Origin of the sequence: Enterobacter sp. RIT637 (assembly GCF_019718755.1) — a bacterium.
Classification (GTDB): Bacteria; Pseudomonadota; Gammaproteobacteria; order Enterobacterales; family Enterobacteriaceae; genus Enterobacter.
Map to the genome: position 1 here is coordinate 173015 of NZ_JAIHAZ010000005.1, position 56860 is coordinate 229874.

Here is a 56860-nt window from a genome sequence, read left to right on the forward strand (position 1 = left end):
TCCGTCAACTGATCCACCTCGGCTTCGCCACGCAAAACATTGCCCAGCACTCTGCGTTGCAGCTTACCGAAGCCGCGCGTCCGGTGCTACGCGGTGAGGTTGAACTGAAACTCGCCGTTCCGCGCGTCATCGCCCTGAAGCCGCGCGTGATGCAAAAATCCTACGGCGGTAACTACGACCGCAAGCTGTTCGCCAAACTGCGCAAGCTGCGTAAAGCGATTGCCGACGAAGAAAACATCCCGCCTTACGTGGTGTTCAACGACGCGACGCTGATCGAGATGGCCGAGCAGATGCCGCTTAGCGCGAGCGAGATGCTGAGCGTCAACGGCGTCGGCACGCGCAAGCTGGAGCGCTTCGGGAAAGAGTTTATGGCGCTCATCCGCTCTCACGCCGATGGTGATGACGAGGAGTAGTCAGCCGGGCGAAAAAGTGCCAGGATGATTACTCACTGAATTATTTCCCTGCGAGCGAATTATGTTGATGCTATTTCTCACCGTGGCGTTAGTGCACATCGTTGCGCTGATGAGCCCCGGCCCGGACTTTTTCTTCGTATCACAAACCGCCGTCAGCCGCTCCCGCAAAGAGGCGATGATGGGCGTGCTCGGTATTACCATGGGCGTCATGGTCTGGGCGGCAGTTGCACTGCTCGGTCTGAACCTGATCCTGGCGAAGATGGCCTGGCTGCATAACATCATTATGGTCGGCGGCGGGCTGTACCTGTGCTGGATGGGCTACCAGATGCTGCGCGGGGCGCTGAAGAAAGAAGAGAAAAAGCCGGAAGAGCCAAAGGTGGAGCTGGCAACGGGCGGCCGCAGCTTTGTGAAAGGGCTGCTGACCAATCTGGCGAACCCGAAAGCGATTATCTATTTCGGCTCGGTGTTCTCGCTGTTTGTCGGCGATAGCGTCGGCGCGGGCGCGCGCTGGGGCATCTTCCTGCTGATCGTCGTCGAGACGTTTGCGTGGTTTACCATCGTGGCCAGCCTGTTCGCCTTACCGGCAATGCGCCGCGGCTACCAGCGTATCGCGAAGTGGATCGACGGCTTCGCCGGCGCGCTGTTCGCCGGCTTCGGCATTCATCTCATCATTTCTCGCTAAGCATGACGCGCTGACGCAAGCAGCGCGCCAACCAGCATAAACAGCGAACCAAAGACTTTATTCAGGGCCTTCATCTGCTTAGGCCCTTTGATCCACGCCGCAATTCGCTGCGCCAGCGTCGCATAGCCAATCATCACGATGATATCGACGATAATGGTGGTCGCGCCCAGCACCACGTACTGCATCACCTGGGGCTGGTTCGGCACGATAAACTGCGGGAACAGCGCGGCGAGGAAAACGATGCTCTTCGGGTTGGTCAGGTTGACGAACACCGCACGCTTAAACAGATGGCCGCGGTTTTGCGTCTGGGCGAGCGTATTGAGGTTGATGGAGCCTGCGGCGCGCCACTGCTGGATGCCGAGCCAAATCAGATACGCCGCACCGGCCCATTTCAGCACTTCAAACGCCAGCACGGAGCGGGAGAACAGGGTCCCAAGACCAATTCCGACCAGCACAATATGAACGCCCAGCCCGGTCTGCAAACCGGCAATCGACGCCGCCGCACCGCGATAGCCGTGATTGATGGAGGTGGTCATGGTGTTAATGGCACCTGAGCCCGGCGAAAGGCTGAGGATAATGGATGTCAGCAGGTAGGCGAACCACCATTCGAAGGTCATTTGAAACTCCCGAACCGTCTATTTTTATGCCACAATACGCTATTGTTGAGTCATTTTGTGACCAGTGACGAAAAAAAACGATATTCCCTGGATTACGTGAGTGGAAACCCAATGTTTCAGCAGAAAAAGGACTGGGAAACACGAGAAAAAGCTTTTGCTGCTTTCTCTATGGGGCCGCTGACCGATTTCTGGCGGCAGCGTGAGGAAGATGAGTTTACGGGCGTCGGGGGCATCCCGGTGCGCTTCGTTCGTTTCCGCAATGAAAAAAATGACCGAGTGATTGTCGTCTGCCCCGGACGCATCGAAAGCTACGTTAAATATGCCGAACTGGCATACGACCTGGTCCATATGGGGTTCGACGTGCTGATCATCGACCACCGTGGACAGGGGTTATCCGGTCGTATGCTGCCGGATACGCACCGCGGGCACGTGGATAACTTCAGCGATTACGTCGACGATTTTGCAGCGTTCTGGCAGCAGGAAGTGCAGCCTGGCCCCTGGCGTAAGCGGTATATCCTTGCGCACTCCATGGGCGGTGCCATTTCGACGCTGTTTTTGCAACGGTATGCGCACCAGTGCGACGCCATTGCGCTCACCGCACCGATGTACGGTATTGTCATTCGTTTTCCCGATTGGATGGTGCGCCATCTTCTCGACTGGGCTGAGGGCCATCAGCGCATTCGCGAAGGCTATGCCATCGGTACCGGACGCTGGCGCGCATTGCCGTTCGCCATCAACGTTCTGACCCACAGTCGGCAGCGCTATCGCCGCAACCTGCGCTTTTATGCCGATGAACCGCGCTTGCGCGTTGGCGGCCCGACCTGGCACTGGGTGCGGGAAGGTATTCATGCTGGTGAGCAGGTGCTTGCTGGCGTTGGCGATGATGACACGCCAACTCTCCTGATTCAGGCGGAAGAAGAGCGTGTGGTGGATAACCGCATGCATGACCGCTATTGTGAACTGCGCGCTGCCGCCGGTCACCCCTGTGAAGGGGGGAAACCGCTGGTCATCAACGGCGCGTACCATGAGATCCTTTTTGAAAAGGACGCTATGCGCTCAGTCGCGCTCAACGCCATTGTTGAATTTTTCAACAGGCATAATTGATATTCACCAGAGGTTAAATTTTCCTATGTACCAGGTTGTTGCATCTGACTTAGATGGCACGCTGCTTTCCCCCGACCACACCCTGTCGCCTTACGCGAAAGAGACCTTAAAACTCCTGACTGCCCGTGGCGTGAACTTCGTGTTTGCCACCGGTCGCCACCACGTGGACGTGGGGCAGATCCGCGATAATCTGGAAATCAAATCGTACATGATCACCTCCAACGGTGCGCGCGTGCACGACACGGATGGTAACCTGATTTTTACCCACAATCTGGACCGCGATATTGCCGCCGATCTGTTCGGCGTGGTGCACAATAACCCGGATATCGTCACCAACGTTTATCGCGATGACGACTGGTTTATGAACCGCCACCGCCCGGATGAGATGCGTTTCTTCAAGGAAGCGGTATTTAACTACTCCCTGTACGAACCTGGCCTGCTGGAGCCGGAAGGGATCAGCAAGGTGTTCTTTACCTGTGAAAGCCATGAAGAGTTGCTGCCGCTGGAGCAGGCGATCAACGCGCGCTGGGGCGACCGCGTTAACGTGAGCTTCTCCACGCTGACCTGTCTGGAAGTGATGGCTGGTGGCGTCTCCAAAGGCCACGCGCTGGAAGCGGTGGCTAAACGTCTGGGCTTTGAGCTGAAAGACTGTATCGCGTTCGGAGACGGCATGAACGACGCTGAGATGCTCTCCATGGCGGGCAAAGGCTGCATCATGGAGAACGCGCACCAGCGCCTGAAAGACCTGCACCCGGAGCTGGAAGTGATCGGCACTAATGGCGATAACTCTGTGCCTAAGTATCTGCGCAAGCTGTTCCTTGAATAATCTTCATCTGATTATTTATTGCTCAGTTGTCAACTAAAGAGTTCGCTACAATGCCTGTCCTTCTTTCTGAGAGACAAGCATTGTGGCGCTACTCATTATCACCACTATCCTGTGGGCCTTCTCCTTTAGCCTGATTGGCGAATACCTTGCCGGATCGGTCGACAGCTACTTCTCGGTACTGATGCGGGTGGGGCTGGCGGCGCTGGTGTTCCTGCCGTTTCTGCGCGCGCGCGGACAATCGCTGAAAACGATTCTGCTGTATATGCTGGTGGGCGCGATGCAGCTCGGCATCATGTACCTGTTCAGCTTCCGGGCCTACGTTTATCTGTCCGTCTCGGAATTCCTGCTGTTCACCGTGCTCACGCCGCTCTATATCACGCTGATCTACGATCTGCTCAGCAGGCGTCGCCTGCGCTGGGGATATCTTTTAAGCGCGGCGCTGGCGGTGATCGGCGCGGCGATTATTCGCTATGACAAGGTCAGCGATCACTTCTGGACCGGGCTGATGTTCGTCCAGCTCGCCAACATCAGCTTCGCCATCGGCATGGTGGGCTACAAACGCCTGATGGAAACCCGTCCGATGCCGCAGCATAACGCGTTTGCCTGGTTTTATATGGGGGCCGCGATTGTCGCGGTGGTGGCGTGGTTTATGCTCGGTAACCCGCAAAAACTGCCGACCACCACCGTGCAGTGGGGCGTTCTGGTCTGGCTGGGCGTAGTGGCTTCCGGGCTGGGATACTTCATGTGGAACTACGGCGCTACGCAGGTAGACGCCGGTACGCTGGGGATCATGAATAACGTGCATGTCCCGGCAGGGCTGCTGGTCAATCTCGCCATCTGGCAGGAGCAGCCGCACTGGCCGAGCTTCCTTATTGGGGGAGCGGTGATCCTGGCTTCGCTGTGGGTACATCGCCGTTGGGTCGCTCCGCGCTCCGCACAAACGGAAGATGGTCGCACGCGTGGTTCCGCGCTGAGCGAATAAACGCTTCCGTAACCGGCTGACGCTGCTCGCCATCGCGCACGGCAGAGTACAGTCGACTCCACAGTCCTTCACCCAGGGTTTTGGTCACCACCAGACCCTGGCGTTCAAAACTCTCCACCACCCAGTGCGGCAGCGCCGCGATGCCCATTCTGGCCGCTACCATCTGAATCAACAGCAGGGTGTTATCCACGCTTTTTAGCTGTGGGCTAATCCCCGCAGGCTGCAGGAAGTGACGCCAGATATCCAGACGACTGCGCTGCACGGGATAAATCAGCAGCGTTTCCGTCGCCAGATCTTCCGGCGTGATGCGCGTTTTGCTGGCCAGCGGATGGTCCGGGGCCAGTACCAGGCGCACTTCATAATCAAACATCGGCGAATAGTGCAGGCCGCTGCGCGGCAGGATGTCGGACGTCATCACCAGATCCAGCTCGCCCTGCTGCAGCGAGGGCTGCGGATCAAAGGTCACGCCGGATTTGAAGTCCATCTCCACCTGCGGCCACTTCTGGCGGAAGTTCTCAAGCGCGGGGGTCAGCCACTGAATACAGCTATGGCACTCAATGGCAATGCGCAGTTTGGTTTGCTGCGGCTCGTTGCAGGACTGCAACGCGCTGGCGATCTGCGGCAGTACCTGGTTTGCCAGCTGCAGCAGAATTTCACCCTGCGGCGTAAAGCGCAGAGGCTGGCTCTTACGCACAAAAAGACGGAAGCCGAGGCGTTGTTCCAGATCGCTGAACTGGTGAGAAAGGGCAGACTGGGTCTGGTGCAGCGTGGCCGCCGCTGCCGCAAGAGAACCGCAGTTCCGCAACGCTTGTAGCGTTTTCAGGTGTTTAATCTCGATCATGAAAGTCCTTCACTTCGCCATGAACATTTTGCGCTTGAGGAATATACAGTACCTGCCAATTATAGATGTGTAAACATCTGGACGTCTAAATAGCAAATTTCATAAGGGGCATAACATGATAATCCGCAATCACACTCTCGGTTTTCCTCGCGTTGGCCTGCGCCGCGAACTGAAAAAAGCGCAAGAAAGCTACTGGGCGGGTAACACCACCCGTGAAGAACTGCTGACGGTGGGACGCGAGCTACGCGCCCGTCACTGGGAGCAGCAAAAACAGGCGGGCATTGACCTGCTGCCGGTGGGCGATTTCGCCTGGTACGACCATGTTCTGACGACCAGCCTGCTGCTTGGCAACGTGCCGGCTCGTCATCAGAACAAAGATGGATCGGTGGATATCGATACCCTGTTCCGCATCGGCCGTGGCCGTGCACCAACGGGTGAGCCAGCGGCAGCGGCGGAAATGACCAAGTGGTTCAACACCAACTACCACTATATGGTGCCGGAGTTCGTGAAAGGTCAGGAGTTCAGGCTGACCTGGACGCAACTGCTGGAAGAAGTGGACGAAGCGCTGGCGCTGGGTCATCAGGTGAAGCCCGTATTGCTGGGGCCAGTCACCTACCTGTGGCTGGGTAAGGTAAAAGGCGAACAGTTTGACCGCCTCAGCCTGCTGAAGGATATTCTGCCGGTCTACAAACAGGTGCTGATCGAGCTGGGCAAGCGCGGCATTCAGTGGGTGCAAATCGACGAACCGGCGCTGGTGCTCGAGCTGCCGCAGGCGTGGCTTGATGCCTTCAAATCGGCGTATGACGTGCTCACCGGGCAGGTGAAGCTGCTGCTCACTACCTATTTCGAAGGCGTGACGCCAAACCTGAAGACTATTACCGCGCTGCCGGTGCAGGGCCTGCACGTTGACCTCGTTCACGGTAAAGACGACGTCGCAGAGCTGCACAAACGCCTGCCAGCGGACTGGCTGCTTTCTGCCGGGCTGGTTAACGGTCGCAACGTCTGGCGTGCCGATCTGACGGAGAAATATGCACAGATCAAGGACATCGTCGGCAAACGAGAGCTGTGGGTGGCATCCTCTTGCTCGCTTCTGCATAGTCCAATCGATCTCAGCGTGGAGACACGTCTCGACCCTGAAGTAAAAAGCTGGTTTGCCTTCGCCCTGCAAAAATGCGAAGAGCTAACGCTGCTGCGCGATGCGCTGAACAGCGGCGAGACGGCGGCGATTACCGAATGGAGCGCACCGATCCAGGCGCGTCGTCACTCGGCGCGGGTGCACAACCCGGCGGTGGAAAAACGCCTGGCGGCCATCACCGCGCAGGACAGCCAGCGCCAGAGCCCGTATGAAGTACGCGCCGAAGCGCAGCGTGTCCGTTTCAACCTGCCCGCGTGGCCGACCACCACAATTGGTTCTTTCCCGCAAACCACCGAAATCCGCGGACTGCGTCTGGACTTCAAGAAGGGCAACCTGGATGCGAACAACTACCGCACCGGTATCGCTGAGCACATCAAGCAGGCAATTATCGAGCAGGAGCGTTTAGGTCTGGACGTGCTGGTGCACGGCGAGGCCGAGCGTAACGACATGGTGGAATACTTCGGTGAGCACCTGGACGGCTTCGTCTTTACCCAGAACGGCTGGGTGCAGAGCTATGGCTCCCGCTGCGTGAAGCCGCCAGTGGTCATCGGCGACGTCAGCCGCCCGGAAGCGATCACCGTGGAGTGGGCGAAGTATGCCCAGTCCCTGACCGACAAGCCGGTAAAAGGGATGCTCACCGGTCCGGTAACCATTCTCTGCTGGTCCTTCCCGCGCGAAGACGTGACCCGTGAAACCATCGCGAAGCAAATCGCGCTGGCGCTGCGTGATGAAGTGGCGGATCTGGAAGCCGCAGGCATTGGCATCATCCAGATTGACGAACCGGCGCTGCGCGAAGGTCTGCCGCTGCGCCGCAGCGACTGGGATGCCTACCTGCAGTGGGGCGTGGAAGCGTTCCGCATCAACGCCGCGGTGGCGAAGGATGATACCCAGATCCACACCCACATGTGCTACTGCGAATTTAACGACATCATGGATTCGATTGCCGCGCTGGACGCCGACGTGATCACCATCGAGACCTCGCGTTCAGACATGGAGCTGCTGGAGTCGTTTGAAGAGTTCGACTACCCGAATGAAATCGGGCCGGGCGTGTACGACATTCACTCCCCGAACGTGCCCAGCGTGGAGTGGATTGAAGCCCTGCTGAAAAAAGCGGCCCAGCGCATTCCGGCGGAACGTCTGTGGGTGAACCCGGACTGTGGACTGAAAACCCGCGGCTGGCCGGAGACGCGTGCGGCGCTGGCGAACATGGTGAAGGCGGCGCAGAACTTGCGTCAGGCTTGATAAAGCGTAGGCCCGGTAAGGCGTTGCCGCCACCGGGCTTTTTTGCTTTTAGGCTTTTTTGCCGCCGTGCTGGCTAAACCACGCCAGCATCCGCTGCCAGCCATCTTTGGCTGATTCTGCGTGATAGCTCGGGCGATAATCGGCATTAAACGCGTGTCCGGCATCCGGGTAGACCACGATCTCCGCTTTCGCATTCGCCGCGCGTAGCGCATGGCGCATGGTCTCGACGGTATCAAGCGGAATGCCGGTATCCTGACCACCGTAAAGCCCTAACACCGGCGCATTCAAATCCGTAGCGATATCAACAGGCTGCTTCGGCGAGTTCAGCGTTTTTTCACCTACCAGCTTGCCGTACCAGGCGACGGCCGCTTTCAGCTGCGGGTTATGCGCGGCATACAGCCAGCTAATGCGTCCGCCCCAGCAGAATCCGGTCACCAGCAGACGATGTGCATCGCCCCCGTTGCGCGCGGCCCAGCTGGCAACGTGATCAAGGTCAGCCAGCACCTGGGCATCCGGGACTTTGCTCACCAGATTGTTGAACAACGTAGGGATATCGCTGTAATCGTTCGGATCGCCCTGACGGAAATAGAGCTCTGGCGCAATGGCCAGGTACCCTTCCAGCGCCAGCCGGCGGCAGAGGTCGCGAATATGCTCGTGAACGCCAAAAATTTCCTGAACCACAATCACGATCGGCAGCGGACCCTCTGCCGATTTTGGTCGCGCGTGATAAGCAGGCATATTCTCCCCCTGCGAGGGGATGGAGGTCTCGCCCGCAGTAATGGCTTCTTCTGAGGTTGAGACGATGGTTGAAGCATGCGGAGCCGCAGCAGGTGCAAAACCGGTTTTTTCAGTCATGGCATTCTCCGTACCAATGAGTTAGCGCAAAGGTAAATATAGTCACCAGGTTAACAACCCACAGTGCCTTATACGGTCTATCTTTTGTGCAGCACCTGGCGATATAACTTGTTAATGTGATGTAAGTCACTATTTAATGGAAATTAACTGCAATAATTTTCATTCATGGTGAGGTGTGTCACGAAATTCTATGGAGTGCTTCTGTAAAGTACCGTTTTACTTCTTCTGACTAACCGACCCACAGAGGAGTCACCCTATGTCTAAGTCTGATGTTTTTCATCTCGGCCTCACTAAAAACGATTTACAAGGGGCTACGCTCGCTATCGTCCCTGGCGATCCTGAGCGTGTGGAAAAGATCGCCGCGCTGATGGATAAGCCGGTCAAGCTGGCAGCCCATCGTGAATTCACCACCTGGCGCGCAGAGCTGGATGGCAAAGCGGTGATCGTGTGCTCTACCGGTATCGGTGGCCCGTCTACGTCTATTGCGGTGGAAGAGCTGGCGCAGCTGGGCATTCGTACTTTCCTGCGTATCGGCACCACCGGCGCTATCCAGCCGCACATCAACGTCGGCGACGTGCTGGTCACGACCGCATCTGTACGTCTGGACGGCGCAAGCCTGCACTTTGCACCAATGGAATTCCCGGCAGTAGCCGATTTCGAATGCACCACCGCGCTGGTTGAGGCCGCGAAATCCGTAGGCGCGACCACTCACGTGGGCGTCACCGCTTCTTCCGATACCTTCTACCCGGGCCAGGAGCGTTACGACACCTTCTCAGGCCGCGTGGTAAGCCGTTTCAAAGGCTCTATGGAAGAGTGGCAGTCCATGGGCGTGATGAACTACGAAATGGAATCTGCAACGCTGCTGACCATGTGCGCAAGCCAGGGTCTGCGTGCCGGTATGGTGGCGGGCGTTATCGTCAACCGTACCCAGCAGGAGATCCCGAACGCCGAAACCATGAAGCAGACCGAAAGTCATGCGGTGAAAATCGTGGTGGAAGCGGCTCGCCGCCTGATCTAGTCCTCCTCTCTGAGATAAAAGGCCGACGCGTTCGGCCTTTATTTTTTGCGTAGCGCCTCGCAGGAAAACCCTTTCAAACTGGACGTTTATACAGCACAATTCTATTTTGTGCGGGTAATACGTTGATGCAGGGGGCATTGTGGATATCTCAATCCTGATTTATGCGGTGGTTGCGTTGGTGAGCGTGGCGGTAGGCTGGCTGATTTCTGGCTACCAGCATGCGCAGATGAAAGCCGATCAGCTGGCAGAACGTGAAGAGATCGTCTCAGAGCTAAGCGCCACAAAACAACAGCTTGCTCAAGGCTCGCACTGGCGCGACGAATGCGAGCTGCTCAATAATGAACTGCGTAACCTGCGCGACATCAACACCTCGCTGGAGGCCGATCTCCGCGAAGTCACCACCCGTCTTGAATCCACCCAACTGCATGCGGAAGACAAAATCCGCCAGATGATCAACAGCGAGCAGCGCCTCAGCGAGCAGTTTGAGAACCTCGCCAACCGTATTTTCGAACACAGCAACCGCCGCGTTGACGAACAGAACCGCCAGAGCCTGAATAGCCTGCTGACACCGCTGCGTGAACAGCTGGACGGGTTTCGCCGTCAGGTGCAGGACAGCTTTGGCCAGGAGGCGCGCGAGCGACACACTCTGGCGCATGAAATTCGCAATCTTCAGCAGCTAAACGCACAGATGGCGCAGGAGGCGGTGAACCTGACGCGCGCGCTCAAAGGCGATAACAAAACGCAGGGGAACTGGGGGGAAGTGGTGCTGACGCGCGTGCTGGAGGCCTCTGGCCTGCGCGAAGGGTACGAATACGAAACCCAGGTCAGCATTGAAAACGATGCCCGCTCGCGCATGCAGCCGGATGTCATTGTACGTCTGCCGCAGGGTAAAGATGTGGTGATTGACGCCAAAATGACGCTGGTGGCCTACGAGCGCTATTTCAACGCGGAAGATGATTACACCCGCGAATCGGCGCTGCAGGAACACATCGCCTCCGTTCGTAACCATATTCGTCTGCTCGGCAGAAAGGATTATCAGCAGTTACCGGGGCTGCGCTCGCTGGATTACGTGCTGATGTTTATCCCGGTAGAGCCCGCCTTCCTGCTGGCGCTCGACAGACAGCCCGAACTGATCACCGAAGCGCTGAAAAATAATATTATGCTGGTCAGCCCGACTACGCTGCTGGTGGCCTTGCGGACCATTGCTAACCTGTGGCGTTACGAGCATCAAAGCCGCAACGCGCAGCAGATTGCCGACCGTGCCAGCAAGCTGTACGACAAAATGCGCCTGTTTGTGGACGATATGTCCTCGGTCGGGCAGAGCCTGGATCGTGCGCAGGATAACTACCGCCAGGCGATGAAAAAGCTCTCCTCCGGGCGCGGCAACCTGCTGGCGCAAGCCGAAGCGTTTCGCAGCCTGGGGGTGGAGGTGAAGCGCGAGATTAATCCGGAATTGGTTGAACAGGCGACGTCGCAGGATGAAGAGTTCCGCCTGCGTGAAGGCGCAGATGAACAAAATAGACACAGTGAAGACAACGATTTAGCAGCGAATTTATCGCCAGAAGAGCAGCCGACGCGTTTCTTTCGCGGTGGTTGAATCGTAGGGCAAACGCGCCCAATCTGTTACACTTCACGAACATTTTACTGATAAGCAGGCTCTGAGATGGTTGACGATTCACAAGACACGACGCACTTTGGCTTTCAGACTGTAGCCAAAGCGCAGAAAGCTGACATGGTGGCCCACGTATTTCATTCCGTGGCGGCGAAGTACGATGTGATGAATGACCTGATGTCGTTCGGCATTCATCGCTTGTGGAAGCGCTTTACTATTGACTGCAGCGGTGTGCGTCGTGGACAAACAGTTCTCGATCTGGCTGGCGGTACGGGCGATCTGACGGCGAAATTCTCCCGTCTGGTGGGTGAAACCGGTCGCGTTGTGCTGGCAGATATCAACGACTCAATGCTGAAAATGGGACGCGAGAAGCTGCGTAACATCGGCGTGGTGGGTAACGTGGAGTATGTGCAGGCAAACGCCGAAGCGCTGCCGTTCCCGGATAACACCTTTGACTGCATCACCATCTCTTTTGGTCTGCGTAACGTCACCGACAAAGACAAAGCGCTGCGCTCCATGTACCGCGTGCTGAAGCCGGGTGGACGCCTGCTGGTGCTTGAATTCTCCAAGCCGATTATCGAGCCGCTGAGCAAAGCCTACGACGCTTACTCCTTCCACGTTCTGCCGCGTATTGGTGAGCTGGTTGCGAACGATGCGGAGAGCTATCGTTACCTGGCCGAATCCATCCGTATGCACCCGGATCAGGATACCCTGAAAGCGATGATGCAGGACGCGGGCTTTGAAAACGTTGAGTATTTCAACATGACGGCGGGTGTCGTCGCGCTGCACCGCGGTTACAAGTTCTGAGTGGAGGTGTCCCGTGCCCTTTAAACCCTTAGTCACCGCAGGCATTGAGAATGTACTGAATGCCTTTCTGTATCGCGCTCCGGCGCTGAAGGCTGCACGTCAGCGGCTGAACGGAAAGGTACTGCGTATCGTTTTAAAAGAGTTCTCGACGCCGCTTGTGCTGGTCTTCAGCGAGCGCCAGCTTGACGTTCTGGGTGAATGGGAGGGCGAGGCGGACTGCTCGGTCATCACCCATATGAGCGTGCTGCCAAAACTGCGTGACCGTCAGCAGCTGACGGCGCTTATCCGCAGCGGGGAACTCGAAGTTGAGGGCGACATTCAGGTCGTGCAGAACTTCGTGGCGCTCAGCGATCTGGCTGAGTTTGATCCGGCAGAACTGCTTGCGCCTTTTATTGGCGACATCGCCGCCGAAGGGATTGGAAAAGCGATTCATGGCGGTACGGCGTTCCTGCGCAAAAATCTGCAACGGCAGCAGCGCTATGCCGCAGAAGTCCTCACCGAAGAGTGGCGCATGGCTCCCGGGCCGCTGGAAGTGGCATGGTTTGCAGAAGAGACCGCTGCTGTGGAACGCGCGGTTGATGCGTTAACCAAACGCCTGGAAAAACTGGAGGGCAAATGACGCCTGGTGAAATTCGGCGCCTCTATTTTATCGTTCGCACCTTTTTGAGCTACGGGCTCGACGAGCTTATCCCCAAAATGCGTATCACGCTGCCGCTTCGTATCTGGCGGCGCACGCTGTTCTGGATGCCTAATCGTCATAAAGATCAGGTCTTAGGTGAGCGCTTGCGTCTTGCGCTGCAGGAGCTGGGCCCGGTATGGATCAAGTTTGGGCAGATGCTTTCTACCCGCCGCGACCTCTTCCCACCGCAAATTGCCGATGAACTGGCGATGCTGCAGGATCGCGTTGCCCCGTTCGACGGGGTGAGAGCGAAGAAGCAGATCGAAGAAGCGATGGGCAACATTCCTGTTGAAACCTGGTTTGATGATTTCGACATTCAGCCGCTCGCATCGGCCTCCATTGCCCAGGTACATACGGCTCGCCTGAAAGAAAACGGCAAAGAAGTGGTTATCAAGGTTATTCGTCCGGATATCCTGCCGATCATCAAAGCCGATATGAAGCTGATCTACAGGTTGGCCCGCTGGGTACCGCGTTTGTTACCGGATGGCCGCCGTCTGCGCCCGATGGAAGTGGTGCGGGAGTATGAAAAAACGCTGATTGACGAGCTTAACCTGCTGCGTGAATCGGCGAACGCCATTCAGCTGCGTCGTAACTTTGAAGACAGCCCGATGCTGTACGTTCCTGAAGTCTATTCTGACTATTGCAGCCAGAACATGATGGTCATGGAGCGTATTTACGGTATTCCGGTCTCGGATGTTGTTGCGCTGGAAAAGCAGGGCACCAACATGAAGCTGCTGGCCGAGCGTGGTGTACAGGTCTTCTTTACCCAGGTCTTCCGCGACAGCTTTTTCCATGCGGACATGCACCCGGGCAACATCTTTGTGAGCTATGAACACCCGGAGGATCCGAAGTACATCGGGATCGACTGCGGCATTGTTGGCTCGCTGAACAAAGAAGATAAGCGCTATCTCGCAGAAAACTTCATAGCGTTCTTCAACCGCGACTACCGTAAGGTGGCCGAGCTGCACGTGGATTCTGGCTGGGTTCCACCAGACACCAATGTCGAAGAGTTTGAGTTTGCGATCCGCACGGTATGCGAACCGATTTTCGAAAAACCGCTGTCGGAGATCTCCTTCGGTCACGTTTTGCTTAACCTGTTCAATACCGCGCGTCGCTTCAATATGGAAGTGCAGCCACAATTAGTTTTACTTCAGAAAACATTACTTTACGTTGAGGGCGTAGGTCGCCAGCTCTATCCTCAGTTAGACTTATGGAAAACGGCGAAACCTTTTCTTGAATCCTGGATCAAAGATCAGGTTGGCATTCCAGCGCTGGTTCGCTCCCTTAAGGAGAAAGGCCCGTTCTGGATTGAAAAAATGCCTGAAATTCCTGAACTGGTTTACGACAGTTTGCGTCAGAGCAAGAACCTTCAGCACAGCATGGATAAAATCGCGCACGAGCTTCAGTCCAGCCGCGTGCGCCAGGGACAGTCACGCTACCTCTTTGGCATTGGCGCGACGTTGCTGCTGAGCGGTACGCTGCTGCTCATCAATCGCCCTGACTGGGAGATGATGCCCGCGTGGATTATGGCTGGCGGCGTTGTTGTCTGGCTCGCTGGCTGGAGAAAAACGCGCTGATTTTGCGTCGCTATCACCAGGTTGCATACGTATAATGCAACCTGACTCATTAAGCATCTATCACTGAGGAATACGTATGGGTGGTATCAGTATCTGGCAATTGGTGATCATTGCCGTCATCGTTGTGCTGCTGTTTGGTACGAAGAAGCTCGGTTCTATCGGTTCCGACCTTGGTGCATCTATCAAAGGCTTTAAGAAAGCCATGGGTGATGATGAGAGTAAGCAGGATAAAACCAGCCAGGACGCTGACTTTACTGCTAAATCCATCGCTGACAAGCAAGATGAAGCCAAAAAGGAAGACGCTAAACGCCACGATAAAGAGCAGGTGTAATTCGTGTTCGACATTGGTTTTAGTGAGCTGCTGCTGGTCTTTGTGATTGGTTTGATTGTGCTGGGGCCGCAGCGTCTCCCCGTTGCGGTTAAAACCGTGGTGGGTTGGGTGCGTGCGCTTCGCTCGCTGGCAACCACCGTGCAAAACGAGCTGGCGCAGGAGCTTAAGCTCCAGGAATTTCAGGACAGCCTGAAAAAAGTTGAGAAGGCGAGCATGGAAAACCTGACGCCCGAGCTGAAAGCATCAATGGATGAGTTGCGTGAAGCGGCTGAATCTATGAAGCGTTCATACAGCATCAACGATCCTGAAAAGGCGAGTGATGAAGCTAACACCATCCATAACCCGGTGGTGAAGGGCAGCGAAGAGCAGCGCGAAGGTGTCACACCTTCCAGCGCCGAGCATCAGGCCGCCGCGCCAGAGCAGACGCCGCAGGAATCCGAAGTGAAAAAGCAGGTGCCGTCAGAAGAGTCGGTGGTAAAAGCGGCTGAAGTAAAACCCGTCGCGCCTGTTTCCGAATCATCCTCCTCCTCAAGTGATAAAGCGTAAACATGGCAGTAGATGATACTCAACCGCTCATTACGCACCTCATTGAGCTGCGCAAGCGCCTGTTAAACTGCATTATTGCGGTTCTCCTTATATTCCTGTGCCTGGTCTATTTCGCCAACGATATCTATCAGGTGGTCTCTGCGCCGCTGATTAAACAGATGCCGCTGGGCGCGACGATGATCGCAACGGATGTTGCCTCACCGTTTTTCACCCCAATCAAGCTGACCTTCTGGGTGTCCTTGATTGCGTCTGCGCCGGTCATTTTGTACCAGGTCTGGGCCTTCGTCGCTCCGGCGCTGTACAAGCATGAACGCAAACTGGTGATCCCACTGCTGGTCTCCAGTTCGCTGCTGTTCTATATCGGCATGGCGTTCGCCTATTTCGTTGTCTTCCCTCTGGCCTTTGGCTTCCTGACGCATACCGCGCCGGAAGGGGTTCAGGTGTCGACGGACATCGCCAGCTATCTCAGCTTTGTTATGGCGCTGTTTATGGCGTTCGGCGTGGCGTTCGAAGTGCCGGTGGCAATCGTCCTGCTGTGCTGGATGGGCGTGACAACGCCTGACGATCTCCGCAAGAAGCGTCCGTATATCCTCGTAGGAGCATTTGTGGTGGGCATGCTGCTGACGCCACCGGATGTCTTCTCGCAAACCTTACTGGCGATACCGATGTATTGTTTGTTTGAGGTCGGCGTGTTCTTCTCGCGCTTCTATGTGGGCAAACGACGTCCGCAGGAAGATGAAGAAGATGGGTCTGAAAAGACCACTGAAGAATAACACCAGCCGCCCGTCAGGGCGGTTGTCATATGGAGAGGGGCATGTTTGATATTGGGCTTAACCTGACCAGCTCGCAGTTCGCGAAAGACCGGGATGAAGTCGTCGCCCGTGCTTTTGCCGCCGGGGTGAACGGGCTGTTGCTGACGGGAACCAACCTTCATGAAAGTGAGCAGGCGCAGTTGCTGGCGCAACGCTACGAACGCTGCTGGTCAACCGCAGGCGTCCACCCTCATGACAGTAGCCAATGGACGCAACACAGCGCTGAAACGCTCCACGCGCTGGCGAAAATGCCACAGGTGATCGCCATCGGCGAGTGCGGTCTTGATTTCAATCGCAACTTTTCCACGCCGGAAGACCAGGAAAAAGCATTCACCGCACAATTGGCGCTGGCCGCAGAGCTTGAAATGCCGGTGTTTATGCATTGCCGCGATGCGCATGAGCGTTTTCTCACGCTTCTGGAACCGTGGCTGGATAAACTGCCTGGAGCTGTGTTGCACTGCTTTACCGGATCGCGTCAGGACGCGCTGGATTGCCTGAGTCGAGGACTTTATCTGGGCATTACCGGTTGGGTTTGCGATGAGCGTCGCGGGTTGGAACTGCGTGAATTGTTACCGGCGATCCCGGCCGAACGCCTGCTGCTGGAAACTGATGCCCCTTATTTGCTGCCGCGCGACATGAAACCCAAACCGGCATCGCGGCGTAACGAACCGGCGTATCTGGGGCACATCGTTGAGAGCGTGGCGCACTGGCGCGGAGAAGATCCGCACTGGCTGGCCGCGCAGACCGATGACAACGTGCGCCGCCTGTTTCGAATTGCGTTTTAAAGCTTACGGAAGTCGGTGTTTTTCACGCTCTGCAGCACCTGTTTATTCAACAGGTTAAGCAGCAACATAGAGCGCGCTTCGCCATCAGGTTCAGAGAATATGGCCTGCAGGCCTTCAAAGGCACCTTCTGTAATCACCACGCTATCGCCCGCATAAGGGGTTTCCGGGTCGGTAATCCCTTCGGGTTGTTGATAAATCGAAAGCTGATGAATGACGGTTGAGGGAACCGTCGCGGGGCTGGTGCCAAAACGCACAAAGTGACTGACACCGCGCGTGGCGCTGATGGTCGTGGTGTGGATCACTTCCGGGTCGAATTCGACGAACAGATAGTTCGGGAAGAGAGGCTCGCTGACCATCGTGCGTTTCCCGCGCTGCATTTTTTCAAGCGTGATCACGGGCGTCAGGCAATTCACCGACTGACGTTCAAGATGTTCCTGCGCGCGCTGAAGTTGCCCGCGTTTGCAATACAGTAAATACCAGGCCTGCATAATCACTCTTTCCCTTAGTTCGGGGCGCAAGCATATCAAAACCCTGGCCGGATCGCTAAGTTGATTATAATGGGCAAAAGTGGAGTAAGTCGCGGAAGTTCACGCTAATTTAACAAAATTACAGCATCACGTAGGCTTACGCCGTATAATGAAGCGCTTACAGAGAGGCCATGACTAACTGCATGAAATACCACGATCTACGCGACTTCCTGACGCTGCTGGAAAAGCAGGGCGAACTTAAACGGATTACGCTTCCTGTTGATCCCTATCTGGAAATGACAGAAATTGCTGACCGCACCCTGCGTGCCGGTGGGCCTGCGCTGCTGTTTGAAAATCCGAAAGGCTACTCAATGCCGGTGCTGTGCAATCTGTTCGGCACGCCGCGCCGCGTGGCGTTGGGCATGGGGCAAGAAGACGTCACGGCGCTGCGTGAAGTGGGTAAACTGCTGGCGTTTTTGAAAGAGCCGGAGCCGCCGAAAGGTTTCCGCGATCTGTTCGACAAGCTGCCGCAGTTCAAGCAGGTACTGAACATGCCAACCAAACGCCTGCGCGGTGCGCCGTGCCAGCAAAAAGTGCTGGAAGGCGATGCGGTTGATCTGACAAAAATCCCGATTATGCAGTGCTGGCCTGAAGATGCTGCGCCGCTGATTACCTGGGGTCTGACCGTTACGCGCGGACCGCATAAAGAGCGCCAAAATCTCGGTATCTACCGCCAGCAGCTGATTGGCAAAAATAAACTTATCATGCGCTGGCTGTCACATCGCGGCGGCGCGCTCGATTTCCAGGAGTGGTGTGCGGAACATCCCGGTGAACGATTCCCGGTTTCAGTTGCCCTGGGTGCCGATCCGGCAACGATTCTGGGCGCGGTTACGCCTGTTCCGGATACGCTGTCGGAGTATGCCTTTGCCGGGCTGCTGCGCGGCACTAAAACGGAAGTCGTAAAATGTGTCTCCAATGACCTGGAAGTGCCAGCCAGCGCGGAAATCGTTCTGGAAGGCTACATCGAACAGGGTGAGCTTGCACCGGAAGGGCCATACGGCGACCATACCGGTTATTACAATGAAATTGATAACTTCCCGGTGTTTACCGTCACGCACATTACCCAGCGTGAAGATGCGATTTACCACTCAACCTATACCGGCCGTCCACCGGATGAGCCTGCGGTGCTGGGCGTGGCGCTGAACGAAGTCTTTGTGCCGATTCTGCAAAAACAGTTCCCGGAAATTGTTGATTTCTATCTGCCGCCGGAAGGATGCTCGTACCGCCTTGCGGTAGTGACGATGAAGAAGCAGTATGCCGGTCACGCTAAACGCGTGATGATGGGCGTATGGTCTTTCCTGCGCCAGTTTATGTATACCAAGTTTGTTATCGTCTGCGATGATGACGTCAACGCCCGCGACTGGAACGACGTTATTTGGGCGATCACTACACGCATGGACCCCGCGCGTGATACGGTGTTAGTCGAAAACACGCCGATAGATTATCTGGATTTTGCCTCGCCGGTTTCCGGTCTTGGCTCAAAAATGGGACTGGATGCCACGAATAAATGGCCTGGCGAAACCGACCGTGAATGGGGTCGCCCGATCAAAAAAGATCCTGCCGTGACCGCGCGAATAGACGCGATCTGGGACGAACTGGCCATAATGAATAACGGTAAATCTGAAGCTGACCGTTAAGCCCTATAGACTTCCCGACAGAGAGAGCGAATGACAACCTTAAGCTGTAAAGTGACCTCGGTAGATGCTATTACCGACACCGTATATCGCGTCCGTTTGGTGCCAGAATCGGCATTCTCTTTCCGCGCTGGTCAGTACCTGATGGTCGTGATGGATGAGCGCGATAAACGTCCTTTCTCTATGGCGTCTACGCCAGCGGAGCAGGAATTTATTGAGCTTCATATTGGTGCGTCTGAGCTTAACCTTTACGCCATGGCCGTCATGGACCGCATCCTGAAAGAGCGTGAAATCGTGGTAGACATTCCGCACGGTGAAGCCTGGCTGCGTGAAGATGAAGACCGTCCGCTTATCCTGATTGCTGGCGGTACGGGGTTCTCGTATGTTCGCTCTATTCTGTTGACCGCACTGGCGCGTAACCCGAACCGCGACATCACCATCTATTGGGGCGGCCGCGAAGAGAAACATCTGTACGACCTGTCCGAACTGGAAGCGCTGAGCGTGAATCACCCGAATCTGCGCGTTGAGCCGGTTGTCGAGCAGCCGGAAGAGGGCTGGCGCGGTCGTAGTGGTACGGTGCTAACCGCGGTCCTGCAGGATCATGGCACGCTGGCAGGGCACGATATCTACATCGCTGGCCGTTTTGAAATGGCGAAAATTGCCCGCGACCTGTTCTGTAATGAGCGCGATGCGCGGGAAGATCGCCTGTTTGGCGATGCGTTCGCGTTCATCTAAATGTCTAACCCGCTTCGGCGGGTTTTTTGTCTCTGCGAGAAATGGCGATAATTTAACCTTGAAAAGGTTAATGCATTGCCGCTATCCTTAGCGCTGTTATTGTTCGCCCTCAAGAGCGCCCCCCAAAAATGAACAAACACGACTGATGAATTTCTGTCCTTGCTAAACGCCAGCGCGTCGGCAGGGGATGTATTTGATTTCATTCAGGAGTGCTTATGGCTCATTTTGCGCAGTCCCCTTCTTTTATTTTGCATCAGGTCACCTGTCAGTTTGCGACGGGCGATACTCTTTTCGGTCCGTTAAATCTTACGCTCGATGCGTCGCCGTGCGCGCTGGTTGGCCGCAACGGCAGTGGTAAAACACGCCTGCTGCGTCTGCTGGCAGGCATTGATGAACCTGAAAACGGCCATATTGAGCGTTTCGGTACCCATGCCTATGTGGCGCAGCAGCATGATATTTCCTCGCAGACCACGCTTGCAGAACTGCTCGGATATGACGCGATCTTCACCGCCCGTAAGCGCATCGACAGCGGTGACTATCAGCCAGAGGATCTGGAAAGGCTCGAAGGTTACTGGGACGTGGCGGAACGCCTGAGTGATGCGTTTATGAACGCGCACCTCCCGCCGTTTGATCCCGATAAACCGGCCATAGAGCTCAGCGGCGGTGAGCGTATTCGCGCCCTGCTCTGCGGAGCATTGATTGCGGACGCGGATTACCTGCTGCTGGATGAACCCACGAACCATCTGGACAGACAAGGGCGTGAATGGTTTTACGACCAGCTTTTCCACCATCAGGGTGGCGTGCTGGTGGCTTCTCACGATCGTGAGTTGCTGGCACAGGTGCCGCGCATTCTCGAGCTGAGCCCTTTTGGCCTGCGCAGCTTCGGTGGAAACTATGCTGATTATCAAACGCAGCGCGATACGGAACAGCAGGCTGCCCGCGCCGCGCTGGAACACGCCGCCACCGAGCGCAAACGGATCCGCGCGCGGATGCATAAAGAGCACGACGACAGCCAGCGACGTTCAGCTAAAACGTTGCGTACGGTTGATAGCCTCAATATCGCCTCCTTTGAGCGGGTGAAATACAAAATGGCGGCAAAAGAGCGTATTGGTACCTGGAAAAAACAGCATAGCGAACGGAATGACGCATTAAATACCGCAGTGAACAATGCGCGCGAGCGGGTTGAAGACGATGACCCGGTCATCTTCACCCTGCCGGGCAGCCGCGTCGCGGAGGGGAAACAGGTACTGGTGCTGGAGGCGCTGTCGCTGCCACATGTGGATATTCCGCCAATAAGCTGGCGTATGGACGGACCAATGCGTGTCGCACTCCGCGGACCGAACGGCTGTGGTAAATCGACGCTCTTGAAAGTGATGTTGGGTGAGGATAAGCCCCGTTCAGGAACCTGCACGGTATCGGTCACCTGCGCCTATCTCGATCAACAGCTGTCGCAGTTCGATCTTTCACAGTCGGTATTGACGCATCTCAATCTCAGCAATTCGCCGCTTGAAGAAGGCACGTTGCGTACTCGGCTGGCGCAGCTTCAGCTTGGCGCGGATAAGGTCTCGCTCCCCCTGGCGGAACTGAGCGGCGGCGAACGTCTCAAAGCCGCGCTGGCCTGTGTCTTATGGCGTGAAGAGGCCACGCAGTTTTTGCTTCTTGATGAGCCCACTAACCATTTAGATCTGGCCTCCGTGCAGGCCATTGAGGCTGCACTGGCGGAGTTCCCCGGCGCGCTGATGGTGGTGTCGCATGATGAAGCATTTTTGGACGGATTAACGCTGACGCATAACCTGATGTGGAATGAGGCGGGATGGAATTGTGTGAGCCTATAAAACACAAGCCCCCGCAAGGGCGGGGGCGATCAAACTGTATTACGCTATCTGTTTACTGAGTGTAGGGTTCGCCTGAATCAGGCGCATCAGCTTTAACTCGGTTGGCGTGGGCTTTTCACGTTTTGATTCCCACTCCAGCACCATCGCCACGCTGACACCCATCGCTCTGGCGAATTCATCCGTTTTCAGCCCTGACCCTTTGCGCAATTGCTCAAATTCTGTAAAGGGATTGGACTTCTGTTGCAGGGTAACCGTCTGCGGTACATCTTTAAAAATAATCTGTTCCAGGCTGCTCAGCAGCTCAAACTCAGGATCTTTATATTCCATTGAGAACTCCTCTTAAATCACACATCGGGATCAAGAACATCAGAGAGCCAATTAAGAATAGTCCCTAATACAAACGAAGGATCGTTGCGGATGTGATTAATCGTGCGGTAACGATAGCTTTATCCGTTTCAGCTATATGGATAGTTATGCTAATTACCTGATTAGCCATATATCGGCTTCGACAGGTATTTTTTTGTAAATGGTAAGAAATAAAACGGCAATAGCCGTTTTGCATGAAAAGAGTATCTTGCGAGGCTGACCTGGACTATCCTTGTCAGCGTTGGGCACGCGTGTGCCGGTGTGCGCTTTTTTGGGTGAAAGGAGTAATAAAATGGCGACAGGAAAGTCCTGCTCTCGCTGGTTTGCGCCTCTTGCGGCGTTGTTGATGGTAGTTAGCCTGAGTGGGTGTTTCGATAAAGAAGGCGATCAGCGCAAAGCGTTTATCGATTTTCTACAGAATACAGTGATGCGTAGCGGCGAGCGTTTACCAACGTTGACTGCGGATCAGAAAAAACAGTTTGGTCCTTTCGTGTCCGATTACGCCATCCTTTATGGTTATTCACAGCAGGTGAGCCAGGCGATGGACTCCGGTCTTCGTCCGGTGCTGGATAGCGTTAATGCGATCCGTGTACCGCAGGATTATATGACCCAACGTGAACCGCTGCGCCAGTCCAACGGTGCGCTTGGCGTGCTGAGCCAGCAGTTACAGAATGCGAAAATGCAGGCTGATGCGTCACGTTCTGCGCTGAAACAGGGCGAAGATCTCAAGCCTGTCTTTGACAAAGTGTATGAGAAAGTGGTGACGAAGCCGTCTGACGCGTTGCAGCCGCTGATCCCGGCCGCGCAGGTCTTCACGCAGCAGCTGGTTCAGGTGGGGGATTTTATCTCCCAACAGGGGACGCAGGTGAGCTTTGTCTCTAATGGTATCCAGTTCCCGACCTCACAGCAGGCAAGTCAATACAATACGCTGATTGGGCCGCTGGCTTCTCAGCACCAGGCCTTTAGCCAGGCGTGGAGTGCGGCAGTCGCTGCCACCGAGTAAGATAAAAAATCCCCGCTTCGTGCGGGGTTTTTTTTTAGCATATTGAAAATAACGCTTGTCATTCCTCTACCACATCGGTATAACTATCCCCGTCGGTTTGTTACACAGACCTAAAGCAGTTTAGTAAAGCAGTCCAGATTGTTATCCATAGATACCCTTCGTTGTGACCCTTCCTTCATCGCTTAAAAATCTGTAACGCAATCCATCAAGCCGGAAGGCACAATATATTTGTTAATAAGGTAATTTCTATGTCTGCTAAAATGACTGGTCTGGTAAAATGGTTCAACGCTGATAAAGGTTTCGGCTTCATCACTCCTGACGATGGCTCAAAAGACGTGTTCGTACACTTCTCTGCTATCCAGAACGATGGCTACAAATCTCTGGATGAAGGTCAGAAAGTTTCCTTCACCATCGAAAGCGGCGCTAAAGGCCCAGCAGCTGGTAACGTTGTAAGCCTGTAAGCTTCCAACCCAGTAGCACAAAATTCAAAAACCCGCCTTCTGGCGGGTTTTTTCGTTTCTACTGTTGGATCTGTGGGTTAACGCAGTTCTTATCCACTTTTCCGGCGAGCGCGGCAATCAGATTGTCTACCGCAGTCGCCGCCATGTTATAGCGCGTCTCGTGAGTGGCAGAGCCGATGTGGGGCAGGGCGACGACGTTTGGCAGTTTGAGCAGCGGGGAATGACCCGACAGCGGCTCTTGTTCAAACACGTCCAGACCGGCGGCGTGGATCTCTCCGTTTTGCAGCGCCTCAATCAGCGCCTTCTCATCCACCACCGGGCCGCGACCCGCGTTGATGAAAATGGCCGACTTCTTCATTTTTTCAAACGCGGCTTTGCCAATCAGGTGACGCGTTTCATCCGTTAGCGGCAGGATAAGGCAGACGAAATCGGCTTCCTGCAATAGCGTATCAAGCTCGCAGTAACGCGCGTTGAAACGTTCTTCAGCTTCACTGTGGTGACGGCGTGCGTTGTACAGAATCGGCATGTTAAAACCAAAATGCGCGCGCTGTGCCAGCGCCAGCCCGATTCGCCCCATACCCACGATGCCCAGCGTTTTACCGTGGACGTCCACGCCGAACCAGTCCGGACCAATGCTTTTGGTCCATTCACCCGCTTTAACGCGCTCAGCCACTTCCACCACGCGACGTGCCGTGCTGAGCACCAGCGCCATCAGCGTGTCCGCCACGGTTTCCGTCAGGGCATGTGGCGTGTGCATCAGCAGGATCTTGCGGGCGTTAAGGGCATCCACGTCGAAGTTGTCGTAACCCACAGAAACGGTAGACGTTGCACGAAGCTTCGGCATTTTCTCCAGCAGGGCGACATCCACTTTTTCGCTTGAACCCAGCAGGCCCTCGGCGCTGGCGAACGCGTCGGCGTGCTCTGCCACGATTTCCGGGCTCAGGTTCTTCACCTGCGTGACGGTGAAGTGTTCTTCCAGGCGTTTTTGCAGATCATCAGGCAGTGCTTTGTACAAAATGACGGACGGCTTCATGCTAATCTCCGTTGATTTTAAAAGGTTTCAGGCGTGTCGTGCGCCGACGGGAAGCTGTTGATTATTAGCAGGCTTAACGATCAAAGTAAGCCATACCGAGGCGAAAAGCGCCACCCCCATAAAGATGTACGACGCTGACGGGCTGCCGGTTGCACCGTTCAGATAGCCCACAAACCAGGAGCCACAGAACGACCCCAGTGCGCCCATACTGTTAATCAGCGCCATTGCGCCGCCTGCTACATTACGCGGCAGCATTTCCGGGATGATGGCGAAGAACGGACCATACGGGGCGTACATCGCTGCACCCGCAATAACCAGCAGCGTATAAGATGCCCAGAAGTGGTTTGCCCCTACGGCCCAGGAACCAATGAAGGCAAAGGCAGCGATGAGCAGCAGCGGCCAGACGAACAGCTTACGATTTTGCAGCTTGTCCGATGCCCAGGAAGCGATAATCATCGCGATGGTGGCGGCCAAATAAGGCACGGATGACAGCCAGCCCACTTCGACCATGCCAAGATTGTCGCCACCGCTGCGGATAATCGACGGCAGCCACAGCACGAAGCCATATACACCAATGCTCCAGGTAAAATATTGTGCACACAGCAGGATCACGTTGCGGGAGCGGAAGGCTTCACCGTAGTTGCGCACCGCCTTCAGCCCCTGCTGTTCTTTATCCAGCTGGGCCTGCAGCGCCGCTTTTTCATCCTCTGAGAGCCATTTCGCCTGGGCAGGTTTATCTTTCACCAGCACCCACCAGCAGAATGCCCAGATGACCGCCGGAACCCCTTCGATGATGAACATCTCACGCCAGCCAAACGACTGGATCAGGTAGCCGGAGACCACCGACATCCAGAGCACGGTGACTGGGTTACCGAGGATCAGGAAGGTATTCGCTCGCGAGCGTTCAGATTTGGTAAACCAGTTGCTGATGTAGATCAACATCGCCGGCATGACCGCCGCCTCAACGACGCCGAGAATAAAGCGAATGGCCGCCAGAGCAGGAATATTATTCACCACGCCGGTCAGTGACGCGCAGCCGCCCCACAGGATCAGACAGATGAAGATCAGCTTGCGCACGCTGCGGCGTTCCGCGTAAATCGCGCCGGGGATCTGGAAGAAGAAGTAGCCCAGGAAGAAAAGGGCACCCAGCAGGGAGGAAATACCTTTGGTGATGCCGAGATCTTCGGTGATCCCCGCCGCGGACGCAAAGCTGAAGTTAGCACGATCGAGGTACGCCAGACTGTACGTGATAAACACGATTGGCATGATGTACCACCAGCGTTTTACTGCATTGGTCGAACTGTTCATAGGCTTGCCTCTGTTGTTGAGGTTGTTACCGCCGTTGTCTGTAGGGTACACGGTGGCTTGATTATTTGGTGCGGCCTGTTGCCCTCACCCTGGCCCTCTCCCCGTGGGAGAGGGAAATTAAACGCTGAGCTCTGCTCGTGTTGGTAATCCTTCGCTGTCGCCCTGTACCTGAATCGCCAGCGAGCCAATCCTGTTGCCCCGCGCGACGGCCTGCTGCAGCGGTTTGCCTTCCAGCAGGGCGCTAATGACGCCCACGGCAAAGCCATCGCCCGCGCCGACGGTGTCGACCACGTTCTCAACCTTCACCGCAGCGACCGCGCCTTGCTCGCCGTTGGCCGTTTTAAACCAGGCGCCATCGGCACCGGTCTTCAGCACTACCGCTTTTACCCCTTTATTCAGGTAGAAATCGGCAATGCCTTCCGGCGTCTTTTCACCCGTCAGGATCATCCCCTCTTTCAGGCCCGGCAGAACCCAGTCGGCCTGGAATGCCAGACGGTTGAGCTTCTCGATCATTTCCGCTTCGCTTTTCCACAGCACCGGACGCAGGTTCGGATCGAAAGAGATCGTTTTTCCCTGCGACTTCATGGCTGCTGCCGCATGGTCCAGCAACGCATACGAGCTGGCAGACAGCGCTGCCGCCACGCCGCTGAGGTGCAGATGGCGCGCGGAGGCAAAATAGTCGGCGTGGTAATCCTCCACAGAGAGATGGCTGGCGGCCGACCCTTTACGGAAATACTCCACGATGGGATCGGTTCCATTTTCGACTTTAGATTTCAACTGAAAACCCGTGGCGAAACGCCCATCGAGCGTGACGCCTGCGGCATCAATTCCCTCTTTTTTCAGCGAGTCGAGAACGAAATGGCCAAAGCTGTCGTCCCCCACGCGGCTGACCCAGCCGACGTTCAGGCCCAGGCGCGCCAGGCCCGTGGCGACGTTCAGCTCTGCGCCCGCCACGCGTTTCATAAAGTGCTCTACCGCGCTCAGGTCGCCCGTTTCAGTGGCCACAAACATCGCCATGGCTTCGCCGATAGTGATCACATCCAGCGTCTTTTGCATGGTTTACTCCTCACGCAGCAGGTTAACGTAGTGGCGGGTAACGGCAGTTAAATCTGCCCCCTCCAGCGGGAATTCGATACCGCGCGGGGCATCAGCAGGAAGCTGATTAAGTAAGTCCAGCCAGCGCGATTCCGCATGGTCCGGTGCAATGGCGCGGAACTGCTCCTTATGCGGAACGGCGGCCTTAACGTGGATATAGCTCACGGCCGGGGCCAGATGACGCGCGGCTTCTTCGGGGGAATCGCCCACCCACAGCCAGTTGCCCATATCGAACGTCAGGGTGACGGGCAATGCCATCACCCGGCAGGCGGCCTTGAAGCGCTGCATGGGCGCGAGCTGGCCGCAGTCGGTCTGGTCATTTTCCACTACCAGCGTCATACCGCTTTCATTCAGCATTTCGCGTAAAGCTTCAAGCGGCTGTTTATCGTTGAAATGACCCAGCGAGACTTTCAACCACAGCGCGTTGAGCGCGGTGGCTTCGGCCAGATAGCGGGGAAGGTCAGGGTTGAGCGTTCCGTTGGGCATAAACAGGGCGGCAGGAGCGGAATAGCATGCCAGCAAACCCAGCAGTTCTATGGACTCACCCAGCGCAGGCAGCGCCAGCAGCTCTTCGCTGTTGAACAGCTCGCGGCGGATTTCTACGCCGTCCGCGCCTGCGCCCGCAATGACGGGAAGCATTGCTCGTTGACCACCGGCCTGTCGGACCTGGTCCGCGCCATAAGCGGCGGTGACCACCATTATTTTCCTGCTCATACCAGACTCCATCGCGTAATCGATAGTATTACGCTAGATGGAACCGGTTCCAAAGAAAAGTTCGGGATGCTGAATTTATGATCGCTGTCACGAAGGGAAATTTAGCGGGCAGTAGAGCCGCGAACGATCAGTTCACCAGAGAAGACCTGTTCACGCACGGCATCGCTCGCACCTTCAATACGGCGAACCACCTGTTCAACGGCGGCATAGCCGATTTGCCACGTGGGTTGCTTGAGCGTGGTGATGCCGACGCCGGCCAGCTCTGCCCACTCAAGCTCATCGAAACCCAGCAGGCCGATATCACTTCCCCAGTGCAGGCCAATGCGCTTGAGAGAGCGGGCAACCTGGAGCGTTAGCGCCCCGTTTGCGGAGATGACGGCTTTACGCATTCCACGATGGCGTGTGTGAAACTGGCGAAGCGTATTGTCAATCTGGTCGGCTTCGTGCAGCGGCATTTCGGCATTTTCGGCGATCACGCCGGGATAGCGGTCCAGCGTGGCGCGAAAGGCGCTTAAACGCTCGCGACGCGTGTTAACCATTCCCAGCGGTTCGCTCAGGAAAAGCACTGCTTCAAAACCCTGTTCGATGAGGTGCTCGGTGGCGGTAGTGGCCGCCTGCGTGTTATCCAGCCCGACGACATCGCAGGCAAATTCCGGGATTTTGCGGTCGATAAGCACCATTGGCAGTGAAGACTGCTGCAGCCGGTTTAGCCCTTCTTCACGCATGCCCACGGCATTCACCACAATACCTTCTACCTGGTAACTGCGTAGCAAATCCAGATAGTGCAGCTCCTGATCGACCTCGTTGTTGGTGTTACAGACCAGCGGCGTAAAGCCTTTTTCGCGACAGGCGGCTTCGATGCCGCTGAGCACGTTGACGGAATAAGGGTTGGTGATATCGGCGATGATGAGGCCAATCAGACGGGTGCGACCGCGTTTCAGGCCGCGCGCCATAAGGCTGGGGCGGTAGTCGAGATCGGCGATAGCCTGTTCAATACGTGCCAGCAGCGCGTCGGACAACAGGTGTTTCTCGCCGTTAAGATAGCGTGAAATACTGGTTTTCCCGGTTTTGGCGGCTTTCGCCACGTCGCTGATGGTGGCCCTGGCTGGTTTGCTCATCGCTGATTTCCCTGAATTTAGTGAGAATACCTTAGCGGGAAAATCTGGCGAATCAAGTAATTTGCCCGGTGGCGCTGCGCTTACCGGAGGTTGCGGTTTGGTGCCCTCACCCCAACCCTCTCCCACGGGAGAGGGCGCAAACACTAAAAACGGCAACGGGGTTGCCGTTTTGCTTTTACCTACTGAATTGGACTTAACGTAATCTCTACGCGACGGTTCTGCGCTTTGCCTTCCGCCGTGCTGTTGCTGGCGATTGGATTTGCCGGACCCATGCCGCTGGTGCGGATACGGTTCGCTTCAACACCCTGGGTGATCAGCGAGCTGGCCACGGAGTCGGCGCGCTGCTGAGACAGACGCATGTTCAGATCCTGGCTGCCGGTGCTGTCGGTATAGCCAATCACGTTGACGGCGGTTTTGTTGTACTCTTTCAGCACCATCGCCACGCCGGTCAGGGTGTTTGCGCCAGCGGGTTTCAGCGTTGCGCTGCTGCTGTCAAAGGTCACGTTGTTTGGCATGTTCAGGATGATGTTGTCGCCGCTGCGCGTTACGCTCACGCCTGTCCCTTTCATTTTGTCGCGCAGTTTCGCTTCCTGCACGTCCATGTAATAACCGACGCCGCCGCCCAGTGCTGCACCTGCTGCTGCGCCAATCAGTGCGCCTTTACCGCGATCTTTCTTGGAGGAAGAGAGCGCCCCAACGCCTGCGCCAACCAGCGAGCCGATACCCGCGCCGATGCCGGATTTACCCGCTTCGCGTTCACCGGTGTAAGGGTTAGTTGTGCAGCCTGAAACAGCCAGTGCACCGCTCACCAGAGCGGCAATAACGAGTACGCGTTTTTTCATCTTATTTCCTTAATCCTTTTTATTCTTTGCCACGGCGAGCGTGGCAGTTGATTATGACGTCCAGATACGGAGAAAATTCAGTGTATAACTCTGAAATTTGTGACAAACCATAAATCGCCTCAATTAAGAAGGCCGTAAACCTGCACGCAACCAGGAGCGCACGCTTTGAGCACCTCAACCAAAACCATTCTGACCGCCGCCCACTGGGGACCCATGCTGGTCGAAACCGACGGGGAAACTGTCCTGTCGTCCCGCGGGGCACTGCCAACACAGCATCCCAACTCGTTACAGACTGTCGTTCGCGATCAGGTACATAGCAAAACGCGCGTGCGCTGGCCGATGGTGCGTAAAGGTTATCTGGCTTCGCCAGACAAGCCGCAAGGGATTCGGGGACAGGATGAGTTTGTCCGTGTGAGCTGGGATGAGGCGCTGACATTGATTCACTCCCAGCATAAGCGTATCCGTGATAGCTATGGTCCGTCGTCCATTTTTGCTGGCTCTTACGGCTGGCGCTCGAACGGCGTGCTCCACAAGGCCTCGACGCTGCTGCAGCGCTATATGAGTCTTGCCGGGGGCTACACCGGGCATCTGGGTGATTATTCCACCGGTGCGGCGCAGGCGATTATGCCGTATGTCGTGGGCGGGAATGAGGTCTACCAACAGCAGACCAGCTGGCCGCTGGTGCTGGAACATACCGATGTGGTCGTGCTGTGGAGCGCTAACCCGCTCAACACCCTGAAAATTGCCTGGAATGCGTCCGATGAACAGGGCGTGTCATATTTCGACGCGCTGCGCAAAAGCGGCAAGCGCATCATCTGTATTGACCCAATGCGTTCGGAAACCATGGATTTCTTCGGCGACAGCGCCGAGTGGATCGCCCCGCATATGGGCACCGACGTGGCAATGATGCTGGGTATCGCCCATACGCTGGTTGAAAACGGCTGGCACGATGCGGAATTCCTGGCGCGTTGTACCACCGGCTTCGATAAATTCGCCGGGTACCTGACGGGGGAATCCGATGGGGTGGCTAAAACGGCGGAATGGGCAGCAGAGATTTGTGGCGTTCCGGCGGACAAACTCCGCGAACTGGCGGCGTTGTTCCATAAAAATACCACCATGTTAATGTCCGGCTGGGGAATGCAGCGCCAGCAGTTTGGCGAGCAGAAACACTGGATGCTGGTGACCCTTGCCGCAATGCTCGGGCAGATCGGCACGCCGGGCGGGGGTTTTGGTCTCTCCTATCACTTTGCGAACGGCGGTAACCCAACGCGTAAAGCGGCGGTGCTGGCGTCTCTGCAAGGTGCGGTGCAGGGCGGCGTGGATGCCGTGGATAAAATCCCGGTGGCGCGCATAGTTGAAGCCCTGGAAAACCCGGGCGGTTTTTATCAGCACAACGGTATGGACCGCCACTTCCCGGATATTAAATTTGTCTGGTGGGCGGGCGGGTCGAACTTCACGCACCATCAGGATACCAACCGCCTGATCCGCGCCTGGCAGAAGCCTGAACTGGTGGTCATTTCTGAGTGCTTCTGGACCGGCTCGGCGAAGCATGCCGATATCGTGCTGCCTGCGACCACCTCGTTTGAGCGTAACGATCTCACCATGACCGGCGACTACAGCAACCAGCATATGGTGCCAATGAAGCGTGTTGTCGCGCCGCGGGATGAAGCGCGCGATGATTTTGACGTCTTTGCGGAACTGAGCGAGCGCTGGGAAGCGGGCGGGCGCGAGCGTTTTACCGAAGGCAAAACGGATCTGGAATGGCTGGAAACCTTCTACCAGGTTGCGGCCCAGCGTGGCGCAGCCCAAGGGGTGACGCTGCCGCCGTTTGCTGAGTTTTGGGAAGCGAATGGCATCTTCGAAATGCCAGAAAGCGAGCAAAATGCGCAGTTTGTCCGTTTCGCTGATTTCCGCCGCGACCCGGAGAACCATCCGCTAAAAACCGAAAGCGGGAAAATCGTTCTCTTCAGCGAGCGCATTGCTGGCTTTGGCTATGCTGATTGCCCACCGCACCCTATGTGGCTGGAGCCAGACGAATGGCACGGCAATGCGCAGCCGGGGCAGCTTCAGATCGTATCTGCCCATCCGGCGCACCGCCTGCACAGCCAACTGAACTATACGTCACTGCGCGAGCAGTATGCGGTTGCCGGGCGCGAGCCCATTACCCTGCATACCGAAGATGCGAAAGCGCGTGGAATCGCAGATGGCGATGTGGTGCGCGTCTGGAACGGGCGCGGACAGGTGCTGGCCGGAGCGGTAGTGAGCGACGGGATTAAACCGGGCGTTATCTGCATTCACCAGGGCGCATGGCCGGACCTGGACCTGAACGAAGGCGGCATCTGTAAAAACGGGGCGGTTAACGTGCTGACCAAAGATCTCCCCAGCTCGAAGCTGGGGAATGGCTGCGCGGGGAATACGGCGCTGGCATGGGTCGAGAAATATCAGGGACCAGCGCTTACGTTAACGGCGTTTGATCCGCCTGCCAGCTCATGATCCACGTCGGGTGCTGGGTGTCATCCTGCCAGGCGCTGTCTTCAATGCGAAAGCCCTGCGAATGGTAGAAATTCACCGCCCGGACATTTTTCTGGTACACCTCCAGGCTTAAATGCGAAAAGCGCTGTTGAACATGATTCAGCAGCGCCCGCCCAATGCCTTTCCCGATGCACGACGGTGCAACAAACAGCGCGCCGACAAACTGCGACTGCATTACGCTGATAAATCCGCACGGTTTTCCGTCCTGTTCCCAGACCCAGGTTTCCGCCGAGGGCAGGTAAACCTCCCGCACCATGGCTTCGTTCTCTTTCCAGTAGTTTGCATCAATAAACGGATGCGCCTCCGTGGTGCTTGCAAGCCACAGACTCAGGAGCAGATCGGTATTTTCACTTTGCCATTTGCGGATCATGATGGCCTCCCGGATGACAGAAACAGCCCGTAGTATGATCGTTGACCAGCCCACAGGCTTGCATAAAGGCGTAACAGATGGTGCTGCCCACAAATTTAAAACCGCGTTTTTTCAGGGCCTTAGAGAGGGAGTCTGAAGCGGGAGTGGAGGCGGGGATCTCCCCGAGCGTCGCGGCCTGCGTGACTTGCGGCGTGCCATTCACAAAAGACCAGACAAATTCTGAAAATGACTCGCCGTTTTGCTCCATCGCCAGGTAAGCGCGTGCATTGCCGATGATGGCCTGGATTTTCCCGCGATGACGAATGATACCGGCGTCCAGTACCAGTCGTTCTACGTCCTCTTCGGTCATGGCGGCGACGGCGACAGGATCAAACTGGTGGAAGGCGTTGCGGTAATTTTCACGTTTTTTCAGTACGGTAATCCATGACAAACCCGCCTGCTGGCCCTCAAGGCAGATCATTTCAAACAGTTTTTTGCCATCCATTTCCGGCGTGCCCCATTCACGATCGTGATAGTCGATATAGAGCTGATCCTGGCTTACCCAGCCGCAACGTTGCATAGGTTATCTCCCTTATTCACACGGTTATCGCAAAAAATTTCATTTCGTCAGGCTTGACGTGTCTACTTTAAAGACAATAGTTAATACAGGGCTATATGCCCGTAAACCTCTTCATGAACAACGATAAATATCGCCGAAATTGGCTCTTTCTGGAGTCGCTTTGATGATGATAAAAAAAATCAGTGGTCGCCATGCTGTTTCTGGCCTGGCGGGGATTTCAGCGTGGTTGTTTATTTGTCATACAGCATCTGCCTGGCAACAGGAATATATCGTTTCAGACGCACAAAGTAATACGGCGGAACGTTATACATGGGATGCGGATCACCAACCGCGTTATGAAGACATTCTGGCAGAACGTATTAAGACTTCGCAAACGGGCCCTGGGCTTGCCCTGAATTTGCCTTCCGTCTCGACAACGGAGGGCAGCATGAGCGTCGGCTGGAATTTTCCGCTGGTGGGGAATATGACGACCGGCCCGGTGATGGCGTGGCGTTACGATGGCACGGCGCCCATCATGATTAATGAATTCGGCGATAGCGTGACAACGCAGGGGCTGACCGATCCGCTCTGGCATGCCAGTGTGAGCAGCCTCGGCTGGCGCGTGGATACGCAATATGGCGATCTGAGGCCCTGGGCACAGGTCAGTTTCAACCAGCAGTTTGGCGAGAACCAGTGGAAATCTCAGTTCGGGATGTCGCAGACGCCTGCTATTGCACAAAACGGTAGCTGGATGGACGTGACTGTCGGAACGGATATGCCGTTTACATCCCATATGGCGGCGTATGCGTCATTGGCTCAGGGGGAAAACACCACGACGGGCGAGGAGTTTATGTACACCCTGGGTGTAAGTGCAAACTTTTAAAATTGTCACTTTTTTCAACGTTACGATAACATCTTAAATACAATAACGGCGCGCCTTGTCGCGATAGCAAACACTAACAATTGTGCACGTCGTTCCCCGGCAAGGTCATTCATTCCCGATTCCAGGCATTTCATTCCGTTCCTCCTGCATTTCATGCCGTTTTACCCCAGCGGTAATAAGGTTTTGTTTATTGTTGTCCTCAGCGAACTTCCTTAATTTCTCTTGCAGGACAACTGCCATGAACACTTCAACTTATAACCGTACGCGCTGGCTCACGCTCTTCGGCACTATCGTCACCCAGTTCGCGCTGGGATCGGTCTACACCTGGAGCCTGTTCAACAGTGCGCTTTCCGATAAGCTCGGTGCGCCGGTGAGCCAGGTGGCGTTCTCTTTCGGCCTGCTGAGCCTGGGGCTGGCGCTTTCCTCTTCCGTCGCGGGCAAGCTGCAGGAGCGCTTTGGCGTTAAGCGCGTCACTATGGCATCCGGGATCCTGCTGGGCGTGGGCTTTTTCCTGACGGCGCACTCCAACAACCTGATGATGCTCTGGCTGAGCGCCGGGGTGCTGGTGGGTCTGGCAGACGGCGCAGGCTACCTGCTGACGCTGTCGAACTGCGTGAAGTGGTTCCCGGAGCGTAAAGGTTTGATCTCCGCGTTTGCCATCGGTTCTTACGGTTTGGGCAGCCTCGGGTTCAAATTTATCGATTCCCATTTGCTGGCCTCCGTTGGTCTTGAAAAAACCTTTATGATCTGGGGCGTTATTGTTCTGGTCATGATTTTGTTCGGTGCAACGCTGATGAAAGATGCGCCGCAGCAGGAAGTGAAATCCGTTAACGGCGTGGTGGAGAACGACTTTACCCTGGCTCAGTCCATGCGCAAACCACAGTACTGGATGCTGGCGGTGATGTTCCTGACGGCCTGCATGAGTGGTCTGTATGTCATTGGCGTGGCGAAAGATATCGCGCAGGGCATGGTGAAACTGGACGCGGCCACGGCGGCGAATGCGGTCACCGTGATTTCTATTGCCAACCTCTCGGGCCGTCTGGTGCTCGGTATTCTGTCTGACAAAATTGCCCGCATCCGCGTCATTACGATAGGGCAGGTGGTTTCGCTGGTGGGCATGGCGGCACTGCTGTTTGCACCGCTGAATGAAGCCACGTTCTTTGCCGCGATTGCCTGTGTGGCCTTTAACTTTGGCGGCACCATTACCGTCTTCCCGTCTCTGGTGAGCGAGTTCTTTGGTCTGAATAATCTGGCGAAAAACTACGGCGTCATCTACTTAGGGTTCGGGATCGGCAGTATTTGCGGTTCGTTAATTGCTTCATTGTTCGGCGGGTTCTATGTGACCTTCTGCGTGATATTTGCCTTGTTGATTATTTCTCTGGCGTTGTCGACGACGATTCGTCAGCCGCAGCGTGAAGTATTCAGCGAAGCGCATGCATAACGTATGACATGCCTGACATAAAGCGCCCATCGGGCGCTTTTTTTTGGATTTAGCACAAATGCATAATTAATTGTAACCAAAGGAACGTTAAATAAAGAGGTGATTCATTTAACTGATTTATAGATTGCCAAAAACAATATATAAATTATATTGGTTTATTCCTAATAAAAGAGCAGCTCATACGGAATCTCTTATATCATTATGAATTTGCTTAATTTTAATTTTAGCTAAAAATTAGCTTTATTTATTCTAATTTTAAAATCTAAATTCCCGTCTATATACTCCATTTCCTCACAGAATGCAGGTTATTCCTAAGGATGCGTTCTGTCATCTACCGTCATAAATGGAGTTTTTAATGAAAAAGGTTATTTTTGCACTGTCTGCTCTCGCTGTAGTTTCCACCTCTGCTTTCGCGGCTGAATCTGGTGACGGCACCGTTAAATTCACCGGTGAAATTGTTGACGCGCCATGCGTAATTTCTACTGACTCTCAGAACCAGGAAGTTGTGCTGGGCCAGGTTAAGAAATCTGTCTTCAAAGCGGTTGGCGACAAATCTGTTTCCACTCCTTTCCAGATCAAACTGGAAGACTGCGACATCACCTCTAAAACCAAAGTTAACGTGAGCTTCACCGGCGTTGCAGATGCAGACGACGCAAAACTGGTTTCTGTTAACACTGAAGCGGGTGCGGCAAGTGGTGTGGGCATCGGTATCTACGACAACGCTAACAAAGCGGTTGATATGAACACCGGTAAATCCACCACTACGCTGGCTGCTGGTCAGACCGTGCTGTACTACACCGCTAACTACGTTGCGACCAAAGCTGCTGTAACCACCGGTTACGGTAACGCAGAAGTCGACTTCAACCTGTCCTACGAATAATCGACTTTTCGTCAGTAACAGACAATCACAATGGCAACGGAAACCCCGTTGCCATTTTTTCCAGCGGAGTCTCAGGGAGAGAAGCATGAACCGCTCACGTTTGATATCTTGCGCAGCACTGGCTCTGGCGCTGATTTCACAAAACTGTTTTGCAGGCGGCGTGGCATTAAGCAGCACGCGCGTTATTTATGACGGCAGCAGAAAGGAAGCTTCTCTGACGGTCAATAACAAAAGCACCACGGATGAATTCCTTATTCAGTCATGGATTGATGATGCCAGCGGTAATAAAAAGACGCCATTTATCATCACCCCACCTTTATTTAAATTAAGCCCGACGAAAAATAACGTCTTACGTATTGTGAATACCGCTAATACGTTACCGCAGGATCGCGAGTCCGTTTACTGGGTTAACGTGAAAGCGATTCCAGCCAAAAGTGACAATGCGGAAGGTAAAAACGTGCTGCAGATTGCCGTGCGTACCCGCTTAAAACTGTTCTATCGCCCGGCTGGCCTGAAAGGCAACAGCATGGACGGCTGGAGCAAACTGAAGTTTACCAGCGCAGGGGCTAACCAGATCAAAGTTGAAAACCCATCTGCCTTTAACCTCACTTTTAATAAATTTTATGCCAACGGCCGTGATATTGAAAAAGCGGGAATGGTTCCAGCAAAAGGCTCGTTGAATATTGAACTGCCAGCCGGCACCGGCAAGGTAAACGAAGTCAAATACAACATTATTAATGACTTCGGTACGGCTGGCGACATGCTGACTCAGCGCGTTAATTAATACGTTTTGAAGGTTTATTACTATGCCATGGACGCATCTTCCTCAGGTCAATAAGACCCCGCGTTTCCCGCTGTCCGCGCTTGCGCTGATGGTTGCGGGCACGCTCCCCGCGTATGCGGGAACATTTAACCCGCGCTTTCTGGAAGATGTGCCGGGTATTGACCAGCACGTTGATCTTTCAATGTATGAATCCAGTAAAGCCGAACAGCTGCCGGGTAAATACCGCGTGTCAGTGGTGGTCAACGATAAAAAAATGGAGTCTCGCACCCTGGAGTTTAAGGCCGCGACAGAGGCTCAGCGCGCAAAAATGGGTGAAAGCCTGGTGCCGTGCTTAAGCCGCGTGCAGCTTGAGGACATGGGCGTGCGTATCGAGAGCTTCCCTGCGCTGAAAATGGCACCGCCGGAAGCGTGCGTGGCCTTTGACGACATTATTCCTCAGGCCGCCAGCCATTTCGATTTTGCAGACCAGACGCTGATCATGAGCTTCCCGCAGGCCGCGATGAAACAGACGGCGCGCGGTACGGTACCGGAATCCCAGTGGGATGAAGGGGTAAATGCCCTGCTACTGGATTATAACTTCTCCGGCAGCAACGCCAGCTATGACGCGCACGACAGTGACACCAGCTACAATAGCGACAGCTACTATCTAAACCTGCGCAGCGGTATGAACCTGGGCGCGTGGCGTTTACGTAACTACAGCACCTGGACCCGAAACGACGGCAACAACAGATGGGATAACATCGGCACATCCTTAAGCCGTGCAATTGTGCCGCTGAAGTCACAGCTTACGCTGGGGGATACCTCAACGTCTGGCGATATTTTTGACAGCGTTCAGATGCGCGGCGCGCAGCTAACCTCTGACGAAGAGATGCTGCCTGACAGCCAGCGCGGGTTTGCGCCGGTCATCCGCGGTATTGCCAAAAGTAACGCTGAAGTGACCGTGGAGCAGAACAACTACGTGATCTACCGTACGTTTGTTCAGCCGGGTGCGTTTGAAATTAATGACCTGTACCCAACCTCCAACAGCGGCGACCTGACGGTCACCATTAAAGAAGCCGATGGCAGCGAGCAGAAATTCGTTCAGCCGTTCTCCGCGGTGGCGATCCTCCAGCGTGAGGGCCATCTGAAGTACAGCCTCTCCGCCGGGGAATACCGTGCTGGTAACTATGACAGCGCCGAGCCGAAGTTCGGGCAGCTGGATGCCATGTACGGTCTGCCGTACGGCTTTACCGTTTACGGCGGGTCGATCTTCTCCGATGACTATTACTCGCTGGCGGGTGGTTTAGGTAAAAACTTCGGTTACATCGGTGCGGTTTCCATCGACGTGACTCAGGCGAAAAGCAACCTGGCTAACGATGAAAGCTCAGAAGGTCAGTCTTACCGCTTCCTCTACTCTAAGAGCTTTAACAGCGGTACCGATTTCCGTCTGCTGGGTTACAAATATTCGACCAGTGGCTACTACACCTTCCAGGAAGCGACGGATGTACGCAGCGATGCGGACAGCTCATATAGCCAGTACCACAAGCGTAGCCAGATTCAGGGAAACGTGACGCAGCAGCTGGGCACCTGGGGCTCGGTCTATTTTAACGTCACGCAGCAGGACTACTGGAACGATGAAGGTAAACAGCGTTCGCTGAATGCCGGTTATAACGGCCGCATTGGACGTGTGAACTACAGCATTGCCTACACCTGGACGAAAAGCCCGGAGTGGGAAGAGAGCGATCGTCTGCTGTCATTCTCCATGTCGATTCCGCTGGGACGCATGTGGAGTAACTACCACCTCACGACCGATCAGCATGGCCGCACCAACCAGCAAGTGGGCGTGAGCGGTACCGCGCTGGAAGACCGCAACCTGAACTATAGCGTGCAGGAAGGCTACGCCAGCAACGGCGTGGGTAACAGCGGCAGCGTGAACCTGGATTACCAGGGCGGCGTGGGTAGCGCCAGCCTGGGCTACAACTACAACCGCGACGGCCAGCAGGTGAACTACGGTCTGCGCGGCGGCGTGATTGCCCACAGCGAAGGCATTACGCTTTCTCAGCCGCTGGGCGAGTCGATGGCCATTATCTCCGCACCGGGCGCTCGCGGTGCGCACGTGATCAACAACGGCGGTGTGGAAGTGGACTGGATGGGTAACGCGGTCGTGCCTTACCTCACTCCGTACCGTGAAACGGAAGTCTCACTGCGAAGCGACAGCCTCAACGACCGGGTTGACCTGGATACGGCCTCCGTCAACGTGGTGCCGACGCGCGGCGCGATTGTGCGGGCTCGCTTCGATACCCGCGTGGGCTACCGCGTGCTGATGAACCTGACCCAGGCCAATGGCAAAGCGGTACCGTTCGGTGCCACCGCCACGCTTCTGGACAGCAAAAAAGAGTCCAGCAGCATCGTCGGGGAAGATGGTCAGCTCTATATCAGCGGGATGCCAGAGAAAGGCGCGCTGCAGGTGAATTGGGGTAAAGGCCAGGCACAGCAATGCCGCGTGGCGTTTACGCTCCCGGAACAACAGGATAATGCCGGCGTGGTGATGGCGAATGCCGTCTGCCGGTAACAGGGAAGGATTTTATTATGTTTAAAAAGCTTACGATGATTGCTGGCCTGCTGGGCGGGTCAGCGCTGTTCTCCGGTCAGGCGCTGGCGGCGGCGGACTGGGGGCCTTGCTCACCAACTAACGGGACGCAGCTCTTCAATGCCGTAATGAATGAGACAGTGACGAACATTGAAGACAACACTGCTGGCGCGGTCTTCCCTGATTTTTATACATGGAATTTGGGTAAGCAGTATCCTGGTGTTTGTGAATGCCCGCCCGGTGAAGGGACCAGCGAAGTCTGGTACAAGACGGTTTCACCTCTGACGATTGGACATATTTCTGGCGAAAAAAAATTTTACGTTGTTAACAATAATATTCAGATAGCATCTGAGGTTTATATTGGTGGCACCTTCTCCGATTATAAAAACGTACCTTTCGACAATACCTCTAACCTGCGGTCCGACCGAGCCGTGTGTGATGTCGACGATTCAAACCCAGGAATGGGGTTTGATACTGGCGGAAAGGGCAGGCTGACTATGTATATTAATCACCCTTTTGTCGGTGAAATGGTCATACCACAAACAAAAATTTTTGATATCTATGGTACCCGTAAGAGCGGTGTTTATGGCGCTACTCCTCTTGCAGAGGTGAATCTGAGCGGCACAATTATTGTTCCACAGGGTTGCGAGCTCTCCAGCGGAAGTACTCTGGACATTCCGTTTGGGGAATTTAAAGCCAGCGATTTCAAAGATCGCAAAGGACAAATTGCAAAGAACGCCACGAAATTTACCAAAGAGCTGCAGTTTAAATGCACCAACATATCCGATGGCGTGAAGATCTTCCTGCATATCGAGGGGACGCCAAACGCCAATGATTCGAACGCCATTGATATGGGCAACCCGGATATCGGCGCGGTAATTGAAGGGGCGAACGGTAACATTCTGGTGCCAAATGACATCAGCGTTAATCAGGAGATGAGCGTATCCGCGCTGGTCGATGACACGCACCGTACCGCCTCAACGACCATTTCGGCCTACCCAATAAGCACAACGGGCAAATTGCCTAAGGCTGGGGAATTCGAAGGAATTGCCACCATGCGTATTGATGTGGAGTAAGCGGATGAAAACCATTTATACGTTTATGCCCGCTTTTATGCTGTTTACAGCCTCAGTCATGGCAGCGCCGGTAAATATTGGTTCAGCAGGCGATATCCGCTTCACCATCACCATTAAGGCGGCCACCTGTGAGCTGGAAAGCGACAATATTGATGTCAATATGGACACTGTAGTGCTCCATCGGCCGGTGAGAGTGGGTAAAGAGCTGAATCAGAAAAGCTTCAGCATTGGCTTGAAAGACTGCGAATATTCCACCAAGGCCTATGTTACGATGGACGGTACCCCAGACGCCACCAATCCATCACTCTTTGCGCTGGACAGCGGTGGCGCGACTGGCGTCGCGTTGAAAATCCAGACGACTGGTGGGGTACAGCAATACCCTCTCAGCACCGACAGCACGCCCGTCGAGCATACCGTCTGGTTTGATGGGGCGAACAAGCTGAACTACATCGCCAGCTATGTACCTGTTAAATCCGATGCTACCGTGGGCGCGGCGAATGCGACGGTAAACTTTAGCGTCGTATACGAGTAATTACTGAGGGCCAGTTCACTGGCCCTTTTTTGTGGCTGCAATCGGGCGGTGACTCTGCTTTCAGCCTGGCTTTTTTGTAAAAATTTGCACGGATCACACTCTCTGCTGCCACTTTTCTCTCCCGCTGTGGTCTACTTACCGCGCTTGTAGACGTTTCTGATAACGCTTTCCTACGCACATACTTACTCTGTCTGTTTTCTCAACGAGATTCAGCGGGTCTCTATACCCCTTTCCCCAGGGTTGTTTGCATGAAATACATTAGGTCTCTTACCCAGCAAAGATTGTGTCTGATGCTGGCTGTCTATATCGGTTTGTTTCTGAATGGCGCGGTGCTGTTCAGACGAGTGGAAGGTTATTTCGAGCACCTCACCGTAAGAAATGGAATTTTTGCTGCAATTGAAGTGTTCGGCTCTATCCTCGCTACCTTCTTCCTGTTACGTCTGCTTTCCCTTTTTGGCCGACGCCCGTGGCAAATTCTGGCTTCACTGGTAGTCATTATTTCTGCTGCCGCCAGTTATTACATGACCTTTATGAATGTGGTCATTGGCTATGGGATTGTGGCGTCAGTCATGACCACAGATATCGATCTCTCGAAAGAGGTCGTTGGTAAGGGCTTTATTGTCTGGACGGTTTTAACCTGTCTGATACCGCTCTTCTTTATCTGGAGTAATACCTGCCGCTATACATTGTTACGCCAGCTGCGCACGCGCGGGCAGCGGGTCCGGAATATCGCCGTTGTCCTGTTGGCCGGATTGCTGGTCTGGGCACCGATTCGCTTGATGGAAAAACAGCAAAAACGCATCGAAAAAGCGACGGGCGTGGACATGCCAAGCTATGGCGGTGTGGTAGCTAACTCCTATTTGCCTTCCAACTGGCTCTCGGCCTTAGGCCTGTATGCCTGGGCACAGGCGGACGAATCCAGTGATGTAAAATCCTTGATGAATCCGACGAAAAAATTCAATTACGTCCCACCGGCTGACGGGCTGGATGATACCTACGTTGTTTTTGTTATCGGTGAAACCACGCGCTGGGATCATATGGGTATTCTCGGCTATGACCGCGATACTACGCCAAAACTGGCGCAGGAAAAGAACCTCGTGGCTTACCGCGGCTACTCCTGCGACACCGCGACGAAGCTCTCTCTGCGCTGTATGTTTGTGCGTGAAGGCGGTGCCAGCGATAACCCGCAGCGTACCCTTAAAGAGCAGAACGTGTTTGCTGTTCTGAAGCAGCTTGGATTTAGCTCCGACCTGTTCGCCATGCAAAGTGAGATGTGGTTTTACACCAATACGCTGGCGGATAATATTGCCTATCGTGAGCAGATTGGCGCCGAGCCGCGCAACCGTGGCAAGAACGTAGACGACATGCTGCTGCTCTCAGAGATGGAACAGTCGCTGAAAAACCACCCGCAGGGTAAGCATCTTATCGTGCTGCATACCAAAGGCTCGCACTACAGCTATTACCAGCGCTACACGCGCGATTTCGCGAAATGGACGCCTGAGTGTGTCGGCATTAACAAAAACTGCAGCAAGCAGGAGCTGATCAATGCCTATGACAACTCGATTCTGTATGTGGACACGTTCCTGAGCAGGGTGATCGACGAGCTTCGCGATAAGAAAGCGATTGTGATCTACGCGGCTGACCACGGCGAGTCCATCAACGAAAAAGAACACCTGCACGGTACGCCGCGCAAGCTTGCGCCGCCGGAGCAGTTCCGCGTGCCGATGATCATGTGGATGTCGGATAAGTACCTTGAGAACCCTGACAAAGCTAAAATGTTTGCGCATTTGAAGCAGCAGGCAGACATCAAGGTTCCGCGCCGTCACGTTGAGCTGTACGACACCATTATGGGTTGTCTCGGCTATACCTCACCGAACGGTGGGATTAACGAAAACAACAACTGGTGTAAACTCCCTGATAACACCGCAAAAGCCGCGCAGTAGCTGCTCTGGCGAGAATATCGCCAGTTGAATGGCTTTTTGAAAATAAGGGATTGACGGGGGCGCACCTCAGCAGTAAGATGCGCTCCGCATTCGGCGAGTAGCGCAGCTTGGTAGCGCAACTGGTTTGGGACCAGTGGGTCGGAGGTTCGAATCCTCTCTCGCCGACCACATTTAAAAAAGGGCTAACCGCAAGGTTAGCCCTTTTTGCATTATGGCGTTAGCCAGTCAGACTCACCAAAACGCCCCTTAGCCCTGCTTCACCCTGCCTGTTAACGATTTTGTGACATTATCCATTGTATTTTTTTATATATGGATTGATCTTTTTTCGCGTTGCTTATGGATAACCTCAGCATTTTTCGCTGTGCGTTTTAACGTTCGCGGAATTTAGTGCTCAGATAATCACCATTCTGCAAGAAAATTTACCCATTCTGAATAAAAGTTAATCACTGATTGTTGCGAAATATGAAGATATTTGTGCTGCTACAGGGCGAGTAGCATAAATTTCCCTGCTGAAAACTGGCGCCGGAGGTTTTTTTAATCTTTGTTTGCGGTTTCTCACACTCCGCGTAAATCCCCGTCACCTGTATTGACGTTTTCACATTCTGTTGACAGATTGTAGGGCATGAGGGGCATTTCAGGGACGATCTGCGCTGCAACTCAAACGCTCTTCTGAAAGGATTCTCCATCCCTTTAAAGCCTTCGGGCATCACCGACCAGACCGGGTAAAAAATAAATAAAGGTCAGGCGGCGTAACACAACAAAGCAAAACATCACATTGGAGCAGAATAATGAGTATTTCCTTGAAGAAGTCAGGGATGCTAAAGCTTGGTCTGAGCCTGGTGGCTATGACCGTAGCAGCAAGCGTACAGGCAAAAACCCTGGTTTACTGTTCTGAAGGCTCGCCGGAAGGCTTTAACCCACAGCTCTTTACCTCTGGTACAACTTACGACGCAAGCTCTGTACCGATCTACAACCGTCTGGTTGAATTTAAAACCGGCACCACGGAAGTGATTCCGGGTCTGGCTGAGAAGTGGGAAGTCAGCGAAGACGGTAAAACCTATACCTTCCACCTGCGTCAGGGCGTGAAGTGGCAGGACAGCAAAGAATTCAAACCAACGCGCGACTTTAACGCCGACGACGTTGTGTTCTCGTTCGACCGTCAGAAAAATGCCCAGAACCCGTACCATAAAGTGTCTGGCGGCAGCTATGAATACTTCGAAGGGATGGGGTTGCCGGACCTGATCGCCGAAGTGAAAAAAGTGGACGATAAAACCGTTCAGTTCGTGCTGACGCGTCCGGAAGCACCGTTCCTGGCTGACCTGGCCATGGACTTCGCTTCTATTCTCTCTAAAGAGTACGCAGACAACATGCTGAAAGCCGGTACGCCGGAGAAAGTCGACCTGAACCCAATCGGTACCGGTCCATTCCAGCTGCTGCAGTACCAAAAAGACTCCCGCATTCTGTATAAAGCATTCGAAGGCTATTGGGGCACCAAGCCGAAGATTGACCGCCTGGTCTTCTCCATCACGCCTGACGCTTCCGTGCGTTACGCAAAACTGCAGAAAAACGAATGCCAGGTGATGCCATACCCGAACCCGGCTGATATCGCTCGTATGAAGCAGGACAAGAACATCAACCTGCTGGAGCAGGCTGGCCTGAACGTGGGCTATCTCTCCTTCAACACCGAGAAAAAACCGTTTGATGACGTGAAAGTGCGTCAGGCGCTGACCTACGCGGTGAACAAAGAAGCGATCATCAAGGCCGTTTACCAGGGCGCTGGCGTTGCTGCCAAGAACCTGATCCCACCAACCATGTGGGGCTATAACGACGACGTTAAGGACTACACCTACGATCCTGAGAAAGCGAAAGCGCTGCTGAAAGAAGCAGGCCAGGATAAAGGCTTTACCGTTGAGCTGTGGGCAATGCCTGTTCAGCGTCCATACAACCCGAACGCGCGCCGCATGGCGGAAATGGTTCAGGCTGACTGGGCGAAGATCGGCGTACAGGCCAAGATCGTGACCTACGAGTGGGGCGAGTACCTGAAGCGCGCCAAAGCGGGTGAGCACCAGGCGGTGATGATGGGCTGGACCGGTGACAACGGGGATCCGGACAACTTCTTCGCCACCCTGTTCAGCTGCGCGGCGGCGAAAGACGGTTCCAACTACTCTCGCTGGTGCTACAAGCCGTTTGAAGACCTGATCCAGCCGGCGCGTGCGACCGACGATCACAACAAACGTATTGAACTGTACAAGCAAGCGCAGGTTGTTATGCACGATCAGGCTCCGGCGCTGATTGTTGCTCACTCCACCGTGTACGAGCCAGTGCGTAAAGAAGTGAAGGGCTACGTGGTTGATCCACTGGGCAAACACCACTTCGAAAACGTCTCTGTTGAATAATAAGTAGGGTGTTCTCCCTCTCCCTCTGGGAGAGGGCAGGGGTGAGGGGCGTGCATGCACTCCCTCACCCTAACCCTCTCCACACGGGAGAGGGAATTTACATTTGTGAGCAATACAGACGTCACGCCACTGGCCGTGCGTCATCAGAGAGAATCCGGGTTATGTTGCAGTTCATCCTCCGACGTTTGGGACTCGTTATCCCGACGTTTATCGGTATCACCCTTCTCACTTTTGCCTTCGTCCATATGATCCCCGGCGACCCGGTAATGATTATGGCGGGCGAGCGTGGTATCTCCCCTGAGCGTCATGCGCAGCTGCTGGCTGAACTCGGCCTTGATAAGCCTATGTGGCAGCAGTACCTCCACTATATCTGGGGTGTTTTGCACGGTGATTTAGGGATTTCACTCAAAAGCCGTCTTCCGGTGTGGGACGAGTTCGTGCCGCGTTTCAAAGCGACGCTGGAACTGGGCATCTGCGCCATGATTTTTGCCACTGCGGTAGGTATTCCTGTTGGGGTACTGGCTGCCGTTAAGCGTGGCTCTATTTTCGATCATACCGCCGTGGGTCTGGCGCTGACCGGCTACTCCATGCCTATCTTCTGGTGGGGCATGATGCTGATCATGCTGGTCTCCGTGCAATGGAACCTTACGCCGGTCTCCGGGCGCGTCAGCGATATGGTCTTCCTTGATGATACCAACCCGCTCACCGGCTTTATGCTGATCGACACGGCTATCTGGGGCGAAGAGGGCAACTTCATTGATGCCGTCGCGCACATGATCCTGCCTGCGATGGTGCTGGGCACCATTCCTCTGGCGGTGATCGTGCGTATGACCCGTTCCTCCATGCTGGAAGTGCTTGGCGAAGATTACATCCGTACCGCGCGCGCCAAAGGGTTAACCCGCATGCGCGTCATCATCGTTCATGCACTGCGTAACGCCATGCTGCCGGTCGTTACCGTTATCGGTCTGCAGGTGGGGACGCTGCTGGCAGGGGCGATCCTGACGGAAACCATTTTCTCCTGGCCGGGCCTGGGTCGCTGGCTGATTGACGCGCTGCAGCGCCGTGACTATCCGGTTGTGCAGGGCGGTGTACTGTTGGTTGCGACGATGATTATCCTCGTCAACCTGCTGGTCGATTTGCTGTACGGCGTGGTGAACCCGCGTATTCGTCATAAGAAGTAAGGGACCATCATGTCACAAGTCACTCAAAATAAAGTGGTCGCTGCACCGGTTCCTATGACGCCGCTGCAGGAGTTCTGGCACTACTTCAAGCGCAACAAAGGCGCGGTGGTAGGGCTGGTGTATGTCACCATCATGATCCTCATTGCGGTATTCGCGAACGTGCTCGCGCCGTATAACCCGGCCGATCAGTTCCGTGATGCGCTGCTCGCCCCACCTGCCTGGCAGGACGGCGGTAGCCTGACGCACCTGCTCGGTACCGATGACGTGGGCCGCGACGTGCTGTCGCGTCTGATGTACGGCGCGCGTCTGTCGCTGCTGGTAGGCTGCCTCGTTGTTGTGCTGTCGCTGATCATGGGCGTTGTGCTCGGACTGGTGGCTGGCTACTTTGGCGGCATCGTGGATAACGTCATTATGCGTATCGTCGACATCATGCTGGCATTGCCAAGCCTGCTGCTCGCGTTGGTGCTGGTGGCGGTATTTGGACCTTCGATAGGCAACGCAGCCCTGGCGTTGACGTTCGTTGCGCTGCCGCACTACGTCCGATTAACCCGTGCGGCCGTACTGGTCGAGGTGAATCGAGACTACGTAACCGCTTCTCGCGTGGCGGGGGCGGGGGCGATGCGCCAGATGTTCGTCAATATTCTGCCTAACTGCCTTGCGCCGCTGATTGTTCAGGCGTCGCTCGGTTTCTCTAACGCCATTCTCGATATGGCCGCTCTTGGCTTCCTTGGCATGGGTGCGCAGCCGCCAACACCGGAGTGGGGCACTATGCTCTCCGACGTGTTGCAGTTCGCGCAAAGCGCCTGGTGGGTCGTCACCTTCCCGGGTCTGGCGATTCTGCTGACGGTGCTGGCATTTAACCTGATGGGTGATGGTCTGCGTGATGCACTTGATCCCAAACTGAAGCAGTAAGAGGCACGAGATGGCGTTATTAAATGTAGATAAATTATCGGTGCACTTCGGCGACGAAGGCACACCGTTTCGCGCCGTGGACCGCATCAGCTACAGCGTAAATCAGGGCGAAGTGGTTGGCATCGTAGGGGAGTCCGGTTCCGGTAAGTCAGTAAGCTCGCTGGCAATCATGGGGCTGATTGATTATCCCGGCCGCGTAATGGCGGAAAGCCTGGAATTTAATGGTCAGGATCTGCAGCGTATTTCCGAGAAACAGCGTCGCCAACTGGTGGGCGCGGAAGTGGCGATGATCTTCCAGGACCCAATGACCAGCCTGAACCCGTGTTACACCGTGGGGTTCCAGATTATGGAAGCCATCAAGGTGCACCAGGGCGGTAACAAGCAAACCCGTCGTCAGCGCGCGATCGATCTGCTGACGCAGGTGGGTATCCCCGATCCGGCATCGCGTCTGGACGTGTATCCGCACCAGTTATCCGGCGGGATGAGCCAGCGCGTGATGATCGCCATGGCAATTGCCTGTCGGCCAAAGCTGCTGATCGCCGATGAACCGACAACCGCGCTGGATGTAACCATCCAGGCGCAAATCATCGAGCTGCTGCTGGAACTGCAGCAGAAAGAGAATATGGCGCTGGTGCTGATTACGCACGACCTGGCGCTGGTGGCTGAAGCGGCACACAAAATCATCGTGATGTATGCAGGCCAGGTGGTGGAGACCGGAAGCTCGCACGATATCTTCCGTGCCCCGCGTCATCCGTATACGCAGGCTCTGCTGCGCGCGCTGCCGGAATTTGCGCAGGATAAAGCGCGTCTGGCCTCGCTTCCGGGGGTTGTGCCGGGTAAATATGACCGTCCGCAGGGCTGTCTGCTTAACCCGCGCTGCCCGTATGCGACGGATAAATGCCGCGTCGACGAGCCAGAGCTGAATCTGCTGGCTGACGGTCGCCAGTCCAAATGCCACTACCCACTCGATGATGCCGGGAGGCCAACACTATGAGTACGCAACAACTGCTGTTGCAGGCCATCGACCTGAAAAAACATTACCCGGTGAAGAAGGGCTTATTTGCGCCTGAGCGCCTGGTCAAAGCGCTGGACGGCGTCTCCTTTACTCTCGAACGCGGTAAAACGCTCGCAGTGGTGGGGGAGTCGGGCTGTGGCAAATCGACGCTGGGCCGTCTGCTGACGATGATTGAAGTGCCGACCGGCGGCGAGCTGTACTATCAGGGGCAGGATCTGCTCAAGCACGATCCACAGGCGCAGAAGCTGCGTCGCCAGAAAATCCAGATTGTGTTCCAGAACCCGTACGGTTCACTGAACCCGCGCAAAAAAGTGGGGCAGATTCTGGAAGAGCCGCTGCTGATCAACAGCAACCTGAGCAAAGAGCAGCGTCGCGAGAAAGCGCTGGCGATGATGGCGAAAGTGGGTTTGAAAACTGAGCATTACGATCGCTACCCGCATATGTTCTCGGGCGGCCAGCGTCAGCGTATCGCCATCGCCCGCGGTCTGATGCTCGACCCGGACGTGGTGATTGCCGATGAGCCTGTTTCTGCGCTCGACGTATCCGTACGTGCGCAGGTGCTGAACCTGATGATGGATCTGCAGCAGGATCTGGGGCTGTCGTATGTGTTCATTTCACATGATTTGTCTGTCGTGGAGCACATTGCCGATGAAGTGATGGTGATGTACTTAGGGCGCTGCGTGGAGAAGGGGACGAAAGAGCAGATCTTTAATAATCCTCGTCATCCGTACACTCAGGCACTGTTGTCTGCGACGCCGCGTCTGAATCCGGACGATCGTCGTGAGCGGATTAAGCTGACCGGCGAGTTGCCAAGCCCGCTGAATCCGCCTCCGGGATGTGCGTTCAATGCCCGCTGTAGCCGACGCTTTGGACCCTGCACGCAGTTGCAGCCACAGTTGAAGGATTATCGTGGACAGCTGGTGGCCTGTTTCGCGGTCGATCAGGATGAAAATGGCGAAAAGCCGCATGCGTAAAGAAAAAAACCGGCGTGAAGCCGGTTTTTTTATGTCTGCGTTATGACTTCCGTAGACGGATCTGGTCGACAGCGTGTTTCTCACTCTTGGTGAGGATCAGGCTGGCGCGCTCGCGAGTTGGCAGGATGTTCTCTTTCAGGTTCACGTAGTTGATCTCATTCCACAGTCCCGTTGCGACATTGATAGCCTCTTCTTTAGAGAGCTGGGCGTAATTATGGAAATAGGAATCCGGATCGGTGAACGCCCCTTCCCGGAACTTCAGGAAGCGGTTGATATACCAGTTTTTCAGCAGATCTTCCGGCGCATCGACATAGATAGAGAAATCAACAAAGTCGGAAACAAAGACGTGATGCGGGTCGTGAGGATAATCCATCCCACTTTGCAGCACGTTTAACCCTTCCAGAATCAGGATGTCTGGCTGCACAACCGTTTTGTCTCCATCCGGAATACGGTCGTAAATCAGATGTGAGTAAACCGGCGCGGTGACGTTAGGCGCGCCCGATTTCAGGTCAGAGACGAATTTCACCAGACGATGCATATCATAAGAGAGCGGGAAGCCCTTCTTCTTCATCAACCCGCGTTCTTTCAATACTTCATTGGGATGCAGGAAGCCGTCGGTGGTAATCAGCTCCACGCTGCGGTGTTCTGGCCAGCGGCTCAGCAGCGCCTGTAAGACGCGCGCGGTGGTGCTTTTACCCACTGCCACGCTGCCCGCGATACTGATGATATAAGGAATACGCTGACCGTTAGTACCGAGGAACTGTTCCAGTACCGCCTGGCGGCGGAGGTTCGAGCTTATATAGAAGTTAAGCAAGCGAGAGAGGGGAAGATAAATTTCTGCCACCTCTTCCAGGGACAGATCTTCGTTTATCCCTTTTAACCGTGCGATTTCACCTTCCGTCAGTGTCATAGGAACGGAATCACGCAGGGCAGCCCACTGGCTGCGGTTAAAGTGAAGATAAGGTGTCATTAACGTTTGCTCTTTTTTGCTCATAAGCCTGCTTCTGTGAGCCAGCACAAAACTGCCGGGTCATGGCTCTTCACATAGTTAATTTTGGACAATGGGCAGGAGGTTAACACCAGATGACAGGAATAATAAGAAAAAATATGGGAAAGCGATGCGTTACGCGGGAGCTATCACGGTACGGTATAGAAGGGGTAAATCAGCCTTTCATGTTGAATATTTGACCGCGAGCGGATGAATTTAAAGCGGTTAGCACTGGTTTCGCATAAAATGTGAGCGAAAGAACGTTTTATGCAATTTTTTAGTTGCATGACTGCGCATGTCTCCATAGAATGCGCGCTACTTGATGCCGACTTAGCTCAGTAGGTAGAGCAACTGACTTGTAATCAGTAGGTCACCAGTTCGATTCCGGTAGTCGGCACCATCAAGTCCGGTGGGGTTCCCGAGCGGCCAAAGGGAGCAGACTGTAAATCTGCCGTCACAGACTTCGAAGGTTCGAATCCTTCCCCCACCACCACTTTCTGGCAGCGTAAATGCCGCCGGAGCTGGTTGGAAAAATTAACCAGCTCGAACATGAAAAGAGAGAAATCTCTTTTTTTGTTACAGAAAGAACTGGGTAGCCGAGTTTCAGGATGCGGGCATCGTATAATGGCTATTACCTCAGCCTTCCAAGCTGATGATGCGGGTTCGATTCCCGCTGCCCGCTCCAATACGTGCTGATATGGCTCAGTTGGTAGAGCGCACCCTTGGTAAGGGTGAGGTCCCCAGTTCGACTCTGGGTATCAGCACCACTTCACTTCTCCTCCCGTTTCTCTCTGTTTCAATTTAAATGTATTCAACAGTTCAGGCATTTCGCCTGGTTGATGTGGTGATATCACCGATTTATCCGTGTCTTAGAGGGACAATCGATGTCTAAAGAAAAGTTTGAACGTACAAAACCGCACGTTAACGTCGGTACTATCGGCCACGTTGACCATGGTAAAACAACGCTGACCGCTGCAATCACTACCGTTCTGGCAAAAACCTACGGTGGTTCTGCTCGCGCATTCGACCAGATCGATAACGCACCAGAAGAAAAAGCTCGTGGTATCACCATCAACACCTCTCACGTTGAGTACGACACCCCGACTCGCCACTACGCACACGTAGACTGCCCAGGCCACGCCGACTATGTTAAAAACATGATCACCGGTGCTGCGCAGATGGACGGCGCGATCCTGGTTGTTGCTGCGACTGACGGCCCAATGCCTCAGACTCGTGAGCACATCCTGCTGGGTCGTCAGGTAGGCGTTCCTTTCATCATCGTGTTCCTGAACAAATGCGACATGGTTGATGACGAAGAGCTGCTGGAACTGGTAGAGATGGAAGTTCGTGAACTGCTGTCTCAGTACGATTTCCCAGGCGACGACACTCCAATCGTTCGTGGTTCCGCGCTGAAAGCGCTGGAAGGCGACGCAGAGTGGGAAGCGAAAATCATCGAACTGGCTGGCTTCCTGGATTCTTACATCCCAGAACCAGAGCGTGCGATTGACAAGCCATTCCTGCTGCCAATCGAAGACGTATTCTCCATCTCCGGTCGTGGTACCGTTGTTACCGGTCGTGTAGAGCGCGGTATCATCAAAGTTGGCGAAGAAGTTGAAATCGTTGGTATCAAAGAGACTGCTAAGTCTACCTGTACTGGCGTTGAAATGTTCCGCAAACTGCTGGACGAAGGCCGTGCTGGTGAGAACGTTGGTGTTCTGCTGCGTGGTATCAAACGTGAAGAAATCGAACGTGGTCAGGTTCTGGCGAAGCCAGGCTCAATCAAGCCACACACCAAGTTCGAATCTGAAGTGTACATCCTGTCCAAAGACGAAGGCGGCCGTCATACTCCGTTCTTCAAAGGCTACCGTCCACAGTTCTACTTCCGTACAACTGACGTGACCGGTACCATCGAACTGCCAGAAGGCGTTGAGATGGTAATGCCAGGCGACAACATCAAGATGGTTGTGACTCTGATCCACCCAATCGCGATGGACGATGGTCTGCGTTTCGCAATCCGTGAAGGCGGCCGTACCGTTGGCGCGGGCGTTGTTGCTAAAGTTCTCGGCTAATCGCTGATAACATTTGACGCAATGCGCAATAAAAGGGCATCATTTGATGCCCTTTTTGCACGCTTTCACATCAGAACCTGGCTCATCAGTGATTATTTTTGTCATAATCATTGCTGAGACAGGCTCTGCAGAGAGCGTATAATCCGAAAAGCGAATTAGCATTTCGATTTGGTTTGCCTCGCAATCGCGGGGTGAAAATGTTTGTAGAATACTTCTGACAGGTTGGTTTATGAGTGCGAATACCGAAGCTCAAGGGAGCGGGCGCGGCCTGGAAGCGATGAAATGGGTAGTTGTAGCCGTGCTGCTGATCGTGGCAATTGTTGGCAACTATCTTTATCGTGACATGATGCTGCCGCTACGCGCGCTTGCAGTGGTAATTCTGATTGCTGCAGCGGGTGGTGTCGCGCTGTTGACGACAAAAGGCAAAGCGACTGTCGCTTTCGCTCGCGAAGCACGTACCGAAGTCCGCAAGGTCATTTGGCCGACTCGCCAGGAAACATTGCACACCACGCTGATCGTAGCGGCGGTTACCGCTGTAATGTCACTGATCCTGTGGGGACTGGATGGTATTCTGGTTCGCCTGGTTTCCTTTATCACTGGCCTGAGGTTCTAAGATGTCTGAAGCCCCTAAAAAGCGTTGGTACGTCGTTCAGGCGTTTTCCGGTTTTGAAGGCCGCGTAGCTACGTCGCTGCGTGAGCATATCAAATTACACAACATGGAAGAGTTATTTGGCGAAGTTATGGTTCCGACCGAAGAAGTGGTCGAGATCCGTGGCGGCCAACGTCGCAAAAGCGAGCGTAAATTCTTCCCGGGTTACGTGCTGGTTCAGATGGTAATGAACGACGCGAGCTGGCACTTGGTGCGCAGCGTACCGCGCGTGATGGGCTTTATCGGCGGCACGTCTGACCGTCCGGCGCCAATCAGCGATAAAGAAGTTGATGCGATTATGAACCGCCTGCAGCAGGTGGGTGATAAGCCGCGTCCGAAAACGCTGTTTGAACCGGGTGAAATGGTTCGTGTTAATGACGGTCCGTTTGCTGACTTTAACGGCGTCGTTGAAGAAGTGGACTACGAGAAGTCCCGCCTGAAAGTGTCTGTTTCTATCTTCGGTCGTGCGACCCCGGTAGAGCTGGACTTTGCACAGGTCGAAAAAGCCTAAGCAGCGATCAAAAAAGCAACGATTTAACCGTTGCACAAGGCGCGAGATTGGAATACAATTTCGCGCCTTTTGTTTTTATGGGTTACGGCCCGTAAAACGAATTTTATTCACGGGGAGCCTCTCTGAGGCGCTATCACCCAATCAGAGGATTTTAGAATGGCTAAGAAAGTACAAGCCTACGTCAAGCTGCAGGTTGCAGCTGGTATGGCGAACCCAAGTCCACCAGTTGGTCCAGCTCTGGGTCAGCAGGGTGTGAACATCATGGAATTCTGTAAAGCGTTCAACGCAAAAACTGAATCCCTGGAAAAAGGTCTGCCAATCCCAGTCGTAATCACTGTTTACGCTGACCGTTCTTTCACTTTCGTTACCAAAACCCCTCCAGCAGCAGTTCTGCTGAAGAAAGCGGCTGGTATCAAGTCTGGTTCCGGTAAACCGAACAAAGACAAAGTGGGTAAAATTTCCCGCGCTCAGCTGCAGGAAATCGCGCAGACCAAAGCTGCCGACATGACTGGTGCCGACATTGAAGCGATGACTCGCTCAATCGAAGGTACTGCACGTTCCATGGGCCTGGTAGTGGAGGACTAAGAAATGGCTAAACTGACCAAGCGCATGTCCGTGATCCGTGACAAAGTTGATGCGACCAAACAGTACGACATCAACGAAGCTATCGCTCTGCTGAAAGAACTGGCAACTGCTAAGTTCGTTGAAAGCGTTGACGTTGCCGTTAACCTGGGCATCGACGCTCGTAAATCCGATCAGAACGTTCGTGGCGCAACTGTACTGCCACACGGTACTGGCCGTTCCGTTCGCGTAGCTGTATTTGCTCAGGGTGCAAACGCTGAAGCTGCTAAAGCTGCCGGCGCTGAACTGGTAGGTATGGAAGATCTGGCTGATCAGATCAAGAAAGGCGAAATGAACTTTGACGTTGTTATTGCTTCTCCAGATGCAATGCGCGTTGTTGGCCAGCTGGGCCAGGTTCTGGGTCCACGCGGCCTGATGCCAAACCCGAAAGTGGGTACTGTAACGCCTAACGTTGCTGAAGCGGTTAAGAACGCTAAAGCAGGTCAGGTTCGTTATCGTAACGACAAAAACGGCATCATCCACACCACCATCGGTAAAGTGGACTTTGACGCTGACAAACTGAAAGAAAACCTGGAATCTCTGCTGGTTGCGCTGAAAAAAGCAAAACCAACTCAGGCGAAAGGCGTGTACATCAAGAAAGTTAGCATCTCCACCACCATGGGTGCAGGTGTTGCAGTTGACCAGGCTGGCCTGAGCGCTGCTGCAAACTAATGCCTTTACGTGGGCGGTGATTTTGTCTACAATCTTACCCCCACGTTTGCTAACGAAAGTTAGCGGCTAAAAGAATTGTTCGTTGGAGCCTGGCCTAATCCAGGCCTCCGTCGAAGACCGCAGGTGTTTCGCAAGAGACTTAATCCCCTGCGTAGACGGTGACAGAACGCTAAGATTATTTTTGGATACTCTGGCTTGTTTCTGCTCACCGTATTAAGACGCTCTTTCCGTTGGGAAGAGTGAAGTGAGTTCCGGAACATGAGTTCCGGCAAACATCCAGGAGCAAAGCTAATGGCTTTAAATCTTCAAGACAAACAAGCGATTGTTGCTGAAGTCAGCGAAGTAGCCAAAGGCGCGCTGTCTGCAGTAGTTGCGGATTCCCGTGGCGTTACTGTAGACAAAATGACTGAACTGCGTAAAGCAGGTCGTGAAGCTGGCGTATACATGCGTGTTGTTCGTAACACCCTGCTGCGTCGCGTAGTTGAAGGTACTCAGTTCGAGTGCCTGAAAGACACGTTTGTTGGTCCGACCCTTATTGCATACTCTATGGAACACCCGGGCGCTGCTGCTCGTCTGTTCAAAGAGTTCGCGAAAGCGAATGCAAAATTTGAGGTCAAAGCTGCAGCCTTTGAAGGTGAGTTGATCCCGGCATCGCAAATCGATCGCCTGGCAACCCTGCCGACCTACGAAGAAGCAATTGCACGCCTGATGGCAACCATGAAAGAAGCTTCGGCTGGCAAACTGGTTCGCACTCTGGCTGCTGTTCGCGATGCGAAAGAAGCTGCTTAATCGCAGTTATCTTTATAAAGCATTCGCTTACGTATAAACTTATTCTGATTTTCAGGAACAATTTAAATGTCTATCACTAAAGATCAAATCATTGAAGCAGTTGCAGCTATGTCCGTAATGGACGTTGTAGAACTGATTTCTGCAATGGAAGAAAAATTCGGTGTTTCTGCTGCTGCTGCTGTAGCTGTAGCTGCGGGCCCGGCTGAAGCTGCTGAAGAAAAAACTGAATTCGACGTAATTCTGAAAGCTGCTGGCGCTAACAAAGTTGCTGTTATCAAAGCAGTACGTGGCGCAACTGGCCTGGGTCTGAAAGAAGCTAAAGACCTGGTAGAATCTGCTCCAGCTGCGCTGAAAGAAGGCGTGAGCAAAGACGACGCAGAAGCACTGAAAAAATCTCTGGAAGAAGCTGGCGCTGAAGTTGAAGTTAAATAAGCCAACTTTTCTGGTTGCAGCCTAAGTAATTAGGCTGATGGCTGGTGACTTTTTAGTCACCAGCCTTTTTGCGCTGTAAGGCATCAGTAGCATTTCACACTGTTTGACTGCTGATTGTCCTGACAATGCATGTTTCTATCGACGACTTAATATATTGCGACAGGGTGCTCGCTCTGTGTAAATCGCGACGAAATGATTTAAGCGTGATAGCAACAGGTATTGCGGAAAGTATTCAATTTTCCGGTCCACAAAATGGTGTTGCACAAACTGTCCCTTCGTCGGACAGATGGGTCGACTTGTCAGCGAGCTGAGGAACCCTATGGTTTACTCCTATACCGAGAAAAAACGTATTCGTAAGGATTTTGGTAAACGTCCACAAGTTCTGGACATTCCATATCTCCTTTCTATCCAGCTTGACTCGTTCCAGAAGTTTATCGAGCAAGATCCTGAAGGGCAGTACGGTCTGGAAGCAGCCTTCCGCTCCGTGTTCCCGATTCAGAGCTACAGCGGTAACTCCGAGCTGCAGTACGTCAGCTACCGCCTTGGCGAACCGGTGTTTGACGTTCAG

Annotated in this window: 56 protein-coding genes and 5 tRNA genes (2 of these 61 cut by a window edge); 47 read left to right on the forward strand and 14 right to left on the reverse strand. The window is 54.5% G+C overall.

From position 1 onward, the window contains the following. Positions 1-413: the final stretch of an ATP-dependent DNA helicase RecQ gene (gene recQ, locus K5E19_RS10745; protein ID WP_010426289.1), read on the forward strand. The gene continues 1417 nt to the left of window position 1, outside the view; the window shows 413 of its 1830 coding nt (coding positions 1418-1830); the start codon falls outside the window, past its left edge; the stop codon is at positions 411-413. A gap of 61 nt (positions 414-474) precedes the next feature. Continuing rightward, entirely contained in the window at positions 475-1095 is a 621-nt protein-coding gene (gene rhtC, locus K5E19_RS10750) for a threonine export protein RhtC (RefSeq protein ID WP_010426287.1), read from the forward strand. Here rhtC and rhtB read toward each other — a convergent pair. Beyond that, a complete protein-coding gene (gene rhtB, locus K5E19_RS10755) occupies positions 1092-1712 on the reverse strand; it encodes a homoserine/homoserine lactone efflux protein (RefSeq protein ID WP_221551174.1) in 621 nt (206 codons plus the stop codon). The two genes, rhtC and rhtB, sit on opposite strands and share 4 nt — an antisense overlap. 111 nt (positions 1713-1823) lie before the next feature. On the opposite strand from rhtB, the gene pldB reads away from it, so the two are divergent. The 3 genes from pldB to K5E19_RS10770 all read left to right on the forward strand — a co-directional run bounded on the left by pldB (position 1824) and on the right by K5E19_RS10770 (position 4624). Beyond that, positions 1824-2816, forward strand: a complete 993-nt coding sequence (gene pldB, locus K5E19_RS10760; RefSeq protein WP_221551175.1) for a lysophospholipase L2 — start codon at positions 1824-1826, stop codon at positions 2814-2816. 25 nt (positions 2817-2841) lie between these two features. Beyond that, a complete protein-coding gene (gene yigL, locus K5E19_RS10765) occupies positions 2842-3642 on the forward strand; it encodes a sugar/pyridoxal phosphate phosphatase YigL (protein WP_221551176.1) in 801 nt (266 codons plus the stop codon). An 82-nt stretch (positions 3643-3724) separates the two neighbouring features. Next, positions 3725-4624, forward strand: a complete 900-nt coding sequence (locus K5E19_RS10770; RefSeq protein ID WP_221551177.1) for a carboxylate/amino acid/amine transporter — start codon at positions 3725-3727, stop codon at positions 4622-4624. On the opposite strand, the gene metR is transcribed toward K5E19_RS10770, so the two are convergent. After that, on the reverse strand, positions 4512-5465 hold the full coding sequence (gene metR, locus K5E19_RS10775; RefSeq protein ID WP_221551178.1) for an HTH-type transcriptional regulator MetR: 954 nt from the start codon (positions 5463-5465) through the stop codon (positions 4512-4514). The two genes, K5E19_RS10770 and metR, sit on opposite strands and share 113 nt — an antisense overlap. A gap of 115 nt (positions 5466-5580) precedes the next feature. Between metR and metE the strand changes: the two genes are divergently transcribed. Continuing rightward, positions 5581-7842, forward strand: a complete 2262-nt coding sequence (gene metE, locus K5E19_RS10780) for a 5-methyltetrahydropteroyltriglutamate--homocysteine S-methyltransferase (protein ID WP_221551180.1) — start codon at positions 5581-5583, stop codon at positions 7840-7842. A 48-nt stretch (positions 7843-7890) separates the two neighbouring features. Here the strand turns inward: metE and K5E19_RS10785 are convergent, their stop codons facing one another. Next, positions 7891-8697 (reverse strand): dienelactone hydrolase family protein, encoded by an 807-nt coding sequence (locus K5E19_RS10785; protein ID WP_221551182.1) that lies wholly within the window; start codon positions 8695-8697, stop codon positions 7891-7893. Positions 8698-8953: 256 nt separating this feature from the next. On the opposite strand from K5E19_RS10785, the gene udp reads away from it, so the two are divergent. From udp to tatD, 9 genes are all read left to right on the forward strand, one after another. Further along, positions 8954-9715, forward strand: coding sequence for a uridine phosphorylase (udp, locus tag K5E19_RS10790; RefSeq protein ID WP_003860792.1), 762 nt, complete (start codon positions 8954-8956; stop codon positions 9713-9715). A 139-nt stretch (positions 9716-9854) separates the two neighbouring features. After that, positions 9855-11312, forward strand: coding sequence for a DNA recombination protein RmuC (gene rmuC, locus K5E19_RS10795; protein ID WP_221551183.1), 1458 nt, complete (start codon positions 9855-9857; stop codon positions 11310-11312). Between the two features lie 66 nt (positions 11313-11378). After that, a complete protein-coding gene (ubiE, locus tag K5E19_RS10800; protein WP_010426273.1) occupies positions 11379-12134 on the forward strand; it encodes a bifunctional demethylmenaquinone methyltransferase/2-methoxy-6-polyprenyl-1,4-benzoquinol methylase UbiE in 756 nt (251 codons plus the stop codon). A gap of 13 nt (positions 12135-12147) precedes the next feature. Continuing rightward, on the forward strand, positions 12148-12753 hold the full coding sequence (gene ubiJ / locus K5E19_RS10805) for a ubiquinone biosynthesis protein UbiJ (RefSeq protein ID WP_014885622.1): 606 nt from the start codon (positions 12148-12150) through the stop codon (positions 12751-12753). After that, entirely contained in the window at positions 12750-14390 is a 1641-nt protein-coding gene (gene ubiB / locus K5E19_RS10810; protein WP_221551185.1) for a ubiquinone biosynthesis regulatory protein kinase UbiB, read from the forward strand. Before ubiJ ends, ubiB begins: the two co-directional genes overlap by 4 nt. A gap of 76 nt (positions 14391-14466) precedes the next feature. Further along, positions 14467-14721: a Sec-independent protein translocase subunit TatA gene (tatA, locus tag K5E19_RS10815; RefSeq protein ID WP_211446302.1), complete on the forward strand. Its 255-nt coding sequence runs from the start codon at positions 14467-14469 to the stop codon at positions 14719-14721. A gap of 3 nt (positions 14722-14724) precedes the next feature. Next, complete coding sequence (gene tatB, locus K5E19_RS10820; RefSeq protein WP_221551187.1) at positions 14725-15267, forward strand: Sec-independent protein translocase protein TatB; 543 nt, start codon at positions 14725-14727, stop codon at positions 15265-15267. A 2-nt stretch (positions 15268-15269) separates the two neighbouring features. After that, a complete protein-coding gene (gene tatC / locus K5E19_RS10825; protein WP_126546334.1) occupies positions 15270-16040 on the forward strand; it encodes a Sec-independent protein translocase subunit TatC in 771 nt (256 codons plus the stop codon). Positions 16041-16081: 41 nt separating this feature from the next. After that, positions 16082-16864: a 3'-5' ssDNA/RNA exonuclease TatD gene (tatD, locus tag K5E19_RS10830; protein ID WP_221551188.1), complete on the forward strand. Its 783-nt coding sequence runs from the start codon at positions 16082-16084 to the stop codon at positions 16862-16864. On the opposite strand, the gene rfaH is transcribed toward tatD, so the two are convergent. Next, on the reverse strand, positions 16861-17352 hold the full coding sequence (gene rfaH / locus K5E19_RS10835; RefSeq protein WP_010426265.1) for a transcription/translation regulatory transformer protein RfaH: 492 nt from the start codon (positions 17350-17352) through the stop codon (positions 16861-16863). The genes tatD and rfaH overlap by 4 nt on opposite strands. 170 nt (positions 17353-17522) lie before the next feature. Between rfaH and ubiD the strand changes: the two genes are divergently transcribed. The 3 genes from ubiD to K5E19_RS10850 all read left to right on the forward strand — a co-directional run bounded on the left by ubiD (position 17523) and on the right by K5E19_RS10850 (position 21595). Next, a complete protein-coding gene (gene ubiD / locus K5E19_RS10840; protein WP_221551189.1) occupies positions 17523-19028 on the forward strand; it encodes a 4-hydroxy-3-polyprenylbenzoate decarboxylase in 1506 nt (501 codons plus the stop codon). A gap of 30 nt (positions 19029-19058) precedes the next feature. Continuing rightward, positions 19059-19760 carry an NAD(P)H-flavin reductase gene (gene fre / locus K5E19_RS10845; RefSeq protein ID WP_010426263.1) on the forward strand — a complete coding sequence of 234 codons (702 nt, stop codon included), beginning with the start codon at positions 19059-19061 and terminating at the stop codon, positions 19758-19760. Between the two features lie 215 nt (positions 19761-19975). Then, complete coding sequence (locus K5E19_RS10850; protein WP_221551190.1) at positions 19976-21595, forward strand: ABC-F family ATP-binding cassette domain-containing protein; 1620 nt, start codon at positions 19976-19978, stop codon at positions 21593-21595. A gap of 39 nt (positions 21596-21634) precedes the next feature. On the opposite strand, the gene K5E19_RS10855 is transcribed toward K5E19_RS10850, so the two are convergent. Next, positions 21635-21922: an HTH-type transcriptional regulator gene (locus tag K5E19_RS10855; protein WP_221551191.1), complete on the reverse strand. Its 288-nt coding sequence runs from the start codon at positions 21920-21922 to the stop codon at positions 21635-21637. A gap of 331 nt (positions 21923-22253) precedes the next feature. Here K5E19_RS10855 and K5E19_RS10860 point away from each other — a divergent pair, with 331 nt between their 5' ends. Together K5E19_RS10860 and cspA are read left to right on the forward strand one after the other, a co-directional pair. Next, positions 22254-22964, forward strand: coding sequence for a DUF3053 domain-containing protein (locus tag K5E19_RS10860; protein ID WP_042715665.1), 711 nt, complete (start codon positions 22254-22256; stop codon positions 22962-22964). A 248-nt stretch (positions 22965-23212) separates the two neighbouring features. Next, positions 23213-23425: an RNA chaperone/antiterminator CspA gene (cspA, locus tag K5E19_RS10865; protein WP_003860775.1), complete on the forward strand. Its 213-nt coding sequence runs from the start codon at positions 23213-23215 to the stop codon at positions 23423-23425. Positions 23426-23483: 58 nt separating this feature from the next. On the opposite strand, the gene ghrB is transcribed toward cspA, so the two are convergent. The 6 genes from ghrB to K5E19_RS10895 form a co-directional block, all read right to left on the reverse strand. Continuing rightward, on the reverse strand, positions 23484-24458 hold the full coding sequence (ghrB, locus tag K5E19_RS10870; protein WP_221551192.1) for a glyoxylate/hydroxypyruvate reductase GhrB: 975 nt from the start codon (positions 24456-24458) through the stop codon (positions 23484-23486). A 27-nt stretch (positions 24459-24485) separates the two neighbouring features. Continuing rightward, positions 24486-25766 (reverse strand): MFS transporter, encoded by a 1281-nt coding sequence (locus K5E19_RS10875; RefSeq protein ID WP_221551193.1) that lies wholly within the window; start codon positions 25764-25766, stop codon positions 24486-24488. Positions 25767-25883: 117 nt separating this feature from the next. Beyond that, on the reverse strand, positions 25884-26822 hold the full coding sequence (locus K5E19_RS10880; RefSeq protein WP_221551194.1) for a sugar kinase: 939 nt from the start codon (positions 26820-26822) through the stop codon (positions 25884-25886). 3 nt (positions 26823-26825) lie between these two features. After that, entirely contained in the window at positions 26826-27575 is a 750-nt protein-coding gene (locus K5E19_RS10885; RefSeq protein ID WP_221551195.1) for a sugar phosphate isomerase/epimerase, read from the reverse strand. Between the two features lie 101 nt (positions 27576-27676). Continuing rightward, the gene (locus tag K5E19_RS10890) at positions 27677-28693 is read right to left on the reverse strand and encodes a LacI family DNA-binding transcriptional regulator (protein WP_221551197.1); all 1017 of its coding nucleotides are present in this window, start codon (positions 28691-28693) and stop codon (positions 27677-27679) included. 179 nt (positions 28694-28872) lie between these two features. Further along, a complete protein-coding gene (locus K5E19_RS10895) occupies positions 28873-29535 on the reverse strand; it encodes an OmpA family lipoprotein (protein WP_008502762.1) in 663 nt (220 codons plus the stop codon). A gap of 165 nt (positions 29536-29700) precedes the next feature. Between K5E19_RS10895 and K5E19_RS10900 the strand changes: the two genes are divergently transcribed. Next, positions 29701-32028, forward strand: coding sequence for a molybdopterin guanine dinucleotide-containing S/N-oxide reductase (locus K5E19_RS10900; RefSeq protein WP_221551199.1), 2328 nt, complete (start codon positions 29701-29703; stop codon positions 32026-32028). On the opposite strand, the gene K5E19_RS10905 is transcribed toward K5E19_RS10900, so the two are convergent. Together K5E19_RS10905 and tag are read right to left on the reverse strand one after the other, a co-directional pair. Beyond that, positions 31991-32437 (reverse strand): N-acetyltransferase, encoded by a 447-nt coding sequence (locus tag K5E19_RS10905; RefSeq protein ID WP_221551200.1) that lies wholly within the window; start codon positions 32435-32437, stop codon positions 31991-31993. The genes K5E19_RS10900 and K5E19_RS10905 overlap by 38 nt on opposite strands. Next, positions 32415-32996, reverse strand: a complete 582-nt coding sequence (gene tag, locus K5E19_RS10910; protein WP_221551201.1) for a DNA-3-methyladenine glycosylase I — start codon at positions 32994-32996, stop codon at positions 32415-32417. Before tag ends, K5E19_RS10905 begins: the two co-directional genes overlap by 23 nt. Positions 32997-33159: 163 nt before the next feature. On the opposite strand from tag, the gene K5E19_RS10915 reads away from it, so the two are divergent. The 14 genes from K5E19_RS10915 (at position 33160) to dppF (ending at position 49561) form a co-directional block, all read left to right on the forward strand. Next, positions 33160-33858 (forward strand): autotransporter domain-containing protein, encoded by a 699-nt coding sequence (locus K5E19_RS10915; RefSeq protein WP_221551202.1) that lies wholly within the window; start codon positions 33160-33162, stop codon positions 33856-33858. A 238-nt stretch (positions 33859-34096) separates the two neighbouring features. Then, positions 34097-35299 carry an MFS transporter gene (locus K5E19_RS10920; RefSeq protein WP_221551203.1) on the forward strand — a complete coding sequence of 401 codons (1203 nt, stop codon included), beginning with the start codon at positions 34097-34099 and terminating at the stop codon, positions 35297-35299. Positions 35300-35654: 355 nt separating this feature from the next. Continuing rightward, positions 35655-36179: a long polar fimbrial major subunit LpfA gene (lpfA, locus tag K5E19_RS10925; RefSeq protein WP_221551204.1), complete on the forward strand. Its 525-nt coding sequence runs from the start codon at positions 35655-35657 to the stop codon at positions 36177-36179. Between the two features lie 85 nt (positions 36180-36264). Then, entirely contained in the window at positions 36265-36963 is a 699-nt protein-coding gene (gene lpfB / locus K5E19_RS10930) for a long polar fimbrial biogenesis chaperone LpfB (protein ID WP_221551205.1), read from the forward strand. Between the two features lie 22 nt (positions 36964-36985). Continuing rightward, positions 36986-39514 (forward strand): outer membrane usher protein LpfC, encoded by a 2529-nt coding sequence (gene lpfC / locus K5E19_RS10935; RefSeq protein WP_221551206.1) that lies wholly within the window; start codon positions 36986-36988, stop codon positions 39512-39514. A 17-nt stretch (positions 39515-39531) separates the two neighbouring features. Beyond that, on the forward strand, positions 39532-40608 hold the full coding sequence (lpfD, locus tag K5E19_RS10940; protein WP_221551208.1) for a long polar fimbrial protein LpfD: 1077 nt from the start codon (positions 39532-39534) through the stop codon (positions 40606-40608). A gap of 4 nt (positions 40609-40612) precedes the next feature. Next, complete coding sequence (lpfE, locus tag K5E19_RS10945) at positions 40613-41140, forward strand: long polar fimbrial protein LpfE (protein ID WP_221551209.1); 528 nt, start codon at positions 40613-40615, stop codon at positions 41138-41140. 248 nt (positions 41141-41388) lie between these two features. Beyond that, entirely contained in the window at positions 41389-43083 is a 1695-nt protein-coding gene (eptB, locus tag K5E19_RS10950) for a kdo(2)-lipid A phosphoethanolamine 7''-transferase (RefSeq protein WP_221551210.1), read from the forward strand. Positions 43084-43174: 91 nt separating this feature from the next. Continuing rightward, positions 43175-43251 (forward strand) — tRNA-Pro (locus K5E19_RS10955). Positions 43252-43871: 620 nt separating this feature from the next. Further along, on the forward strand, positions 43872-45479 hold the full coding sequence (gene dppA / locus K5E19_RS10960) for a dipeptide ABC transporter periplasmic-binding protein DppA (RefSeq protein WP_221551211.1): 1608 nt from the start codon (positions 43872-43874) through the stop codon (positions 45477-45479). A gap of 161 nt (positions 45480-45640) precedes the next feature. Further along, positions 45641-46660 (forward strand): dipeptide ABC transporter permease DppB, encoded by a 1020-nt coding sequence (dppB, locus tag K5E19_RS10965; RefSeq protein WP_006177810.1) that lies wholly within the window; start codon positions 45641-45643, stop codon positions 46658-46660. Between the two features lie 9 nt (positions 46661-46669). Further along, positions 46670-47572: a dipeptide ABC transporter permease DppC gene (dppC, locus tag K5E19_RS10970; RefSeq protein ID WP_214606029.1), complete on the forward strand. Its 903-nt coding sequence runs from the start codon at positions 46670-46672 to the stop codon at positions 47570-47572. A gap of 10 nt (positions 47573-47582) precedes the next feature. Continuing rightward, a complete protein-coding gene (gene dppD / locus K5E19_RS10975; RefSeq protein WP_010426220.1) occupies positions 47583-48566 on the forward strand; it encodes a dipeptide ABC transporter ATP-binding protein in 984 nt (327 codons plus the stop codon). After that, positions 48563-49561: a dipeptide ABC transporter ATP-binding subunit DppF gene (gene dppF, locus K5E19_RS10980; protein WP_010426213.1), complete on the forward strand. Its 999-nt coding sequence runs from the start codon at positions 48563-48565 to the stop codon at positions 49559-49561. Before dppD ends, dppF begins: the two co-directional genes overlap by 4 nt. Before the next feature lie 40 nt (positions 49562-49601). Here dppF and coaA read toward each other — a convergent pair whose 3' ends face one another. Then, complete coding sequence (gene coaA, locus K5E19_RS10985) at positions 49602-50555, reverse strand: type I pantothenate kinase (RefSeq protein ID WP_221551212.1); 954 nt, start codon at positions 50553-50555, stop codon at positions 49602-49604. A gap of 318 nt (positions 50556-50873) precedes the next feature. On the opposite strand from coaA, the gene K5E19_RS10990 reads away from it, so the two are divergent. The 12 genes from K5E19_RS10990 to rpoB all read left to right on the forward strand — a co-directional run. Next, positions 50874-50949 (forward strand) — tRNA-Thr (locus K5E19_RS10990). Between the two features lie 8 nt (positions 50950-50957). Further along, positions 50958-51042: transfer RNA gene (locus tag K5E19_RS10995), tRNA-Tyr, on the forward strand. 117 nt (positions 51043-51159) lie between these two features. Then, positions 51160-51234 (forward strand) — tRNA-Gly (locus K5E19_RS11000). A gap of 6 nt (positions 51235-51240) precedes the next feature. Continuing rightward, positions 51241-51316: transfer RNA gene (locus tag K5E19_RS11005), tRNA-Thr, on the forward strand. A 117-nt stretch (positions 51317-51433) separates the two neighbouring features. Continuing rightward, entirely contained in the window at positions 51434-52618 is a 1185-nt protein-coding gene (tuf, locus tag K5E19_RS11010; RefSeq protein WP_023309456.1) for an elongation factor Tu, read from the forward strand. 229 nt (positions 52619-52847) lie between these two features. Further along, entirely contained in the window at positions 52848-53231 is a 384-nt protein-coding gene (gene secE, locus K5E19_RS11015; protein ID WP_003862342.1) for a preprotein translocase subunit SecE, read from the forward strand. Between the two features lies 1 nt (position 53232). Continuing rightward, positions 53233-53778 (forward strand): transcription termination/antitermination protein NusG, encoded by a 546-nt coding sequence (nusG, locus tag K5E19_RS11020; protein ID WP_003862341.1) that lies wholly within the window; start codon positions 53233-53235, stop codon positions 53776-53778. 156 nt (positions 53779-53934) lie between these two features. After that, on the forward strand, positions 53935-54363 hold the full coding sequence (gene rplK / locus K5E19_RS11025; protein WP_008503452.1) for a 50S ribosomal protein L11: 429 nt from the start codon (positions 53935-53937) through the stop codon (positions 54361-54363). A 3-nt stretch (positions 54364-54366) separates the two neighbouring features. Beyond that, positions 54367-55071 (forward strand): 50S ribosomal protein L1, encoded by a 705-nt coding sequence (gene rplA / locus K5E19_RS11030; RefSeq protein ID WP_006176745.1) that lies wholly within the window; start codon positions 54367-54369, stop codon positions 55069-55071. 291 nt (positions 55072-55362) lie between these two features. Further along, a complete protein-coding gene (rplJ, locus tag K5E19_RS11035; RefSeq protein WP_001207203.1) occupies positions 55363-55860 on the forward strand; it encodes a 50S ribosomal protein L10 in 498 nt (165 codons plus the stop codon). Between the two features lie 66 nt (positions 55861-55926). Further along, positions 55927-56292, forward strand: coding sequence for a 50S ribosomal protein L7/L12 (rplL, locus tag K5E19_RS11040; RefSeq protein ID WP_006176746.1), 366 nt, complete (start codon positions 55927-55929; stop codon positions 56290-56292). Between the two features lie 319 nt (positions 56293-56611). Further along, positions 56612-56860 carry the 5' end (the start) of a DNA-directed RNA polymerase subunit beta gene (rpoB, locus tag K5E19_RS11045; RefSeq protein WP_221551214.1) on the forward strand. The gene runs 3780 nt beyond the window's last position, so 249 of the gene's 4029 nt are visible here — the first part of the coding sequence; its start codon is at positions 56612-56614; its stop codon lies off the right edge, out of view.

Excerpts from the sequence above, each read along its gene's own strand:
- yigL (WP_221551176.1), top strand. The coding sequence starts at position 2,842 with ATGTACCAGGTTGTTGCATCTGACTTAGATGGCACGCTGCTTTCCCCC.
- secE (WP_003862342.1), top strand. The coding sequence starts at position 52,848 with ATGAGTGCGAATACCGAAGCTCAAGGGAGCGGGCGCGGCCTGGAAGCG.
- lpfC (WP_221551206.1), top strand. The coding sequence starts at position 36,986 with ATGCCATGGACGCATCTTCCTCAGGTCAATAAGACCCCGCGTTTCCCG.
- rplJ (WP_001207203.1), top strand. The coding sequence starts at position 55,363 with ATGGCTTTAAATCTTCAAGACAAACAAGCGATTGTTGCTGAAGTCAGC.
- K5E19_RS10890 (WP_221551197.1), bottom strand. The coding sequence starts at position 28,693 with ATGAGCAAACCAGCCAGGGCCACCATCAGCGACGTGGCGAAAGCCGCC.
- dppA (WP_221551211.1), top strand. The coding sequence starts at position 43,872 with ATGAGTATTTCCTTGAAGAAGTCAGGGATGCTAAAGCTTGGTCTGAGC.
- ubiB (WP_221551185.1), top strand. The coding sequence starts at position 12,750 with ATGACGCCTGGTGAAATTCGGCGCCTCTATTTTATCGTTCGCACCTTT.
- lpfB (WP_221551205.1), top strand. The coding sequence starts at position 36,265 with ATGAACCGCTCACGTTTGATATCTTGCGCAGCACTGGCTCTGGCGCTG.
- dppB (WP_006177810.1), top strand. The coding sequence starts at position 45,641 with ATGTTGCAGTTCATCCTCCGACGTTTGGGACTCGTTATCCCGACGTTT.
- lpfE (WP_221551209.1), top strand. The coding sequence starts at position 40,613 with ATGAAAACCATTTATACGTTTATGCCCGCTTTTATGCTGTTTACAGCC.
- coaA (WP_221551212.1), bottom strand. The coding sequence starts at position 50,555 with ATGAGCAAAAAAGAGCAAACGTTAATGACACCTTATCTTCACTTTAAC.
- K5E19_RS10875 (WP_221551193.1), bottom strand. The coding sequence starts at position 25,766 with ATGAACAGTTCGACCAATGCAGTAAAACGCTGGTGGTACATCATGCCA.
- K5E19_RS10860 (WP_042715665.1), top strand. The coding sequence starts at position 22,254 with ATGGCGACAGGAAAGTCCTGCTCTCGCTGGTTTGCGCCTCTTGCGGCG.
- rplL (WP_006176746.1), top strand. The coding sequence starts at position 55,927 with ATGTCTATCACTAAAGATCAAATCATTGAAGCAGTTGCAGCTATGTCC.
- tatA (WP_211446302.1), top strand. The coding sequence starts at position 14,467 with ATGGGTGGTATCAGTATCTGGCAATTGGTGATCATTGCCGTCATCGTT.
- eptB (WP_221551210.1), top strand. The coding sequence starts at position 41,389 with ATGAAATACATTAGGTCTCTTACCCAGCAAAGATTGTGTCTGATGCTG.
- udp (WP_003860792.1), top strand. The coding sequence starts at position 8,954 with ATGTCTAAGTCTGATGTTTTTCATCTCGGCCTCACTAAAAACGATTTA.
- tag (WP_221551201.1), bottom strand. The coding sequence starts at position 32,996 with ATGCAACGTTGCGGCTGGGTAAGCCAGGATCAGCTCTATATCGACTAT.
- fre (WP_010426263.1), top strand. The coding sequence starts at position 19,059 with ATGACAACCTTAAGCTGTAAAGTGACCTCGGTAGATGCTATTACCGAC.
- dppD (WP_010426220.1), top strand. The coding sequence starts at position 47,583 with ATGGCGTTATTAAATGTAGATAAATTATCGGTGCACTTCGGCGACGAA.
- K5E19_RS10855 (WP_221551191.1), bottom strand. The coding sequence starts at position 21,922 with ATGGAATATAAAGATCCTGAGTTTGAGCTGCTGAGCAGCCTGGAACAG.
- dppF (WP_010426213.1), top strand. The coding sequence starts at position 48,563 with ATGAGTACGCAACAACTGCTGTTGCAGGCCATCGACCTGAAAAAACAT.
- lpfA (WP_221551204.1), top strand. The coding sequence starts at position 35,655 with ATGAAAAAGGTTATTTTTGCACTGTCTGCTCTCGCTGTAGTTTCCACC.
- K5E19_RS10885 (WP_221551195.1), bottom strand. The coding sequence starts at position 27,575 with ATGAGCAGGAAAATAATGGTGGTCACCGCCGCTTATGGCGCGGACCAG.
- tuf (WP_023309456.1), top strand. The coding sequence starts at position 51,434 with ATGTCTAAAGAAAAGTTTGAACGTACAAAACCGCACGTTAACGTCGGT.
- rplK (WP_008503452.1), top strand. The coding sequence starts at position 53,935 with ATGGCTAAGAAAGTACAAGCCTACGTCAAGCTGCAGGTTGCAGCTGGT.
- rplA (WP_006176745.1), top strand. The coding sequence starts at position 54,367 with ATGGCTAAACTGACCAAGCGCATGTCCGTGATCCGTGACAAAGTTGAT.
- ubiD (WP_221551189.1), top strand. The coding sequence starts at position 17,523 with ATGACTAACTGCATGAAATACCACGATCTACGCGACTTCCTGACGCTG.
- K5E19_RS10915 (WP_221551202.1), top strand. The coding sequence starts at position 33,160 with ATGATGATAAAAAAAATCAGTGGTCGCCATGCTGTTTCTGGCCTGGCG.
- K5E19_RS10895 (WP_008502762.1), bottom strand. The coding sequence starts at position 29,535 with ATGAAAAAACGCGTACTCGTTATTGCCGCTCTGGTGAGCGGTGCACTG.
- nusG (WP_003862341.1), top strand. The coding sequence starts at position 53,233 with ATGTCTGAAGCCCCTAAAAAGCGTTGGTACGTCGTTCAGGCGTTTTCC.
- lpfD (WP_221551208.1), top strand. The coding sequence starts at position 39,532 with ATGTTTAAAAAGCTTACGATGATTGCTGGCCTGCTGGGCGGGTCAGCG.
- dppC (WP_214606029.1), top strand. The coding sequence starts at position 46,670 with ATGTCACAAGTCACTCAAAATAAAGTGGTCGCTGCACCGGTTCCTATG.
- rfaH (WP_010426265.1), bottom strand. The coding sequence starts at position 17,352 with ATGCAGGCCTGGTATTTACTGTATTGCAAACGCGGGCAACTTCAGCGC.
- rhtC (WP_010426287.1), top strand. The coding sequence starts at position 475 with ATGTTGATGCTATTTCTCACCGTGGCGTTAGTGCACATCGTTGCGCTG.
- metE (WP_221551180.1), top strand. The coding sequence starts at position 5,581 with ATGATAATCCGCAATCACACTCTCGGTTTTCCTCGCGTTGGCCTGCGC.
- metR (WP_221551178.1), bottom strand. The coding sequence starts at position 5,465 with ATGATCGAGATTAAACACCTGAAAACGCTACAAGCGTTGCGGAACTGC.
- tatC (WP_126546334.1), top strand. The coding sequence starts at position 15,270 with ATGGCAGTAGATGATACTCAACCGCTCATTACGCACCTCATTGAGCTG.
- K5E19_RS10785 (WP_221551182.1), bottom strand. The coding sequence starts at position 8,697 with ATGACTGAAAAAACCGGTTTTGCACCTGCTGCGGCTCCGCATGCTTCA.
- K5E19_RS10905 (WP_221551200.1), bottom strand. The coding sequence starts at position 32,437 with ATGATCCGCAAATGGCAAAGTGAAAATACCGATCTGCTCCTGAGTCTG.
- pldB (WP_221551175.1), top strand. The coding sequence starts at position 1,824 with ATGTTTCAGCAGAAAAAGGACTGGGAAACACGAGAAAAAGCTTTTGCT.
- K5E19_RS10850 (WP_221551190.1), top strand. The coding sequence starts at position 19,976 with ATGGCTCATTTTGCGCAGTCCCCTTCTTTTATTTTGCATCAGGTCACC.
- K5E19_RS10920 (WP_221551203.1), top strand. The coding sequence starts at position 34,097 with ATGAACACTTCAACTTATAACCGTACGCGCTGGCTCACGCTCTTCGGC.
- K5E19_RS10880 (WP_221551194.1), bottom strand. The coding sequence starts at position 26,822 with ATGCAAAAGACGCTGGATGTGATCACTATCGGCGAAGCCATGGCGATG.
- ubiE (WP_010426273.1), top strand. The coding sequence starts at position 11,379 with ATGGTTGACGATTCACAAGACACGACGCACTTTGGCTTTCAGACTGTA.
- tatD (WP_221551188.1), top strand. The coding sequence starts at position 16,082 with ATGTTTGATATTGGGCTTAACCTGACCAGCTCGCAGTTCGCGAAAGAC.
- cspA (WP_003860775.1), top strand. The coding sequence starts at position 23,213 with ATGTCTGCTAAAATGACTGGTCTGGTAAAATGGTTCAACGCTGATAAA.
- rhtB (WP_221551174.1), bottom strand. The coding sequence starts at position 1,712 with ATGACCTTCGAATGGTGGTTCGCCTACCTGCTGACATCCATTATCCTC.
- ghrB (WP_221551192.1), bottom strand. The coding sequence starts at position 24,458 with ATGAAGCCGTCCGTCATTTTGTACAAAGCACTGCCTGATGATCTGCAA.